Genomic DNA, 57,671 nt, shown 5'->3' with positions numbered 1-57,671 from the left:
ATCGCATGGGATTGCTGGAGAAGGGCCGGGTCAAGCTGATTCGCGAGTCGATCGACGGGCGCGTGCAGCTGCTGAGCATTCATGCGCGTGGTGAAGTGCTGGGGGAGATTCCGGTGTTCGATCCCGCGGGCGGCCCGCGGACCGCCTCCGCGGTGGCGATGACGGCCGGCACCCGCGTGGTGTGGCTGGAGCATGACGCGCTGTTCGCCTGGTTGAACAAGTACCCGCGCGTGGCCGTGGACATGCTGCAGGTTCTGGCGAACCGCATGCGCAGCAACAACGAGCGGATCACCGACCTGGTGTTCATGGATGTGCCGGCGCGGCTGGCCAAGACCCTGCTGGACCTGGCCTCGCGATTCGGCGAGCCCGTGGAGGCCGGACTCAAGGTGCCGCATGATCTGACGCAGGAGGAGTTGGCGCAGCTGGTCGGGTCCTCGCGTGAGACCGTGAACAAGGCGCTGATGGATTTCTCGAACCGTGGCTGGATCGCACGTGATGGACGCTCGATCGTCATCTATCAGCCGGGTATGCTGATCCGCCGCTCCCGCCGGTAGCCGCCGTGACGCGGCATGGCGCATTCGGGGTACACGGAGGCCTCTGTTTTCGGTGAAGGTTCGGGGCGTGCGCAGACGGTTTACAGCGGTTTTCCAGACATCGGCGCAGGATGTGATGAAATGACGATGGGTGCGGATAAACCGGGGCGAGGTAGAGGCTCCTCTTTAGAATGGGCACCATGCCCAAGAAGAACTCGATGACCATTCGCCGCGCCTTGTCGCTGGCTTTGTCCTACGTCGTGCTGTGCGTCGCCGGCGGCGTGGTGGCAAGCCTGCTGTTCCTGCCTGCGGTGTTCGGCGCGAACACCGTGGCCAAGGCGGTGATGCCCTCGCTGCAGGTGGAGGGTATCGATTTCGACGTGACGAGCCTGCCGCAGCAGTCGCGCATGTACGCGTCCGACGGCTCGGTGATTGCGACGTTCTATTCGCAGAACCGCATCGTGGTGCCGATCAAGGACGTGTCCGAGTATATGCAGAAGGCCATCGTGGCCCGTGAGGACCGTCGTTTCTTCGAACATTCGGGCGTGGACGTGCAGGGCGTGATGCGTGCGTTCGTGCAGACCTACATCGCCGAGGGCGATACGCAGGGCGGCTCCTCGCTGACCCAGCAGTACGTCAAGAACGTGCTGATGGTGCAGGCGCGCGAGGACGATGACCCGATCGCCGAATACCATGCGCAGGAGCAGACCATCGCCCGCAAGCTGCGTGAGATGCTGATCGCCGTGCAGATGGAGAAGATGTATTCCAAGCCGGAGATCCTTCAGGGGTATCTGAACATCGCGCAGTTCGGCTCCAACAACCTGTACGGCGTGGAGACGGCCGCGCACCGCTATTTCAACGTGAACGCCAAGGACCTGAACCTGGTGCAGTCGGCCACGATCGCCGCCATCACCAAGAACCCGTCGGAGATCGACCCCTCGATCCCCGAGAACCAGGAACGTGCGCAGGACGAGCGTGACATCGTGCTGCAGCTCATGCTGGATCAGGGGCTGATCGAGCAGGCCGAATATGACGAGGCCGTGAACACCCCGCTTGTGGATACGCTTGATATCCAGTCGGTGAATCAGGGCTGCCAGTCGGCCGGCAACGCGGGCTTCTTCTGTGCGTACGTGACCACCAAGATCCTCAATTCGGAGGAGTTCGGCGAAACCGAGGAGGACCGCCAGAAGCTGCTCAACGAGGGCGGTCTCGACATCTACACCACGATGGACGTGGAGGCCAACAACGCGGCCATGCAGGCGGCGAACGACACGATTCCGGCCGACGACCCCTCCGGGCTGGAGGTCATGATCGCGGCGATTAAGCCCGGCACCGGCGAAGTGCTCGGTTTCGGCATCAACCGTACGTACGACGCCACCGACGCGGCGGCCAGCGACCAGACCAAGACCTCGATGAACTACATGGTCGATCAGGTCGACGGCGGCGGCTGGGGCGTGCAGGTCGGCTCCACCTGGAAGCCGATCAACATGGTGGCCTGGATGCAGCAGGGCCGTTCGATCAACGAAGGCCTGCGCACCAGCACCCGATATCAGCAGACCTCGTTCAGCTGCGGCGAGTACAGCTTCGGCGGCCCCGACTGGGAGGTTGAGAATTCAGGCGGTGGCACCGTGAATCCGGAGACCCCGTTGCAGGGCCTGATCCGTTCGCATAACACCACGCAGGCGTCGATGGCCTCGCAGATCGGCCTGTGCGCGATCGCCGACGCGGCCACGGCCCTCGGCTACCACAACTCGCCGTCCTCGGCCATGGACGTATACTCGTCCAACTCGTTCAACCCGCCGATGACCATCGGCGCCGTACAGGCGTCCCCGCTGACCATGGCCAACGTCTACGCCACGTTGGGCGCGAACGGTGTGGCCTGCACCCCGATCGCCATGACCCGCGTGACCGATAAGAACGGCGACGAGATCGACGTTCCGCAGGCCGACTGCCATCAGGCCATCGACCCGGAGATCGCGCAGACCACCGCGTACGCGCTCAACCAGGGCGTCGTGACCGCCGGAGGCGAGGCCGCGACGACCCAGCTGGACAACGGCCGCAAGACCTTCGCCAAAACCGGTACGAACGAGAACACATACATGTTGACCGCAGGTTTCGTGCCGAATGTGGTGTCTGCGTTCGTGGCCGTCGGCGACGCGCAGGATCCGCTCAACAACACCTTCGACAACAAGACCATCAATGGCGTGTACCGCTCCGAATGGTTCGGCATGTACATCGCCACCCCGGCGTGGAAGCAGTTCATGAACACGTATCTGAACGCCATCGATGCGCCGATAGATAACGACTACGGCCAACCGGCGCAGAAGTACCTGACGGCCGGCGGCGTGCAAGCCAACACCAATGCCAACGCCAACGCCAACCGGAATCAGGAACAGAGCCAGAATCAGAACGTTCAATAGTTCCGATTCAGGATTACGTAGTTGACGAACGCCCGCCGGTTCCGGTGGGCGTTCCGCATACAATGGATACATTGCTGCGAAGGGAGGCAGAGCGATGCAGGACGATATCACCCACGACAATTTCGACTTCCGGGGATTCTCCGTGGAGAACCGGCACGAGACCGAGCTGCGGCGCGACGAGGAGGAGCGTTCGGCGAAGAAGAAGGCCAGGGCCAAGGCCGGCAAATCCGGCAAGGCCGATAAGCCCGGCAAGCCCGGCAAGGTCAAGTCCGCGAAAGCCAAGGGAGGCAAGGACAAGGCCGGCAAGGGCGGTGACGTCTCCGTCGCCCTGCCCGACAAGTCCGCGGATCGGGCCGCATCGGACAAGCGTCCGCTGCTGTTCACGCCGATGCAGCTGCGCGGCCTGACCATACGCAACCGCATCTGGCTGCCTCCGATGGACATGTATTCGGCGTACGCCCGGGACGGCAAACCGACCCCGTTCCACTATCAGCACTACGTGTCGCGTGCGTTGGGTGGATTCGGCCTGATCATCGTCGAGGCGACCGCGGTCTGCCCGGAGGGGCGTATCAGCCCCAAGGATGTGGGCCTGTGGAGTGACGATCAGATCGAAGCCTGGCGTTGGATCGTGCAGGGTGTCAAGGACGCCGGTGCCGCCGTTGCGGTTCAGCTCAACCATGCCGGGCGCAAGGGGTCTACGGGCTGCTTCGGCGTCGGCCATGACGGCGAAAGCGTGCCGTTCGACGAGGGCGGCTGGCAGACGGTGGCCCCCAGCCCCAACGCGTATGGTTCCTATGCCGCGCCCCGCGAACTGGGTGTGGACGAGATCCATGCCATCGTTGGGCAATTCGCCGCCGCCGCCGGTCGTGCCGTGGCCGCCGGGTTCCAGGCCGTGGAGATCCACGCCGCCCACGGATACCTGATCTCCCAGTTCCTCGACCCGCTGGTCAACGAGCGTACGGATGAATATGGCGGCGACCTTGAAGGCCGTATGCGTTTCCTGATCGAGATCGTCGACGCGGTGCGTTCCGTGATTCCCGAGGATATGCCCCTGCTGGTGCGCATCTCGGCGACCGATTGGGCGGCCGGAGGTTGGGACCTGGGCCAGACGGTCATGGTTTCGCGGGCGCTCAAGGAGCATGGCGTGGACCTGGTGGATGTGTCGACCGGCGGCATCGTGCCGGATGTGACGATTCCGGTCGGTCCCAACTATCAGGTGCCGTTCGCCTCGCAAGTGCGAGCCCATGCCGCTGTGCCCACCACGGCCGTCGGATTGATCACCAAGCCGAAGCAGGCGGAGCGGATTCTGCGCGATGGTGCCGCCGACGCGGTCGAGATCGGTCGAGCCGCATTGCGTGACCCCGCATGGCCTATGCGCGCCGCCCATAAGCTGGGTGTGGCGCCGTCCGACGTGCCGTATCCGGACCAGTACATCCGCGGCGCCTACTGACGACTGCTTCTGTCAGGCGTCGATGCCGACGGCGTCGTGGACGTGGTCGAAGCCGTCGCGCCTGAGCAGTTCGGCCAGACCGCGCTTGAGCACGGTGATCTGCTGCGGTCCGCGGTACATCAGTGAACTGATGAACATGACCAGGCTGGCGCCGCTGCGGATCTTGGCGTAGGCCTGCTCCGGGGTGAACACGCCGCCGATGCCCGCGATGGCGAGCTTGTCGCCGAATTCGCGGTAGGTGCGGCGGATCAGGTCGTTGCTGGCGCGGTAGGTGGGGCCTCCGGACAGGCCGCCCTCCCAATCGCGCGGAATCTCGAGGCCGGTGCGGTCCTTCTGCAGGTTGGCGATGCTCACACCCTGCACGTTGTGTTCGGCGAGCACCGCCACCAGGTCGCGGAATTCCTCCCAGCTCCTGTTCAGCGGCATCTTGACGAGCATGGGCTGCGGGCGGTCGACCGTGTCGAGCGCGGTGAACAGCCGGTCGAGGTTCTCGGGGCTTTCGGTGAACGGTTCGCCGGCACGGGTGTTGGGGCAGGACACGTTGACCTCCACCATCGCGCTGCGGCCCGCGGCGCGTTCCAGGGAGATGCGGTAGTCTTCGATGCCCTCGTCGATGTCCCCTGCCAGATCGTCGTTGGTGCGGGCGATCGAGATCGAGACCTGCATCGAACGGGCCTTGGTCCACGCCTGTTCGGCGCGGGCGATGACCTTCTCGCTGCCGTCGTTGGCCAGACCCACGTGCACCATCATCGAATCGTATTCGGGCAGACGGTGGAACCACGGCTTCGGATTGCCGGCGCAGGGACGGGAGGTAGTCGAGCCGACCGTCTCGAATCCGAAGCCGGCGTTGTCGAGCAGCACGGGCATGTCGCAGTTCTTGTCCAATCCTGCGGACAGTCCGAACGGATTGGCGAATTCCACGCCCATCACCGAGGTCTCCAGCACCGGGTCGGTGTAGTCCAGCATCTCGTGCAGCAGCCACATCAGCGGCGGGATCTTGCCGGTGACGCGGCAGAACTGGATCATCTGGTCGTGCGCCACGTCCGGCGTGTGGTTGAACACGAAGTGCGGTTTGATGACGTGCTTGTATCCGAACGTGAACAGGTCGGTGGTGGCTTTGTTGACGGCGTCGTGCCAAAAGCTCTCGGAAACGTATGTCATGCATCCATTGTGTCACTTCCGGTGGGCGTACGCCAGCGGGCGACTGCCGGATGCCGCTTCCTCGCAGTCACCTTTTGCTTGACAATCGTAAAGTACTTGACAATCGTCAAGCAAAAGGTGATGACTGGGAGTGCGGTGGTAGGGACTGCGGTGGTAGGGACTGCGGTGGTAGGGAGTGTGGTGGTTGGGAGTGCGGTGGTTGGGAGTGCGGTGGTTGGGAGTGTGGGGGTGAAATGGCGACGGTTTGATGTCTGTCGGGATTCGGTGGGCATGTGGCGTCGGACGACGTGAGACCCGGACCGTCGCGGCCGGTGCCGGCCAATGGGTGCCGGCCGGCAGCCGGGGTGAATGTTCGGTTTTGATTGATTTTTCGATGGTTGTGGTAGTTTCGGCGTGTCGTGGTGTGAATTTCGCCGTCGAAAGTTGTTGTTTTGGGTGAAGATGTGCGATAATGTTCGCATGATTTCATCGCAACGACAGCATCTCATCCTGAGTCGGCTGCGCACCCGGGGCGCCGTGCGCATCACCGCATTGTCCAAGGAGCTGGGCGTCTCCGCGATGACCATCCGCCGTGACATCGCCGAACTCGCCGATAAGGGTCTGCTCAAACGTGTGCATGGAGGCGCCGTGACGACCAGCACCCTGCTGAGCGAGCCGCTGTTCTCCGTCAAATCGCAGATGGATGTCGGCCTGAAGGACGCCATCGCGCAGGAGGCCGTCGCCTACGTCGCCCCCGGCGACGTCATCGCCATCGGCGGCGGCACAACCGCGTACGTCTTCGCCCAGCACCTGCTGGAATCCCAGCAGGCCAGCGGCATCACCATCCTGACCAACTCGATCCCCGTCGCCGAGCTCGTGCAGGCGCTGGAATCCAAGGATGTCGAGGTCATCGTCACCGGCGGCGTCATCACCCGCTCGAACTCGCTGGTCGGCCCCATCGCGGACAAGGTCATCGCATCCCTGCGCGTGAACACCGTGTTCCTGGGCACCCATTCGGTGTCCGTGCCGCGCGGCTTCCTGATGCCGAACTCGCTGGAGGCCGCCACCGACATGGCGATGATGGACATCGCCGACCGCACCATCATCCTGACCGACCACACCAAGTGGAGCAGCACGTCGCTGTCGCTGTTCGCCCGTTTCGACCAGGTGGACACGGTCATCACCGACGATGGACTCGACCCCGACTCCGTCGCCAAGACCCGAGATTTGGTAAAAGAACTCGTTCTGGCCCACCAGAGCGAACCTACCGAGGAAAGTGAGTGATCACCATGAGTGAATTCGCGAATTACACTCCCGGCGCCTACGCTCAGGAGCATATTCGCATCACGCCAACCACGTTGGCGGACGGCCGTGATTTCTTCTATCTGGACGACGATCCGGAATACGTGAGCGGCGCGAAGACGCGTGAGCTCAACGATCCGCGCCAGCTGGCGTACCGGTTCGCCAACCAGCTGAACGCCGCCGGCGAGGAGGTGCCGTACGCGGCCCCGGAGATGCGCCGCGACCCGCTGACCGGCGACTGGATCCCGATGGCCACGGCCCGCATGAACCGTCCGATCACCGCCGGCCCCGGCGCCACCGCCAAGGGCAACCCGCTGGCCGCGCGCAAGCCCGGCGACCCGTACCAGGACGGTGAGGTGCCGGACACCGACTACAATGTGGTGGTCTTCGAGAACCGCTTCCCCTCGATGGTGCGCGTGCCCGGCCGTTCCGACGCCGTGGAATACGTGGACGGCAACCCGCTGTGGGAGAAGAAGATGGCCGCCGGCCGCTGCGAGGTCATCTGCTTCGACCCGGATGAGGACGGGCTGCCCGCCAACCTGCCGGTCAAGCGTCTGCGCACCGTGGTCGAGGCCTGGGCCTTCCGCACCGCCGAGATCTCCACGATGGAGGGCATCGAGCAGATTTTCCCGTTCGAGAACCATGGCCAGGAGATCGGCGTCTCGCTGGCCCACCCGCACGGCCAGGTGTACTGCTATCCGTTCATCGCCCCGAAGATGGAGGCCGAGCTGCAGCACACCGAAGCCTACTTCGAGAAGACCGGCGGCAACCTCCTGAAGGACATTATGAACGCCGAGATCGAGGCCGAGGAGCGCATCGTGCTGCGCAACCACAGCTGGGTGGCCTACGTGCCGGCCGCCGCCCGCTGGCCCCTGGAGGTGCATGTGGCCCCGGTGCGCGACGTGCTCACCCTGGACCAGCTGGACGACCAGGAGCGCTGGGATCTGGCCGAGATGTACTCCACCCTCTTGAAGCGCGGCAACGCGTTCTTCGACAAGGGTGACGGCCTGGGCATGGACCTGCCGTACATCGCCGCCTGGCACCAGGCCCCGATCCACGACGCCCGCCGCGAGCACTACCGCCTGAACCTGCAGTTCTTCTCGTTCCGCCGCGCCGCCAACAAGATCAAGTATCTGGCCGGCTCCGAATCCGGCATGGCCGCCTGGATCTCCGACACCACCCCCGAGCTCATCGCCCAGCGTTTCCACGAGCTCGGTCCGATCGACATCGCCGACTGAGACAGAAAAGGAAAAAGGACGATTCCATGTCTTCCGTTGAATTCATCGAACCGATCAGCCGTGAGGACGGCGTCGCCCGCGCCACCGAGCTGTTCCGCGCCACCTATGGCGAGGAGCCGGCCGGCGTGTGGGCCGCGCCGGGCCGCGTGAACCTGATCGGCGAGCACACCGACTACAACGCGGGCCTGTGCCTGCCGATCGCGCTGCCGCACCGCACCTTCCTGGCCCTGAAGCCGCGCGAGGACACCGCGGTCCGCCTCGTCTCCGACGTGAACCCGACCGCCGTGGCCGAAGCCGAACTCGACGGCCTCAAGGCCCGCGGCGTGGACGGCTGGGCCGCCTATCCGACCGGTGTGGCCTGGGCCATGCGCGAGGCCGGCTACGACCAGGTGCGCGGCTTCGATGCGGCGTTCGTCTCCTGCGTGCCGCTTGGCTCCGGGCTGAGCTCCTCCGCCGCCATGACCTGCTCCACCGCGCTCGCGCTGGACGACGTGTATGGCCTGGGCTACGGTGCCACCGACGAGGGGCGCGTCACGCTGATCACCATGGCCATCAAGTCGGAGAACGACATGGCCGGCGCCTCCACCGGCGGTCTGGACCAGAACGCCTCGATGCGTTGCACCCCGGGCCACGCGATCCGCCTGGACTGCATGCCTGGGCTGAGCGCGGTGGACAGCGTCTCCCAGCAGGAGTTCGACCTGGATAAGTACGGTCTGGAGCTGCTGGTGGTCGACACCCAGGCGCATCACCAGCTCAACGACGGCCAGTACGAGCAGCGCCGCCGCACCTGCGAGCAGGCCGCGGAACTGCTCGGCTACGAACATCTGCGCGCCGCGGCCGAGGCGGTCGCCTACTCCACCGATTCGGAAGGTTCGCTCGCTGCGCTGCTCAACTGCCTGAACGATGAGACGATGAAGAAGCGTGTGCGCCACGTCATCACCGAGATCGGCCGCGTGGATGAGTTCGTCAAGGCATTCGCCGCCGGCGACATCGCCGAGTCCGGTCGCCTGTTCAACGCCTCGCACGATTCGCTGCGCGACGACTACGAGGTCACCGTGCCCGAGCTCGACGTGGCCGTGGACATGGCCCGCGCCAACGGCGCGTATGGCGCCCGTATGACGGGCGGCGGCTTCGGCGGTTCGATCATCGCCTTGGTCGACAAGGGTCGCGGCCGCGAAGTGGCCCAGCTGATCGCCGACGAGTTCGAGGTCCGCGGCTTCCATGCGCCGCGCGCGCTCGCCGCCGTCGCCTCCGCCTCCGCCAGCCGCGAAGACTGAGTTCCACCTGGTATCCCGAGGAGTCCACGGGATTCTACGGGAATACGGGGTCTCCGTCTCGGTGTTTGCGGATTGATGGAATCCCGTGATGTTTCTCGGGTTTCCACGGCTTTTGCGCTGAAGTATGCGACTGGGGAAGGGCCTGATAAGGTCCTTCCCCAGTCGTTTTCGTATGTGTTGTGCCTTGGGCGCGTGGATGTGTTTCGTCTGAGTCTGCGCTTGCGTCCGAGTCTGCGACTGCGGCGATACGGCCTGTGCCTCCGACGTGTTGTGAATCGTCAGGTGATATTCTGGTGTATTACACGTATTACAATACTGTGTGGGGTGATTGCTATGACGATGGCGATGGTGACGGCCCGCGTGGATGCGGAGCGCAAACGTGAAGCGGAGGCAGTGCTCAAGCGGCACGGTCTGACATACTCCGACGTGATTCGTGATCTGACGAATTATCTGGCGGATACCGGGGAACTGCCGGAATTCGAACGGATTACGTTGGACCTGGTGCGTCGGCGGGAGATGGAGCGCAAATTGGCGATCATCGAAATGTTCGCCAACGCCGAGCTGCCCGCAGTGGAGGGTGGCCTGTCTGATGAGGAGATCATCGAACAGGAACGTCTGCGCAAGGCGGGTGAACCATGGTGAAGCTGTTGTTCGATACCAATATCCTGTTGGACCTGTGTAATGCGAACAGGGCGCCGTTCCATCAGGATTCTTTGGATTTGCTGGGCCGTTGTGTGCGCAGAGGGGACGTGGAGATGATGGTGTGCGTCGCCTCGCTCAACGACGTGTATTACGTGCTGCGTCGCCATTATGGTAGTGAGAGGCAGGCTCGGCAGTATGTGGGCAAACTGATGGAGCTGTTCGACGTACGGCCGCTGTTGCCGCGTCATGCGCGTCGTTCGCTGGCATCGGACGAGCCGGATTTCGAGGACGGTCTGATTCGTGCCGTGGCCGAAGATGCCGGGGTTGATGTGATCGTCTCCCGTGACGGCGCGGCGTTTGAGGGTTCGTCCATTCCCCGCAAAACCGCGAGGGAGTGTCTGGAGGCGATGCTGTAGCGTTGCCGTGCCTAGCGGAAGACTCTTGGAAGCGGTCTTCTTGACGGTGTGGCGCGATGGCGCCGTCGAGCGTGGAGGCGGGTGCGATTGCGGACGGCATGCTTCTTTTGCGCCGATGATGGCTGACGGGCTCGGTCTGATGGGCGGGCTCTACGTTAGAGTGCGGAGTGTGGAGAAGATCATCGCCTGGCTGAAGACGCTGCCCAAGACGTTGCACGACATGCCGATGGAGGAGTGGGAGCGGGGCAACCGCTGGTGGCTGCTTGGGGCTTCGGCGCTGTTCCTGATCCTATACTCGGTGAACGTGCTGCTTGAACCGCCGAGCGGCGTCTCGCTGGCCATCGAGGTGGCGCTCGACATCATCTGGGCGTTCTACGCCATCGACTATGCGCTGACCATGTACGTGGCCGAACACAGTTGGCGATGGCTGAGCGGACATATCCTCGGATTCATCATCCTGCTGCTGCCGCTGGTGCCCGGCATGCGGTTCGCGCGCGTCGTCTCCGCCGCCTACGCCATCCACACCGGTGTGCGCGGGTGGGTGCGCGGACACCTCAACCTGTACATCATCGGCGCATGCGCGCTGGTCATATCCATGGGCGCCATGGTCGCGCTCGAAGCGGAGCGCTACGTGCCCGGCGCCCTCATCACCTCCTATCCGGACGCCCTGTGGTGGGCGTTCGTCTCCATGACCACCATCGGCTACGGCGTCTACTATCCGGTCACCGTCACCGGCCGTCTGATTACCGTCGTGCTCGTGCTGGCGGGCATCGCCATCGTCGGTGTCATCACCGGTTCCTGCGTGGCCTGGGTCATCCGCGAGGTCGGCATCAACGACGAGAAGGACGCGCCCGTCACCAAGGGCCAGGCCGACAAACTGGAACGCAAGCTCGAAATGATCTCCGACAAGGTCAGCGACCTCAACCGCCGCATGCGGTCGCACTGACCCGGCTTGACGGCGGCAGTCCCTATACTGGGGGCATCCAACCAATCGGCATCTCGCGAGAACAGGGAGTCCATCGCATGAACAAGGCCATCATCACCGTCGTCGGTCAGGATACGGTCGGCATCATCGCCCGCGTCTGCACGTATCTGGCCGAGCACCACGTCAACGTGCTCGACATTTCCCAGACCATCATCGACGGCTTCTTCAACATGATGATGATCGTCGACTACGCGAACGTCGACACCGAATTCGGTACCATGGTCACCGATCTGGACGCCCTCGGCGACGAAATCGGCGTCAAGATCCGCTGCCAGCGTGAGGAGATCTTCACCAAGATGCACCGCGTCTGACGGCTGTCCGGTCCGGCAGCTCGTCACGCACCCATCCAATCCGAAGATCGCACCGAAGGGAACACGCACATGCTGAACATCATGGAGGTCCACGAGACCAATCAGATGATCGAGCAGGAGAAGCTCGACGTCCGCACCATCACGATGGGCATCTCGCTGCTCGACTGCGCCGACGCCAACGTGGACGTGGTCGCAGACAACATCTATCGCAAGATCACCACATACGCCAAGGACCTGGTCGCCACCGGCGAGGCCATCGAACGCGACTACGGCATCCCGATCGTCAACAAGCGCATCACCGTCACCCCGATCTCGCTGGTCGGCGCCAGCGCCTGCAAGTCCTCCGAGGACTTCGTCAAGCTCGCGCACGCACTCGATCGCGCAGCCAAGGAAGTCGGCGTCGACCTGATCGGCGGCTACTCGGCGCTGGTCTCCAAGTCCATGACCCCGGCCGAGGAGATGCTCATCCGCTCGTTGCCGCAGGCGCTGAGCGAAACCGACATCGTCTGCTCGTCGGTCAACGTAGGCTCCACCAAAACCGGTATCGACATGAACGCGGTCGAACTGCTCGGCCACATCATCAAGGACATCGCCTACAACACGCGCGACAACGACAGCTACGGCTGTGTCAAGTTCGTGGCGTTCTGCAACGCCCCGGACGACAACCCGTTCATGGCCGGCGGCTTCCACGGCGTCACCGAGGGCGACGCGGTCATCAACGTCGGCGTCTCCGGCCCCGGCGTGGTTTCCCGTGCGCTCGACGAGGCGAAGGGCCGCGACTTCGAATTCCTGTGTGAGACGATCAAGCGCACCGCGTTCAAGATCACCCGCGTCGGCCAGCTCGTGGCGCAGGAGGCCTCCCGCCGGCTCGGCATCCCGTTCGGCATCATCGACCTGTCGCTGGCACCCACCCCGGCCGTCGGCGATTCGGTCGGCGAGGTGCTGGAGAAGATCGGTCTGGAGCGGGTCGGCGCCCCCGGCACCACCGCGGCGCTCGCCATGCTCAACGACCAGGTCAAGAAGGGCGGCATCATGGCGTCCTCGTACGTGGGCGGCCTGTCGGGCGCGTTCATCCCGGTCTCCGAGGACAAGAACATGATCGACGCGGCCGGCGCCGGGTGCCTGACCATCGAGAAGCTGGAGGCCATGACCTGCGTGTGCTCGGTCGGCCTGGACATGATCGCCATCCCCGGCGACACCACCGCGGCCACGATCTCCGGCATCATCGCCGATGAGGCGGCCATCGGCATGGTCAACCAGAAGACCACGGCCGTGCGCATCATCCCGGTGTATGGCAAGGGCGTGGGCGATTCGGCGGAATTCGGCGGCCTGATGGGCTACGCGCCGATCATGCCGGTCAACCAGACCAGCTGCGAGGCCTTCGTGACCCGCGGCGGCCGCATCCCCGCCCCGATCCACAGCTTCAAGAACTAGTTAACTTGCTGTGCAGCGCGGCGGCTCTCGTACGGGTACCTGTCTGCGCCCTTCGAGGGGTTCTAAATTGCGGTGCGGTTGCAGCTGTAGCCTGACGCCTTACTCGTAGTTGCGCTCACCTTTTGCTTGACGTCGGTCAAGTACTTGACCGACGTCAAGCAAAAGGTGAGCGTTTGTGCGTTATAGATGACTGGCGCAAGGAACTGTGGTCCGCAGCCGTCGGCGCTTTACCTGCCGCCTTCGAAGTTCAGCTGACGCCAGGCCTCGTAGATCGCGATCGAGGCGCAGTTCGTCAGGTTCAGGCTGCGCAGGCTCGGGCGCATCGGCAGACGGACCTGCTCGGCCACATGCGGGCCGAACATGATGTCCACCGGGTCCGGGATGTCGCCCGGCTCCGGGCCGAACAGCAGGATGTCGGTCGGCTTGTACTCGATCTCGGTATACAGCTTGGTGGCGTGCGCCGTGAACGCGATGATGCGCGAGTTCGGCATCGACTCCACCAGATTCTCGAAGTTCGGGTGCATGACCACATGCGCCATGTCGTGATAGTCCAATCCGGCGCGGCGCAGTTTGGTGTCGTGCAGGTTGAACCCCAGCGGCTCCACCAGATGCAGGATCGTGCCGGTCACCGCGCACAGGCGGATCGCCGAACCGGTGTTGCCCGGGATGCGCGGCGAGTAGTAGCACAGGTGCGGGGTCACGGTTTCGGCCTGGGCGGCGGCCTCGGCCGAAAGCATGGCGTCCACCACGCTGATCGGGTTGCCGTGCGCGTCGGTCACCAGTTCGTCCGGCCCGTAGTTCGACTTGCGGTAGCCGTACTCGTACATCCGCTCGACCCGCGCTTCGGGAGTGTTCTCGTTCGGTTGCGCTGCTTCGTTCGTCATGATTGCCAACATTAGGGACGCAAGCCGACAGGTGCGCGATGCTCTCTCGGCCGTCGTTTCCGGCGGACGTGTGGCCCCGGGCATTCCGGAACGGGCCGTGCGTTCCCTCCGTCGTCGGCGCCGACTGTCCTTTGACGGGGAGGGCGGGCCGTTATCCTCCCTCTGCCGCGGGCATCGGCGCGGGCCTCGACGGGAGCCCCCTGAGACGGTGGGGAGGTGTCGTGCACAATGGTGGGGTGTCTGAACGTGGAACCGAGGAACAACTGCGCAACCGAGCCGCCGCGGTGTACCGTCGTCTGGCCGCGTGGTGGGAGCTGAATGCGCGCGATCTGCCGTGGCGGTTCGGGCGCGCCACGCCGTGGGGCGTGCTGGTCTCCGAGGTGATGAGCCAGCAGACGCAGATGAGCCGCGTGGTACCGTACTGGATGGACTGGATGCGGGTATGGCCGGATGCGGCGGCGCTCGCCGAGGCCCCGACCGCCGAGGTGATCACGGCCTGGGGGCGGCTCGGTTATCCGCGGCGCGCGTTGCGATTGCAGGAGTGCGCCCGCGTGGTGGCCGAACAATACGGTAACGAGCTGCCTCGTACGTATGAGGAGCTGGTGGCGTTGCCCGGCGTGGGCGATTACACGGCGTCCGCCGTGCTGAGCTTCGCCTTCGGCGAGCGCATCGCGGTCATCGACACGAATATCCGCCGCGTGCTGAGCAGGGTCTTCCTCGGGGTGGAGTCGCGTGGGGGTGCGGCCTCCCGCGCCGAGCGTGAATTGGCCGCGCGCGTGCTGCCGGGGGAGGGGCGGGAGCGTGAGGCGCCGGGCTCGTCGTCGGGCGTGTGCGCGAATGCGGACGCGGGTGTCGCGTGCAATGTCCGGCATGTGCCGCATGAACCGTCGGCGATATGGAACCAGGCGGTTATGGAGTTGGGGGCCACGGTCTGCACGGCCCAGGCACCGCAGTGCGGGGACTGCCCGTTGCGGGATATGTGCGCGTTCCTGGCGGCGGGGCTGCCCGGTCTGGGGGAGAGCCGCACCCGGCCGCGTCAACGGTTCCAGGGTACGGATCGTCAGGTGCGGGGCATTGTCCTGAACGCCTTGCGCCGGTCCGCCGTGCAGGCGGCGCGCGGTGTCGCGGGCGGCCAGTCGTCCGGGGCGGGGGCGTCGGGTGCCGTGCCGAGGTCGCGCATCGAACGGTTGTGGCCGGATCAGGTGCAGTTGGACGCCTGCATCGCCTCGTTGGATGAGGACGGTCTGCTGGAGATGATGCCGGACGGCTCGCTGCGGTTGCCTGTGGGGTGACCGGTGACTAACGTTGCATATGGCGCAAAAATGGAGGTATGTGCTGTCACGGGGGTATGATGTACCGGGCGGACGCTTAGACTGGGGAGTTATGGTCACGCAGAGAACATCAGGGGGCATGAAGCGGCGCAAGCGTAAGCTGAGCGAGAAGCAGCGCCGGATTTATCGTCGCCGCCGTGTGGTGGTGGGTGTCGCGGCGCTACTGGTGCTTGCCCTGGTGGTGTTCTGCGTCTACAGTCTGGGCCGTGGAATCTGGTCCGTCGGGGCGATGGTGACCGACGACCGGCCTTCGATCTCGCGCTCCGCCATCCCGGATCCGATTTCGGGGACGGGGGTACGTGATTGTTCCGGCGAGGATTTGGCGTTGGAGCTGTCCGTATCGTCCGGAACGGTTGAAGTCGGCGGATCGATCACCTTCTCGGCCGGCATCGTGTACACCGGCGAGAAGAGCTGCCTGGTGGACGGCTCGGACTCGAGCCGCGTGCTGACCATCACGTCGGGTTCCGACCAGATCTGGCGTTCGGACGCGTGTCCGGCCGATGCCCGGATGCTGCTGATGGCCAGCGGCGACAAGGACGTTCAGGGCATGAAGTGGAACACGAACCGTTCCGGCGGCGAATGCGTGAAGGATTCCGAACTGCCGAAGGTGGCCGCGGGCACGTATGTGGCGCAGCTGAGCTTGCGGGACCACCCCGAGGTGGTCAGCCAGCAGGTGCCGTTCATCGTGCAGTAGGCGCGTCGTCCGCTTGCGCGGCGTGTTGCGTGGTGGTATCATTTTATCTTTGCGTATACGCATGTCATATGGCGGGCATGCTGACAAGGAGGAAGCGCCCGCGTACAGGCATATGGCGGCCGTTCCAGCGCTTCCGGGGTAACGAACACCGAAGAACCTAGCGAGCGATAAGGAAACGTCCATTGGCTGCCGAACAAGCTACGACGAGTACCACCACCATCATCGCACGCGCCGACCAGCATGACATCGATCTGCACAAGGCGTCGGACCGTGTGAACTTCGGCTCCATCCGCGAGCCCATCGATGTGCCCTACCTGCTGGGCGTGCAGACCGACAGCTTCGATTGGCTGATCGGCAACGAGCGCTGGAAGCAGCGCGTGCAGGAGGACCTGGAGAACGGCACGAACACCGTGCCGCACGTCTCGGGCCTGGATGAGGTCTTCCAGGAGATCTCCCCGATCGAGAACTTCGCCCAGACCATGTCCCTGACCTTCTCGGACCCGTACTTCGAGGAGCCGCGCCACACCGTGCAGGAGTGCAAGGAGAAGGACTACACCTACTCCGCGCCGCTGTACGTGAACGCCGAATTCGAGAACGGCGACACCGGCGAGATCAAGTCCCAGACCGTGTTCATGGGCGACTTCCCGCTGCAGACCCCGCACGGCACCTTCATCATCGGCGGCACCGAGCGCGTCATCGTCTCGCAGCTCGTGCGCTCCCCGGGCGTCTACTTCGACCGCACCCCGGACCGCACCTCCGACAAGGAGATCTTCGGCGCGAAGATCATCCCGAGCCGCGGCGCCTGGCTGGAGTTCGAGATCGACAAGCGCGACGTGCTCGGCGTGCGCGTGGACCGCAAGCGCAAGCAGTCCGCCATCGTGTTCCTGATGGCCATCGGCATGACCAAGCCGGAGATCCGCGAGGCGTTCCAGGGCTACCCGCTCGTGCTCGACGCCCTCGACAAGGAGCCGATCGAGACCCAGGATGAGGCCCTGACCGATCTGTACCGCAAGATCCGTCCGGCCGACACCGCCACCCCGGAGGCCGGTAAGAACCTGCTCGAGTCCTTCTACTTCAACACCAAGCGCTACGATCTGGCCCGCGTCGGCCGCTACAAGATCAACCGCAAGCTCGGCCTCGAGGCCGACTACAACGACCGCAGCCTGAGCCGCGAGGACATCATCGCCACGATCAAGTACCTCGTGACCCTGCACGCCGGCGACAAGACCTTCCCGGGCCGTCGCGACGGCGAGGACATCGAGCTGCGCGTGGACGTGGACGACATCGACCACTTCGGCAACCGCCGCATCCGCCAGGTCGGCGAGCTGATCCAGAACCAGCTGCGCACCGGCCTGAGCCGTATGGAGCGCGTGGTGCGCGAGCGCATGACCACGCAGGACGCCGAGGCCATCACCCCGCAGTCCCTGATCAACATCCGCCCGGTGAACGCCACCATCAAGGAGTTCTTCGGCACCTCGCAGCTCAGCCAGTTCATGGACCAGAACAACCCGCTGGCCGGCGTGACCAACAAGCGCCGCCTGTCGGCCCTGGGCCCCGGCGGTCTGTCCCGCGACCGCGCCTCCATGGAGGTGCGAGACGTGCACCCGTCCCACTTCGGCCGTATGTGCCCGATCGAGTCCCCGGAAGGCCCGAACATCGGTCTGATCGGCTCGCTGGCCACCTTCGGCCGCATCAACCCGTTCGGCTTCATCGAGACCCCATACCGCAAGGTCGAGAACGGCCACGTGACCGACGACGTGGTCTACATGACCGCCGACCGTGAGGTCGAGCACGTCATCGCCCAGGCCAACCAGGAGCTGGACGAGAACGGCAACTTCATCTCCAAGGACGCCCTGGTGCGAGACGCCGCCGGCGAGGCGGAGGACGTGCCGGTCGACATGGTCGACTACATGGACGTCTCCCCGCGCCAGATGGTGTCGGTCGGCGCCTCGCTGATCCCGTTCCTGGAGCATGACGAGGGCCACCGAGCGCTGATGGGTACCAACATGCAGCGTCAGGCCGTGCCGCTGATCGAATCGGAGCGTCCGCTGGTGGGCACCGGCTCCGAGTGGCGTTCCGCCATCGACTCCGGCGACGTGATCCTGGCCGAGAAGCCGGGCGTGGTGACCTACGTGTCCGCCGACATCATCCGCGTGATGAACGACGACGGCACCACCTCCAGCTACAAGCTGACCAAGTTCCAGCGTTCCAACCAGAGCACGTGCTACAACCAGGTGCCGCGCATCAAGAACGGCGAGCGCGTGGAGACCGGCACCGTGCTGGCCGACGGCCCGGCGACCGACAAGGGCGAGATGGCCCTGGGCAAGAACCTGCTCGTCGCGTTCATGCCGTGGAACGGCTACAACTACGAGGACGCGATCATCGTCTCCCAGCGTCTGGTGCAGGACGACACGCTCTCCTCGATCCACATTGAGGAGTACGAGATCGACGCCCGCGAGACCAAGCTGGGCGCCGAGGAGATCACCCGCGACCTGCCGAACGTCGGCGAGGACGCGGTGGCGAACCTGGACGAGCGCGGCATCATCCGCATCGGCGCCGAGGTCGAGGCCGGCGATATCCTCGTCGGCAAGGTCACCCCGAAGGGCGAGACCGAGCTGACCCCGGAGGAGCGCCTGCTGCGCGCGATCTTCGGCGAGAAGAGCCGCGAGGTCCGCGATACGTCGCTGCGCGTGCCGCACGGCGAGTCCGGCACCGTGATCGCCGTCAAGGAGATCACCCGCGCCGACGCCGAGGAGGACGGCGACGAGCTGCCCAACGGCGTGAACCAGACCGTGCGCGTGTACATCGCCCAGCACCGCAAGATCACCCAGGGCGACAAGCTCGCGGGTCGTCACGGCAACAAGGGCGTCATCTCCCGCATCCTGCCGGAGGAGGACATGCCGTTCCTGGCGGACGGCACCCCGGTCGACATCATGCTCAACCCGCTGGGCGTGCCGAGCCGAATGAACCTGGGCCAGGTGCTCGAGATGCATCTGGGTTGGGTGGCCCACGCCGGCTGGGACATCACGGTCGATCCGGAGCTTGAGGCCGAATGGAAGAAGTACGTGCCCAAGGGCGCCGAGAAGGGCGAGCCGGGCACCCCGGTGGCTACCCCGGTGTTCGACGGCGTCAAGCAGGAGGTCCTGCACGGCCTGCTCAAGAACACGCTGCCCGACCGCGACGGCAACAAGCTCGTCGGCGAGAACGGCAAGGCGGTGCTGTTCGACGGCCGTACCGGCGAGCCGTTCCCCAAGCCGATCTCGGTGGGCTACATGTACATGCTGAAGCTGCACCACCTGGTCGACGACAAGATCCACGCCCGTTCGACCGGCCCGTACTCGATGATCACGCAGCAGCCGCTGGGCGGCAAGGCCCAGTTCGGCGGCCAGCGCTTCGGCGAGATGGAGGTGTGGGCCCTCGAGGCCTACGGCGCCGCCTACACGCTGCACGAGATGATGACCACCAAGTCGGATGACGTGGACGGCCGCGTGCGTGCCTACGGCGCGATCGTCAAGGGCGAGAACCTGCCGCCGGCGGGTATCCCCGAGTCGTTCAAGGTGCTGTTGAAGGAAATGCAGTCCCTGTCGCTGAATGTCGAGGTGCTCAACGCCGAAGGCCAGGCCATCGACATGAAGGATGAGGACGACGATCCGATGTCCGCTTCCGACGAACTGGGCTTCAACATCGGTGTGCGCCCCGACGCCGCCGCCAAGGAGGACCAGGCCGCCGAGGAGCCCGAATACCAGTGATTCCCCGGGTCGCCGGCCGTGCGCCGGTCGGCGACCCCATGAACGTACGAAACTCAACTTCAAAAGACAGGAATACAAGTGCTGGACGTCAACGCATTTGACAAACTGAGGATCGGCCTGGCCACCGCCGACGACATCCGCAGCTGGAGCTACGGCGAGGTCAAGAAGCCCGAAACCATCAACTACCGCACCCTGAAGCCGGAGAAGGACGGTCTGTTCGGCGAGCAGATCTTCGGCCCGACCCGTGACTGGGAGTGCGCCTGCGGCAAGTACAAGCGCGTGCGCTTCAAGGGCATCGTGTGCGAGCGGTGCGGCGTGGAGGTCACCAAGTCCCGCGTCCGCCGCGAGCGCATGGGCCACATCGAGCTGGCCGCCCCCGTGACCCACATCTGGTTCTTCAAGGGCGTGCCGAGCCGTCTGGGCTACCTGCTGGACATCGCGCCGAAGGATTTGGAGAAGGTCATCTATTTCGCCGCCTACATGGTCACCAAGGTCGATGACGAGCAGCGTCATCAGGACCTGCCCGACCTGCAGGAGGAGCTGGATACCGAGATCGGCAACCTGGAGAAGCGCCGCAACAACGAGATCGAGGAGCGCGCCAAGAAGGTCGAGGCCGATTTGGCCGAACTCGAGGCCGCCGGCGAAGCCAAGGGCGCCGCCAAGTCCAAGCTGCGCAACAGCGCCGAGCGCGAGATGGCGGCCATCCGCCAGCGCTACGACGATCAGATCCAGCGCATCTCCGCCGTGTTCGACCGCTTCAAGGGCCTGCGCCCCGGCGACATGGAGGGTGACGTGGACCTGTGGCGCGAGATGGAGGACCGCTACGGCGACTACTTCGAGGGCTGCATGGGTGCCGAGGCGATCAAGAAGCGCCTGCAGGACTTCGATCTGGAGGGCGCCGCCAAGCAGCTGCGCGAGGAGATCGACACGGGCACCGGCCAGCGCAAGGCCCGCGCCCTGAAGCGCCTGAAGGTCGTCAACGCCTTCCTGACCACCGGCAACAAGCCGGAGGCCATGGTGCTCGACGTGATCCCGGTCATCCCGCCGGACCTGCGCCCGATGGTGCAGCTGGACGGCGGCCGCTTCGCGACCTCCGACCTCAACGACCTGTACCGCCGCGTGATCAACCGCAACAACCGTCTGAAGCGACTGATCGAGCTCGGCGCCCCCGAGATCATGCTCAACAACGAGAAGCGCATGCTGCAGGAGGCCGTGGACTCGCTGTTCGACAACGGCCGCCGTGGCCGCCCGGTCACCGGCGCCTCGAACCGCCCGCTGAAGTCCCTGTCCGACATGCTCAAGGGCAAGCAGGGCCGTTTCCGTCAGAACCTGCTGGGTAAGCGCGTGGACTACTCAGGCCGTTCCGTGATCGTCGTCGGCCCTGAGCTGCGCATGCACCAGTGCGGCCTGCCCAAGCCGATGGCGCTCGAGCTGTTCAAGCCGTTCGTCATCAAGCGTCTGGTGGACCTCAACTACGCGCAGAACATGAAGAGCGCCAAGCGTCTGGTCGACCGCGGCGATTCCGAGGTGTGGGGCGTGCTCGAGGAGGTCATCGCCGAGCATCCGGTGCTGCTCAACCGTGCGCCTACGCTGCACCGTCTGGGCATCCAGGCCTTCGAGCCGATCCTGGTCGAGGGCAAGGCCATCCACCTGCCGCCGCTGGCCTGCGCCGCGTTCAACGCGGACTTCGACGGCGACCAGATGGCCGTGCATCTGCCGCTGAGCGCCGAGGCCCAGGCCGAGGCCCGTACGCTGATGCTCGCCTCCGACAACATCCTGAAGCCGGCCGACGGCCACACCGTGACCATGCCGTCGCAGGATATGATCCTGGGCCTGTACTACCTGTCGACCGTGGTCGAGGGCGCCAAGGGCCAGGGCCGCGTGTTCTCCACGCTGGCCGAGGCGCAGATGGCGCTCGACCTGCATGAGATCGACATGCAGTCCTTGGTCCTGATCCGCCTGCCCGAGGACTTCGTGCTGCCGAAGGATTGGGAACCGGGCGAGCTCAAGGTCGTCGACCCCGAGCCGGGCAGCCCGGACGTGGTCCGCGAGGAGCGTTTCAAGGATGGCTCCGTGCTGTTCGCCACCAGCTACGGCCGTATCCTGTTCAACGAGACGCTGCCGGTCGACTACCCGTTCGTCAACGAGCAGGTGCCGAAGGGCAAGCTGTCCAAGATCGTCGACGACATCGCGACCCGCTACTCCACCGCCCAGGTGGCGGCCACGCTGGACGCCCTGAAGGATCTGGGCTTCACCCGCGCGCCGTGGTCCGGCGTCACGATGGCGTACTCCGACATCGTCGCCCCGGCGGAGCGCGAGGACATCGTCCACTCCTACGAGGAGCAGGCATCCAAGGTCAACTCGCAGTACGACATGGGTCTGCTGACCGACGAGGAGCGCCGCCAGGAGCTCATCAACCTGTGGACCGAGTGCACCGACAAGGTCGCCGACGCCATGCGCGAGAACTTCCATGACGACAACAACGTGAACATCATGGTCCAGTCCGGTGCGCGAGGCAACTGGATGCAGATCCGCCAGATCGCGGGTATGCGAGGCCTTGTGGCCAACCCGAAGGGCGAGATCATCCCGCGTCCGGTCAAGTCGAACTACCGCGACGGCCTGTCCGTGCTCGAGTACTTCATCTCCCAGCACGGCGCCCGCAAAGGTCTGGCCGATACCGCTCTGCGTACCGCCGAGTCGGGTTACCTGACCCGTCGACTCGTGGACGTCTCCCAGGAGGTCATCGTCCGCGAGGAGGACTGCGGCACCAAGCGCGGTCTGCCGATGAAGGTCGCCGAGCGCGACGACGACGGCAACCTCGTGCTGGTCAAGGCCGCCGACGGCGGTCCGTACTCGCGTTTGCTGTCCGCCGACGTGATCGACCCGGCCGACGGCGAGACCGTGCTCTACCACGCCGGTGACGCGCTGTCGATGGACGTGCTCAACGATCTGGTGGCCCACGGCGTCGAGGAGGTCAAGGCCCGTTCCGTGCTGACCTGCGAATCCAAGCGCGGCGTGTGCGCCAAGTGCTACGGCTGGTCGCTGGCCACCAACAAGCTGGTGGACGTCGGCGAGGCCGTCGGCATCGTCGCGGCCCAGTCCATCGGCGAGCCGGGCACCCAGCTGACGCTGCGTTCGTTCCACTCCGGCGGCGTCGCCTCGGCGTCCGATATCACCCAGGGTCTGCCCCGTGTCACCGAGTTGTTCGAGGCCCGTACCCCGAAGGGTGAGGCGCCGATCTCCGAGTTCGCCGGCACGGTCAAGGTGGAGGACACCGACCGCGGCCGCCAGGTCACGCTGACGCCGGACGACACCTCCGTCGAACCGATCACCTACCCGGTGACCCGTCGCGCGCCGATGCTCGTCAAGGACGGCGACCATGTGGAGGCCGGCACCCAGCTGATCGAGGGTTCCGTGGATCCCAAGAAGATCCTGCGCATCCTCGGCCCGCGTGCCGCCCAGGTCAACATCGTGGAGGAGGTGCACAACGTGTACCGCTCCCAGGGCGTCGACATCCACGACAAGCACATCGAGGTCATCGTGCACCAGATGCTGCGCCGCATCACCGTGATCGACTCCGGCGACACCAACCTGCTGCCGGGCGAGCTGGTGGATCAGGCGAAGTTCCGCGAGGCGAACATGGAGGCCGTGAAGAACGGCGGCAAGCCCGCCGCCGGTCGTCCGGAGCTCATGGGCATCACCAAGGCGTCGCTGGCCACCGATTCGTGGCTGTCCGCCGCCTCCTTCCAGGAGACCACGCGCGTGCTCACCGAGGCCGCGCTGAGCCAGAAGGAAGACGACCTCAAGGGCCTCAAGGAGAACGTGATCATCGGCAAGCTGATCCCGGCCGGCACCGGCCTGGCCCGCTACCGCAACGCGGTGGTCGAGCCGGACAAGGCGATCCGCGAGACGATCTACCCGAACTTCGGCCTGGGCGGCGACGAGTCGACCGACTTCTCCGACGCCGATCTGAGCGATGTGGACTTCTCCAGCATTGACTTCGGCGAGCTGAAGCTCGGCGACGACTTCAACCCGGATGATTTCCTGAACGACGAGGGCGGTCAGGATGATTTCGGCGGCGCCGACTTCTCCGACGCCGATCTGGGCGATTTGAGCCTGTGACGTCTGCCGACGCATACGGCCGGTTGACGGCCGAGCGTTGAACCGTTGCACCAAGGGGCGCCTCCCTGCAGGGAGGCGCCCCTTGGCGTATTGCGGGCGCGGTTTTGGCTGGTATGTGGCAAGCTTCAGGTGGTTTCGGGTGTTTTTTGGGGGGCTGAACGGTATCCGGGCGGTGCCCGGGTGGTGTCCGGATGCCGACGTGCGAGGGGAACGCGGCGTGTCGGCGTCGGGGCGTTGAACGGCCGGGGTTTCCCGGACGGTGGCCGGCGTCCGGTTGACACGACGTCGGACGGGACCGTACATTGGGGGAGGGGGAAAGACATGGTGCCGGTGCCGGCGTTCGGCCGGTCCCATGTGGAGCCACGAGGCAGGCAACGCATGGGGAAAGGCATTCGCAATGGTGGCTGAAGGGGCCCTGATCGGGGGACGGTACCGCATCCTGGCACAAATCGGTGCCGGAGGCATGGCCACGGTCTATCTGGCGATGGACGTGGCGTTGAACAGACGGTGGGCGGTCAAGCAGATGCGCGACGTCGGCTCGCCGGCGCGGCATGACGCGATGATGCGCGGTCTGCGTGCGGAGTCCGCGCTGATCGCGCGGCTCGACCATCCCGCCATTCCACGCATCGTCGACCTGATCGCCGACGCCTCGGAGGTGTTCGTGGTCATGGATTTCGTGGAGGGCGAGACGCTGCGCGCCCTACTGGAACGCGAAGGGCCCCGGAGCGAGGCGCAGGCGGTGGACTGGGGCATCCAACTGTGCGATGTGCTGGACTATCTGCATCGGCGGACGCCGATGGTGGTGTACCGCGATCTGAAGCCGTCCAATATCATGCTGACGCCGGACGGGTCGATCAGACTCATCGATTTCGGCATCGCCCTCGAAACCGGTGATGCCGGCACGGCCCGTCCCGCCTTCGGGGACGGTCTGCGCATGGGCACGCCGGGATACGGCGCTCCGGAGCAGTTCGATCGGGACGGCACCGTGGACGCGCGGGCCGACATCCACGCGTTGGGCGCCACGCTGTTCCACCTGTTGACGGGGAGGCATCCGCGGGATGGCATCGTGCCGATCCGCCGCATCAGACCGGACCTGTCCGAGGGGTTGGAACGGGTCATCGCCAAGGCCACATCGGCGGACCCGGATCGTCGGTACCGGACGTGCGCCGAATTCGCCTATGCGCTCGGCCACAGTCTGGACGATGAGCCGGCCAGACGGAACATGCTCCGGCGGCGGTGGCGTGCCTTCGTGGGAACGGTCTCAGCCTCCGCGGCATGCCTGGCCTTGTCCGGTGGAACGTTGCTGGCGTCCGACCGCGTCAGGGACGGCGATTACGCCCATTGGATGACGCAGGCCGAACGCGCCCCGGACCGATACGCCGCGGAACGGGCGTGCGCTCGCGCCGCCGGGATTCTGCCCGGCGCAATCGAACCGTATTTGCATCTGATCGAACGGTATGAGGCCGATGGCGTGTACTCCGCGGATGAGGAACGCACCTATCTGGCGTTGATGGACCGCCATGCCGACGCGCTGCGGTCCGACGAGACCGCGTGGGCGGCACTGTGCTTCGATACCGGACGGCTCTACTGGTACTACTATGCGTCCGGCTCGTCCGATGCCGAAGACGACGGGGATCGGCGGCTGACGCGGATACGGGCGGCGGCGCCCTGGATGCGGGACGCCGCCGGGGTCGAGACGTTCGGACGTTCGGAATTGGCCGGCATGTACGCGGGGATCGCCGAATTCAATGTGCGGATCGTGCCGCTGATCGATTCCGGCGACGATGCGGGCCGATACGGACCGTATTTCGTGATGCTGCGCAGCCTCGTCAACACGGCGGCGGGACAGGACAACGAAGTGATGCGTCTGGAGGCCGCGAATCTGGCGCTGGACGCCATGCGCGCCTATCCGCGGAAATTCCGCGCGGATGGCGTGCCGATGGAAGACATGGCGGGATTATGCGATGCGGCGGGGCGTCTGGCCGAAACGACCGGTGCCACCGATGAGGCGCATGATGCGGCCAGAAACCGGGCGTTGGGGAACGTGGCTGCCGCAAGGCAGGCCGTGGAGGGCGCCTTCACCGACAGTTAGTAGGGGGATATTCGATGAGCTATGAAACGTTGCGACTGGTTGCCGCGGGATGGTTGGTCCTGGCGGTGGCGCTGATGCTGACGGCGATCGCCATGCATCACGGATTCGACATACCGGCCGTGCGGCGCATACTGAACGGGGAGACGGCCCGCTGTCAGATCGCCCGGCTGCGTGGGAGCAGACCGGGCTCGTGGCGGTACGCCGAAGCGCTGGCCGTGCGGGGGAGCCGCCGCCCATCCGCATCGGTGACGCGGCCGGGCGGATCGCTGCAGACGTCGGCGGTTCGGCCTGCCGCGCAGGTTCCTTCAGCGGGGAAGCAGGCGATGGCGGCGGCGCAGGCGGGGGTGAGGCCTGAGACGGGTGGCACGCCGGTCGCTGGTCCCAAGAAGTTCGAACAGACGGCGTCGTCTGACAATACGGTGTGTTCTGACCACACAGTGATCTCTGACAATACGGTGTGTTCTGACCACACGGTGATCTCTGACAATACGGTGTGTTCTGACCACGCGGTGTGTTCTGACCACGCGGTGATTTCCGACGATACCGTGGTATCGGACAGCACGGTGATCTCCGATGGTACGGTGATCTCCGGCGTCGGTGGGGGTAGGAGGCGGCGTGGCGGCACCATACGCGCGTCGGTGGCCGTGGCGTCCGCAGCCGTCACCATGACGGCGATGGGCTCCGCCGTGGCGACGGCCTGCGCGTCGGAAGCGGCCGTGGACGAATCACAGGTCGTCATATCGGCTCAGACGCCCGCCGATGAGGAGGAACGCCGGACGATCCCGACCAAGGAAACGGCCATGGGATACATCGCTTATCAAGGCAATGATGCGTACGACCTGCGGGATGGCGATGAGGTCATCGCTTGGGGCGATGACCCGTCACGCGCGGTACGGGTCATTCTGTCCGATGTCGACGTCGATTCCCTGAGCCTGAGCGGCACCTATCATGATCTGACCGGCGCGGAACGAGCGCTCGAACCGCGGGACTACCTCATCACGGCAGCCGAATCGGAGAAGCCTGGGGACAAAGAGACCGGAACCACGGCGGTGAACGTGACCTTGCGGACGCCCGGCAGCTATGACTTCAGCCATATCGCCATCCGGACCGCGGAAGATGCGGTGATCGCCATGTGCGATCTTGTCGGCGCGGGAACGCTCCCTGATCCGTTGACCATCGGCGAACCGGCGGCGAAGATCACCGCCGCGCTGACGGTCGATGCGCCATCCGGTGACACCGATGCCGCTTGGCATGCCGAGGCGCCTCAGGTCGGCATCACCGTTTCAGGCAATCGACTGCTGTCCCGAATCCTCGCCATCCTGCAGCAGCGCGGCGAAACCGCCACGTCGGTGGTGTCCTCGACCTGCAACGGCGTCGAGCAGGACGCGGTGACGATTGCGGACCTGCGCACGGGCAATGACGGACGACTTACCTGGGCGGTGTCGCAACCGCACGCCGAAGGATGGTATGCCTATTCGCTCCACGATCAACCGGAGGAGGGGATCATCGGCTATCTGTTCGGAACGGCGGACCCGGCGGGAATCGAATTCGGCGTCGACGCCACCGCCCCGGCCTGGCATGAGGCGTCCGGACCACAGCCGAACACCACCTATGGCAACAGGCGCATCCACGCCGCAGTGGGCGAGGCCAGACTGACCGTCGCGCTCGAGGATGCCCCGTCGGCGCAGCATACGGGCGGCGTTTCTTCCGGCCCGGCCACGGTCCGGGTCACGGTCCCCGCGCCGACCGACCTGCAGGGCGAACCCATGCCGGGCGGCGATGTCACGGAACAGACCATTGCCGTTGATCCGCAAACCGGTCAGGCCATCATCACGCTCACGCAGGAAGGGCTGTATGACCTGAATGCGGTGCGGCTCGTGGGCGTGGACCATGCCGGCAACACCGTCGCATCAACAGTGCGGGCGCTGCTGGGCGACGAGGACGCCTCCGCGTTGGCCATCATCGCCGGCGGGCCCGCGCAGGTCGACGCGATGACGCTGACGGCCGCTGCCGCCCGGTCGCAGTCGAACGCGCGGCAAGGATACTTCCGCACAGACGTGGCCGTGACCTGCACCGTACGCGATCCATGGTTCCCGCTCGCCCGCAACGCCGATGGCGCCGAAACGGTCGATCTGTTCGCCGGCAGCACGGTGGAACGCGCAGGCGGCACGGGGCCGTTGTCGCCATTGACGCTGCAGAGCGAAGGGTGGGAGCGCCGCGACGGCGAACGATGGACCATCACCGTGCCGGTGCGGGCTCGGGGCGCGGACGTCGTGACGGAAGGGAGATACGCGCTGCGGTTCTCCTATCGGGGGCTGCATGATAGCGCCGTCTCCGCCGGCGTGTCCGGGGAGTCGCTGATGGACGATGCGCATTTCGTCATCGACCTGACGCCGCCGCGCATCGAGTTCGAAGGGGTGGCGGAAGGCGCCGCCTACTCGGGGGCGGTCGCGCCCCTCATCGGCTGCGCCGACGCGAATCTCGACGAACAGGGGTGTGCCGTCAGTCTCAGCGGTGCACGGCAGGGGGCGTTGGAGGGCGATGCCATGCCATCGCATGACGTGTCCCATACGGATGCCGGCATGAACGTGACCTTCCGGGATTTCGCGCGGCACCCCGAAGCCGACGACGTCTACACGCTCACCGCAACGGCCACCGATGCGGCGGGCAATGTGACTGAAGCCTCCACGACGTTCTCCGTGAACCGTTTCGGCTCCACCTACGCGTTCGACGAAGGGACACGGCAGCTGCGTGGCACCTACCTGTCGCAGGCGCGGGATGTGGAGATTCGGGAATTCAACGTCTCCGGCCTTCAGTCAGGCGAAAGCCGGATCACGGTGGTACACAACGATCGGGCCGAAACCCTGTCGCCCGACGAATTCGACACACGTACGGATAGGGAGGACGGATACTGCAGAACCACCTATACGATTCCGGCGCGGCGGTTCGCCGGCGACGGCTTCTACCGGGTCCTCGTACGGTCCGTGGACTTGGCGGGCAACGTGTCGGAGAACACCATGGAAGGCAAGGACGCGGATCGCCGCGAGAGTGCGGAGGTGAGCTTCGCCGTCGACTCGACCGTGCCGACCGTGTCGGTGCCCGGCCTGGCCTCCGGGGCGACGTATACCGGCGGCACGGGGAGGGCGATCGCCATCGACGCCAAGGACAATCTGGGTGTGGACCATGCCGAGTTGCGCATCGACGGGCGTGTGGTCCGTGAATGGAACGGGGACACGTCACTCGGCGAGATGCCCCGATACGAACTGAAGGCCGACGGGATCGCCCATGACGTCACGGTGTCGGTCGCCGACAAAGCCGGAAACCAGACGAGCGCCACCTATGATGCGGTCACGGTGGGCGCGGCAGCGGAGCACGGCCGGCTTCCCGTCATACCGTGCGTCATCGGCCTCATGTCGGCGGCGGGTGCCGTTGCGGTGGCCGCCATCCGGCGCAGGCGGACCGTCGGCCGTCACGCGAGAAGGAGGACTATGGGATTTATGGGATTGCCGATACGGAAACGCTAGGATGAGGCGTATGGGCGAAAACGGAACGGATGGTTTGCACACCCAACGGGAATGGCGCTCCTTGCCTGAACGCATCAAACGGGTGTGGCTGCTGCGGTCGGTGTTGACGGACACGGCGGTGGTGCTGGTCTGCGCGGTTTTGGCGAGCATCTTCATCGCCTCCGACTGGTGGGGGTTCTGGCAGGCGCTTGTTCTGGGCCTGATTGCGGCATGGGCGGTGCTTGAACTGGCGACCCAGCCGCTGCAGACCCGATACGCATACAGGTTCACCAGATTCTCCATCGGCGAGCGGGATCTGAAACTGCATACGGGGTGGCTGTTCCGCAAATCGGTGACGGTGCCGTTCAATCGCGTCCAGCATGTCGACACCAAACAGGGTCCGTTACTCCGTTCGTTCGCCATGACATCGGTTAGCGTGCACACCGCGGTGGGCGAGCATGAGATCGAGGCAGTCGATGACGCCGAGGCCATGCGAATCGTGGAGCTGATCACCTCGCGTGTGCTCGCGGTGAAGGAGGACCTGTGAACACGGCGTGGCGCCGATCGCATCCGGTTGCACTGGTGGCCGCGCTGATCGATTCGGTGAAGGATACCGTCGCGCTGATACTCGCCATGCTGGCCATCGCGCTGCCGAATCGTGATGCGCCGATTGTCCTGACGATCATCGGCGTGGTCATCGCGCTGCTGGTGGCGTGCATGCTCGTGTTCCCGGTGCTGCGATGGCTGACCACCAGGTATCGTCTGGACGAAAACGGTGTGACCCAACGCTCCGGGATGCTCAACCGCAAGCGGACGACGATCTCCTACGACCACATCCACGCGATATCCAGCAGTTCGCCGATCTATATGCGGCCGTTCCAGGTCGTGACCCTGGACATCACGGCCGCCGGAGGGGAATCGGGCATAACGCTCAGAGGCGTTCCCTCAAGCGTGCAGTTGGAACTTGAGGTTGCCAGGCAGGCGAGTGGGACGCCCGCGGGTCCCGCGCCTGCGGTGGCGGCGGGAACACGAGAAACGGGAGGCCAAGGCTGGTGCGCGGGGCCCGTGCCCGCGGCGGCGGCCGAGGATGAGGTGCAGGTGCCGGGCGGGCGGCCCGTTATCGAAGGCGAATTGGTGTTTCGTGCCTCCGTGAGGGATATCCTGCTGTTCGCCGTCACCGATCTGGGATTGTTCGCCGCGCTGATCGTGGTCTACGGCTTCATCGAACAGCTGCGCGACGTGGTGCCCGAAGCCATGATGGACAACGCCCAGGATTCGGTCGTTCGATTCGCCACCGGCAGCGTGGTCGCGTTCATCGGAACGGTGGCCGTCGTGTTCGCGGTGCTCGTCGGCGCCAGCATCATCGGATCCCTGCTGCGCTTCCACGGGTTCGAGGTGTGGCGTCGCGGTGGCGATCTGGTCGTGGTGCGCGGCGCATTCACGCGCAGGATCACCACCATCGCCGTCGACCGCATCCAAACCGTGGCCATCCGTCGCACGCTGATACGCCGTGCCCTGCACCTGTGCTCGGTCCGGTTGGGATTGGGGGCGGTCGCCACCGCGGAAGGGGAGGACGCCGATTCCACGGGTGCCGATGTGCTGCCGGTCATCGGCGACGATCGCGTATACGCCGTGCTGCAACGCATGCTGCCCGAATGGGAACTGGTCCCGCCGCGGATGCGGAGAACCGGCCGGGGGCTGCTTCGCTACTACCTGTTCACTCTGCTGGCGGTGTCCACAATCGGTATGGTCGGTGCCGCGATCTGGGCGTTGGCGTCCGGCGACGCCATGGCCTGGCTGTGGATGCTGGCACCTGCGGCGTTGATGGTCTGGTGGGGCTTGTGCCGATGCCTGAAGGCCGCGGCGGAAGGATACATGCTGCCGGACGGCAAGCGCATTGTCGCCGCCGGGGCGACGATGCTGACATTGTTCACGGTATTCACGCGGCGTTCCCGCATCCAGTCGGTGGAACGGTCCACCACGCCGTGGCGTCAACGGCGTGGTGTGGAAAGCCTGACGCTGCCGCTGTTCGTATCCAACGGAATCAATACGCTGCGTTTCACCGCACTGCGGTCAGCCGACGCGGCGACATTGGCGGCATGGGCGGAACATGGTCTCGTCCGCGCCGACACGAGTCCCGGGCGACGTGTCGATGCGGCGGCGGGCGGCATGGTCGATAATGGATACGTTCAGGACGACGAATGGAGGACATGATGATCTGTGGGCGATGCGGCAATGCCAATGACGAGGGCTTCCGGTTCTGCATCTCGTGCGGCGCGCCGTTGACGGCCCCCGCCCAGGGTGCGCCCGAATCGGCTGCGCCGGCGCAGGCGGTGCCTGGCCCGGCCGCACCTGCGGCGGCCTCGCCTGCCCCCGTGGTTCCCGAATCGGCCTCACCGGCCCCTGTGGTTCCCGAATCGGCTGCGCCTGCCTCCATGGAGGCGCCGACGATGATGATGCCCCCGGTGCAGCCGCAGCATTATCCCGGACAGGCGTCCGGTCCGGGATTCGGACCGGTTCCCGGACAGGCGTCGGGGCAGGCCGCGGGGCGACACGGCAAGGGACGGATCGCGATCATCATCGCGGCGGTGCTGGTGGTCGTGGCTTTGGTCATCGCCGGTGTGACGCTGGCGACACGGAACAACCCGTCGGATGGCGGCACGTCCGCGCCGCAGGGACCGTCGTCCTCCAATGGGCAGACGGTTCCGGACGACGAATCCGACGATCGGGACACCGAAGCGTCCGAGGAACAGGATCCCGACGAGGATGAGCAGGGGTTGTCGGCGCGCACGCTGGACCAGGAATCCACCGATCGCATCGTCGATGCGTTCTCGACCACCGATGTGGCCGTGTCGGTGATGACCGAGGACGGCCTGCGCAGCTACTCATCGTCGAACGCCTCGACCATGATGGTGTCGGCCGGCCTGTATCTGCCGGTGTACCTGGCCTATTACGACGCCCATGAGGGGCAGCCCAGCGATGCGGCGGGCGAGATGATGCGTTCGATGGACAATGAGGCCGCCAACCTAGTCATCGATTCGCTCGGCGGCGTGGATGCGGTCGATTCATGGCTGTCGGACAATCAGTACACCACCAGCCGTTTCGAACGTAAATACGGTGATGTGGCCGCTTCGGAGAACGGATACGAGAACTACGCCTCATCGGATGACGCGGCGCGCATGCTGTCTCAGATCGCGGCCGACGGCGCGGACGAGCTGATGTCCTTCGACATCGCCTCCGAAGGCGTGGACGTACCGGAAGGCGCCACGGTGCACGCCCACCGCGGTATGGGCATTCAGGACTCCTACAACTATTTCGTCGTGATCTCCGATGGCCGCTCCAAGGTCGGTGTTGCCGTCATGACCGAAGGCATGGGCCAGGAGCAGGCCGCCGACCTGACCTCGCAGATGTTGGCGACGGTCTGGGACACGATGTTCGAAGGCACCGACCAATGACGGCTGGGCGGAGCGCTTCGGATTCGGACGGCGACCGGACTGCCGGGGCCGGTTCCTCCCGGACCGGTGCGGCGAAGCACGCATCGGCGCGCGTGCGGGGGACAACGGTCGCCATCGTGGCGGCTGCCGTGGCTGTGGCGTTGGTCGCCGCAGGCGGCATCGGTGTGATGGCATGGCGTGGCATGCCGAGCGACAGCGGGGTGCCGGAGCGGCCGGTCGCTGCGGAAGAGGCCGATGCCACGCCAGAACATGATGCCATGCAGCGGCAAGCGGTACCGGATCCGGACGCCGGTCGACTCGTACAGCTCCGGATGGATGCGCTGCGTGACGAATTGGAGACGCTGATCGCCGGGTATTCGGGCAACTGGCAGGTGTACTGCCAGGATCTGGCCACCGGCGCATCGTTGACGATTAACAACCATCAGGGCTATTCGGCGTCGGCGATCAAGCTGTATGTCATGCTGGCCGTCTATCAGCGGATTCATGACGGGGCACTCGCCGAGGACGAGACCATCGACGAACTGCTGCGGCAGATGATCACCGTCAGCTCCAATGAAGCCACGAACACGCTGGTGGACATCATCGGCGGAGGTGACGGCGACACCGGTTTCGCGATCGTCAACGATACCGCGAAACGCTACGGGTTCCAGGACTCGTTCATCACCCAGTACCTCGGCGATATCAGCGGCGACCCGTCGCGGAAACGGACCAGCGCCGAGGACTGCGGCCGGTTCATGGCCGCCGTGTATCGCGGGGAACTGGTCAGCGAAGACGCGAGCAGAAGCATGCTCGACCTGCTGCTGACACAGACCAGAGTGACCAAGATTCCCGGCGGCGTGCCCGAAGGGACGGTGACGGCCAACAAAACCGGCGAGATCGACGGCGTGGAGAACGATGCGGCGATCGTGTTCGCGTCCGCCGACACCTCCGCCGCGATCGACGGCACCGCCACCGAAGGCGATTATGTGTTGACGGTGCTGACCGAGGATGTCCCCGATTCGGAGACGGCGCAGGCCGGGATCCGTGAATTGTCCGGCGTGGTGTGGGAGGCGATGGAGCCGTAGTCCGCGTGGTCCGGCGCGTTGGGACATCAGACGGAATGCCGCCGGAATGCCGATGGGCGTGCCGCTGCGGCATGGCAACACGCTGACGGTGGGTATGAACGGTAGATATCTACCGTTCCGCGTCGAGCGTGGTTAGGCTTGAGCCATGACTGGGACACAGGAACTATGGCAGGCGTTCGACGCGCTGATTGGGGACGGCGAACCCACCGCGCTGCTGGTGGTGGGGCCTCCGCGGTGCGGCAAGACGGAGTTCGCGTTCGAGACGATGATGCGGGTGCTGGAAGGCGGTCATGGCATCGGTGCCATGATGACGGTGTCCGGACGCGTGGCGGCGGACAGGCTGGGCAATCTCGCGATTCGCCGCATCGGTGCATCGATGAGGGCCCGTCCGGTGACGACGCTGTCCGCGCTGGCCTTCGCGGTCATCGCCGATGCCCGTCGGTATGATGACCTGCCTGCGCCCCGCCTGTTGAACGGCGCCGAGCAGGATGCCCTGCTGCGTCGGGTGATGGCACAGCATCTCGGTCATGCCGCCACCGGGGATCTGTGCGATACCTGCCTGCTGCTGCGGGAGTATTTCGCTGACGACCACTGGTCCGAAGCTGTGGCACCCGCACAGGAGCAGACGGATGATGCGACCACGGCCGCCATGTTCGAGCGCGGGGTGTCGTCATCATTCGTTGACCAATTGCGGGATATGCTGGCCCGCATCAACGAGTTGGGCGCATCGTTCGCCCATGAAGACGAGTATCTGGCGGGACTGGGCGGTGCCGGGCGGAACGCCGACCGTATCAGGGTGCAGTGGCGGTTGGCGTTCGCCTTGCGGCGCGAGTATGTGCAGGCCATCGAACGCGCGTATCCGGGGGAATACCGTCTGGATGCCTCGCGTCTGCTGGTTGAGGCGGCTGCGGTACTCAACCGCGTGCGGGACGGGGAGGTGCGGCTGCAGGCGCAGACCGTGCCTTCGGTGCTGGTGGTGGATGACTTCCACGACGCCACGCTGGCTGGGTTGCGGTTCCTCGAGGCGCTGGCGTCTGTCGGCGTGCGGCTGGTGCTGGTCGGGAATCCGGACGAGGCCGTGCAGACGTTCCGAGGCTCCTACCCGGAGTATCTGATGGGCCGCGCGGTGCGTGGGCCGTTGCATGCGATGTTGTTGCGCATGCCAGCGGCTGGTACGGGGGAGTCCGGCGCTCCGGCCTATCGGGATGTGGTGGCGGCGCGCGTCTCGCTGTCGATTCCGTCTCCGGAGCCGGACGATATGCCGATCGCTCAGCGTCCCGGCAAGCTGCCGCAGTATCCGGGGTGTCTGCCCATCCGAAGGCTGGAGGGCTTGCCGGGACAGTCCGGAGATTCCGTGCCTGGTGATGGCACGGTGTGCACGGCGTTGTACCAATCGCCTCGCGAGGAGATGGATGATGTGGTGTGGCGCATGAAGCGCCGGCATCTGGATGAGCATGTCGCATGGAATGACATGGCGATTATCGCCCATGACAACGCCACGGTGCGCGCGTTCGGCGAACGGCTGCGCCGGGACGGGGTGCCGGTCCGGTATTCGTCGGTGACCCGCCCGTTAAGGGAGGAGCCGTTCGTTCAGGGATTGTTCAGTCTGATCGAGCTTGCCCTGCTACGCCGTCGCGGCATCGATGCCGTGGATCTGCCTTGGGAATCGCTGGCCGCCTACGTCCGGGCGCGGGTGAATACGTTGATGTCCTGCCCGTTGATCACCGCGGGAGCGCAGGCAGGAGAGGGCAGGCCTGCACGATTGGAACCGGTGGAATCCGCAATGGGCGCGCTCGAATCATTGACCGCGGTCATCCGGGAGGGCTCGCACGCCCCCGATGGCAACGGCGATGGGCGTGAGGGCGCACGCGAAGGGAATGGCGCGGACGAGAGCGATGGTCGGCATCTCGCCCAGCTCATCGACCGATGGGAGCATTACCGTGACGCGGTGAACGAACGCCGCCGGGGCGCGCAGGGCGCGACCGAGGTATTGGTGGACGATACCGTGCTGACGGGCACGTCCGCAGAGGATGATCTTCCCTTTGGGCAGCGGGCGATGTATCTGATGTTGGCGTTCGATTCGCCCGAAGCCCCCGCGGCACCCGTACTGGAGTCCCTTGGCGCGATTCTGGGGCGTGACCCGCAGTGCGTCGCATTCCAAAGGCTCTGGGACATGGTCGGTCGTGTGGCGGGCGGCATCGACAGGTTGGCCAGCCATGAGGCCCAATACACCTTGGCGTTGGCCTGGGATGAAACCGGTGTGGCTCGTGTCTGGCAGCGCGCCGCATTGCGGAACGATGCGGAGGGGCGCGCGGCCAACGACCGGCTTGACGCTGCGATGCGGCTGTTTCAGCTCGCCTCGAATGGCATGGCGGGCGAGGACATCGTCTCGTTCATGGATCAGGTCCGTTCGATGCAGATCGAAGCGGATTCGCTGGCGCACGTCGGACCGGTCGAACAGGCCGTGACGCTGACCACCCCGGCCGGTGCGGCCGGAAACCATTGGCGGTATGTGTGGCTGCCCGCGGTCCAGCAGGATGTCTGGCCGAATCTCGCGGAACGCGGCACGCTGTTCGGCGGCGAGGATCTGGCGGACCTCATGCTGCACGGGCAGGTGGGTGGCTCCGCGCCGGCGGGATACGACCCCCGCCTGGCGGCCGTGCTGTCCAGCGAGAAGAAGAATCTGCTCGTGGCGGTGACGCGCGCCGACGAGACGCTGTCCATCAGCGCGACATGGAACGAGGATCTCGCGCCATCGGACTTCCTGTACGGGTATCTGCCGGAACGCTTCACCCGCAAGCGTGACGACGTGGTGTTCGCTCACCCCGGCAACGCAGCGACGGATGATGGCGATAGCGCAGACTCCCGACTGGGACTTGACGCCGACCCTCGCGGGCTGGTGACCGCCGCACGCATCGCCCTGGCCTGCCGCGGCGCCGATTCAACCGAAGGCCGTGACGCCGCTGCGGCGCTCGCGTTGTTGGCGGACCATGGGGTGGAATCGGCCGATCCCACGAACTGGTTCTTCACCGACATCTCAAGTCGCAACGATGGCAACGATCAAGACGCTGCAGACGCTCAAGGCAATCGCAGCGACACGGGGACCGGTACCCCGGATGCGGATATGCGGGTGCGTTCCGCATCGGCGGATGAACAGTCTCCGGTCGTGGCATTGTCGCCATCCTCTGTTGATGACCTCTGGGGGTGTCCTGTCTGCTGGCTGTTGGAAAAGCAGTGTTCAGGACCTCAGTCGAGCGGTATGCACGCCGGCTTCGGCAGCCTCATCCACGAGGTGGCGCAACGTGGCAGCGAGGAACACCTCGACATGCCGGGGGGCGTGCCAGGGGAGAGCGCTGAGACGCGCATCACGGCGGTCACGGAACATCTGATGGCGATCTACCGTTCGCTGCGTGGCGATCCGCAGGCCATCGAATCCCCGACGGACCGCTATACGGCGATGACGCTCGACCAGTCGGCCGAAGGCATGCTCACCCATATCGCCTGGTATTTCGTCAACGGGTGCGACAGCGCGTATCCGTTCAGCAACGCCAAACACTTTTCCATCGGCGAGTTGGAGCGCGTGGAATGCGAAGTCGGTTTCGCCGCCCGGTTCAACGCCGACGACATCCTGGCCGCCTATAACGCCATACTGGGCATCGAACCGATGACGCGTGACGAGCTGCTGGCCGTGATGGGCATGATGGTCGGCGGGTGGCCCGAAGGCATGCGGGACGATTTGACGATCCGGCTATCCGGCAGAATCGACCGGCTCGAACATCGCCGGCTTAAGGACGGGCGCGAAGCAGTGCGGCTCATCGATTACAAAACGGGGAATACGCACTCCGTCGCATGGAACTTCAACAATCTGCAGCTGGTCTGCTATCAGCTCGGTCTGGCGTTCCCCGAGGATCGGGGCTGCACCGGACCGTCCCAGCGGATGCCGTACATCGCGCAAAGCGGACTGTTCTTCGTCAAGGAGCACGATGGTCCGGCTAAGAGCTATGAGGTGGAGGGCCTCCACCAGCCGGCATTGCTGTGTAACGGGGGGTGGACCACGGAACCGTATGTCAAGCGAAACCATTATCCGAATCCCATAAAGCTGGATATCCCCGAGCTGCACGAAACCCCGCCCGAGGGTGTACGCCCTGCGGTATGGGACCAGCTCATGCGGTTGCGTGGCACCCAGACGTTGTGGGCGCTGAACATGGTGTCGCGGGTGTTCTACGCGGCCGCGGCCAGCCGGTCGTACCGGCTGCTTGCCCATCCCACATCCGACCATATGGAGAATTGCCGCATGACCCTCAGCTGCCCCGCCTGCGCCGGCCAGCTCAACACCGTATACGAAACGAGGCAAGCATCATGAGCACGTTCATCGACAGCCCGGAACAGGCGCGGGTCATCAACGCCCCGAATGATGACGACATCCTGGTCGTGGCCGGCGCAGGATCCGGCAAGACCTACACGATGACCCGTCGCATCGTCACCCTGATCGGCAACTGGGTGTCCCCGGAGCGCATCCTGGGCCTGACCTTCACCCGCAAGGCGGCGGGCGAGCTGCTGGAACGCGTCTCCGCCGCGGTGACCGATCAGTCGGGGGCTGAGGGAGATGCCGACCGGATGTTCCTCAAACCGACGATCTCCACGTATGATGCGTTCTTCCAGACCATCGTCCGCCAATACGGCCTGCTGGTCGGATTCGATGGGGACACGCAGCCATTGAGCGACGCCGGTGCCCTGCAGCTGGCGGCCGACGTGGTGGAACGGCATCTGGACGAATTGGCGGCTCAGGGGGAGACTGACGGGATCTCCAAACTGGCACGGGATGTGCGGGGTCTGTCCAACGCCATCGCCAGTGCGATGATCGGCCCCAAGTGCCCCGGGTACGCCGAAGCCATCGCCGAGATACGTCGTTGGGATGGTGTGTTTTCCAAACGGGTGCGTGCCGCTCTGGGCGATGAGCCGGTACCGGATTCCTTGTTTACGAAAAAACCTCCAAAGCGCTACAAGAAGTACAGCGAGGAGCAATGGCAGGCCGCATACGAGGAATATCAGGCCAACATCCAGGGCAACTGCGTGTACCGGTGCAACCAACTCGCTCAAACCGCCGAACGGCGCGATATGTTGCTGGATTTGGTCGAGGAATACAATGCGGAGAAGCGGCGTCGCCACATGGCGGAGTTCGGCGATTTCACCATCGCGGCCTATCAGCTGGTCAGCCGGTTCCCCTCCATCGGTCGCCGATATCGGGAACGGTTCTCCCACATCCTGCTGGACGAATACCAGGACACCTCCACCACGCAGGCCATGCTGTTGTCCGCCCTGTTCCACCCTTCGGACGGGGAATCAAGCAGCGCGGTCAGCGCCGTGGGCGATCCGTTCCAGTCGATCTACGCCTGGCGCGGCGCCAGTCCGGGTGCCTTCCGCATGTTCGAACGGGATTTCGGCATGCCTGCCGGCACTGTGCCGTATGCGCTGAGCACGACCCGGCGCAACTCGAGGATCGTGCTTGAAGCGGCGAACGATCTGACGCTGCCGCTGCGCACCATGCCACGCCGCCCGAGCAGCGCCGCGCTGCGTGAGGTCGATGTGCCCGCGCTGGCGAACATCCCCGAGGCCGATCAGGGCACCATCGGTGTGATCGGCTACGGGACACTGGGGCAGCAGATTGACGGCGTCGTGCGCTTCTGCCGTGAGACCATCCGCCGCCACACCGTCATGAAGGACGGCAATGTGGAGCACCGCGGCACCGTGGCCGTGCTGTTCCGTTCCAAGAGCACCATGGCCGAATACCAGCAGGCGCTGGAACAGGCGGGGATGACGACGTTCGTCGTCGGATACTCGGCGGTGCTGGAACGTCCGGAGATCCGCGACGTGCTGGCGTTGCTGCATGTCATCGTGCAGCATGACGACGCGGAGCACCTGATGCGTCTGCTGGCCACGCCCAGATTCCACCTGTCGGGCGAGACCCTGACCCGCCTGGCGGCGCTCGCCGAACGGGAGAACTCGCGGATGCGATTCCGCACGTTGGTCGAGGCCGGCGTGGTGAGCGGCGACTGTCCGCCGGAGGAACGCAACGCGGCCGTGAGGGAGCATCGCGACCAGGTGGCCAATGTGGTGTTCCTCGGCGATGTGCTGCAGCGCGACGATCTGGAACAGCTGCTCGAACGCGAAGGAGGCTTCGACGAGCGCGGCAAGGCAGGGGTGTTGCACGCCGGGGCGGTACTGCGCGCGGTGCAGGCGATGGTGGGCCATCCGTTGGCCGGGGTGATCCGTGCCGCGGTGCGCGCCCTGGACCTCGACATCGACACGGTCGTGGCCCAGGCCATGCAGGGCGGCGAGCAGGCGGCGAACCCCACCGTGGCCAGAATGCCGATGAACACGTTGACCGATCTGGCCGACACCTACATCCAGGAGCTCGGAGACGGCCGTACGCCGACGCTGCGCGGCTTCCTGGCCTGGCTGGACGAGCTGGGCGCCATCGAGGACGAGGCGGCCTCGATGCATGACGAACAGGCCGATGTGGAACTGATGACCATCCACCAATCCAAGGGATTGGAATGGGATGCCGTGGCCGTCGTCGATCTCGCGTCGGGCATCATGCCGGATAACAGCAAGAACGGGCTGCACATCGAGCTGGATGAGGCCCATGCCGGCGGGCTGGTCGATGGCGTGTGGACGCCGCCGGAATATCGGGAGACCAACTCGAAGATCTGGCTGACCGATGCGACAAGCGTGCCGGCCCCGATACGCGTCGATGCGGATATCCTGCCCCGCTTCCCCCACGAGAGCGAACCGGGGGAGGACCCGGTGGAGGCGCTCGCACGCCTGGAGGACGTGGTCCAGATCGACGACGAGGTGTTCGGCTCGTTGCGTGAAGTCGGCGATGGTGTGGAGGACTCGAACCCGGACGGCTGGTATCTCACCCAGCAGCATGAGTACGGGCGTCGTCTGCACGCCGACGAACGGCGATTGGCCTACGTGGCGTTGACACGGGCGCGGCATGACGCCATGCTGTCATACTGTACATACCGGGATCGGGGCCGTGACCCGCGGAACGTTCCCGACGGAAGCCAATCGAAGAAGGCCTCGGTGTTCTGGCAGGAGCTGTATGACGCCCTGCATACGCGGCCCGACGCCGTGCACCAGCCGACCGTCGTGCTCGACGCCGACGACGACACGATGCCGCCCCTGCCCGAAGGATTCTTCGCCGGCGCCCATGCTCGCGTATACGAGGACGCCGTGATCGGCGAGGCCTGGGCCAGCCCGATTGAGCAGTCCGATGAGACCGTCGCTCTGCCGTGGCCGGGCTCGTTGAGCGCCAACACCGCCCAACGGCTGCACGACGGGGCGCTCGCCGTGCATGAACGGATGGCAACCATGCACGGGTCACGTGGTTCGGTCGCAACCTTGGACGAGAAGGCCTTGGACGGGAACGAGGGGGCCGAAGGGCCGCTGCGGCGGCGAGCGCGGCAGCTGACCGAGGATGAGGACCTGATGACCGGCCAACTGACCGGCGACGAACTGGACCGGAACGTCCGGGAGCGCGGCAGACGGCTGTTGGCCGCGGGACGGCAGAGCGTCACCGCATTGCAGGCCGCCGCCGGGGGGATGACGGACCGTGAGGAACGCGCCTACTGGCGCGGCATCGTCAGGCCCATCCCCAATGTGGCCTCGCCGGCGGCCGAGGCCGGTACACGGTTCCATGCCTGGGCGGAGCGTTTCGTCAACGCCGTGGCGGACGGTGCGCCGCCGGACGCGGACACGCCGGCATCACGCCGTGCACTGCTCAGGGAACTTGAGACGGAGGAGTCCCGCAGCGACGGACATCCGGATGCGTTGCTGGTCTGGGAGCGCCGGCTGGCCGAATCGCGATGGGCGTCGCGCGAGCCCGTATGGGCCGAACGGCAGATCGTCGTCGCCATCCCGCAACTGGACGGCAGAATCGTGAACGGCAAGCTTGACGCGGTGTTCGCCGGCGGGCTCGACGCCGGGGATAAGAGCAAACGGTACACCATCGTCGACTGGAAAACCGGGCGGCGGCCGCGCAGCCGTGAGGATGTGGCGCACAAGCTGGTGCAGTTGGACTGCTACCGGCTGCTGCTGTCGGCGGTCGAGGGTGTTCCGTTGGACACGATCGACGCGGCGCTGTACTACGTGAGCGAGCCGGACGAGAAGCTGCGCGAGGTACGTGCGGAGATGAAGACAGAAGCCCAAATCCTCGACGCGTTGCGTCTGGGCGTGCCCGACCAGTCGGACAACGACTAGCGGGAAGCCGCGGGATGTCGTCGGAACGACTAGCGGGAGGCCGCGGGGCGTTTCGCGCGCCGCGATGAAGTGTTCGCGGCGCGCGATAGGCTCGAGGCAGCACAGCAATGGCAAGACACGGTCGCGGCGATTATCGGTGAGATTATCGGCGAGACCGGCAACGACCGTCAATGAAACGGCCAAGGAGGCAACAATGACCAAGGTTTCCGTCGTCGGCGCCAAGGGGCGCATGGGTTCGCATGTGGTGGACGCGGTCAACGGCGCGCCGGATATGGAGCTGGCGCTCGCGCTGGACGCGGGTGACGACCTGCACGCCATCACGCCGGAGAACACCGACGTGGTGGTGGAGTTCACCGTGCCGTCCGTCACGCTGGACAACGTGCTGACGCTGATCGGCCAGGGCGTGGACGTGGTGGTCGGCACCACCGGTTGGACCGAGGAGCGTCTGGCGCAGGTGCGCGAGGCGTTGGCCGCGGCGCCGCGCGCCGATCAGGCCGTGTTCATCGCGCCGAATTTCGCCATCTCCGCGGTGCTCGCCGATCACTTCGCTAAGCTTGCCGCCCCGTACTTCGAGTCGGCCGAAGTGGTGGAGCTGCATCATCCGAACAAGGTCGACGCCCCGTCCGGCACCGCCATCCACACGGCGCAGGGCATTGCGGCGGCCCGTCAGGCGGCCGGCCTAGCGCCGGTGCCGGACCACACCGAAACCGATGGCGGCTCCCGCGGGCAGGTGATCGACGGCATCCACGTGCATGCGGTGCGTCTGCGTGGCCTGAACGCCCATGAGGAGGTGCTGATGGGCAACGCCGGCGAACAGCTGACCATCCGCGCCGATAGCTTCGATCGCATCTCCTTCATGCCCGGCGTGCTGCTGGCCGTGCGCAAGCTGGCCGAAGGCGGACGCGAGGGCCTGACCGTGGGACTCGACAACTTCCTGGACCTGTAAAATCAACGCCGTCGCGGATACCGGACGGGCGGGGCCATGCGTCCCGCCCGCGAAGTACCGTGGACACTATGAGTGACGGTACCATGCATCTTCTTGACTCTGCCCCGTTCGGGCGCATCATCCCGGCGATGATCACGCCGATGAGGGCCGACGGAACTATCGATTTCGACGCCGCGCAGCGCGTGGCCAAACAGCTGGTCGCGGATGGTGCCGACGGCATTCTGGTCAATGGCACGACCGGCGAATCCCCGGTCACCCATATGGATGAGAAGGTCGATCTGGTCCGGGCCGTCAAGGAGGTCGTCGACGTGCCGGTGATCTCCGGCGCCGGCTCGAACGACACCGCACACTCCGTGCGCATGGCCGAACAGACCCAGGAGGCCGGCGTGGACGCGGTGCTCGTCGTGGCCCCCTACTACTCGCGTCCCTCGCAGGAGGGCATTTTCCAGCATTACCAGGCGGTCAACGCCTCCGCCGACAAGCCGATCATCGTCTACGACGTGCCCGGTCGCACCGGCGTGCGCATCCAGCTGGACACCTACCGTCGTCTCGCGGAGCTCGACCACGTCACCGCCGTCAAGGACGCCACCGGAGACATCGCCGGTGCGGTGCGCAAGCGCATGGAAACCGGCCTCGATTGGTATTCCGGCGACGACGGCCTGTTCCTGCCGTTCCTGTCGGTGGGAGCGGTCGGCATCATCTCCGTGATCGCGCACGCCGCGGCCGGCCCGATGCGCGACCTTGCCACCGCATTCGATCACGGTGACATCCACCAGGCGCAGCGTCTGGCCGTGCAGCTCGCACCGCTGGTCGAGGCACTCAACGGCAACGGATTCCAGGCCGTCATGGCCAAGGCCGCACTGAACGTGCGCGGCCTGTTGGACGACACCAGCATGCGTCTGCCGAACGTCGGCCCGGGGGCGGATGAGATCGCCCGCGCCGAGGCCGGCATGCGCGCCTCCGGGCTGCTCTGAACGGTTCGGAGCCCCGGACGCGGCATCGCGCCGCCGGATCGAGTTCGGCCCGCCAGCGTGGAAACGAACTGGCGGGCGCACTGTGTCCGGCGCAGTGACCAAGACCTTGTTCCCGTAGAGGCGGGAACACCAAGATAGAAAAGAACCAATGGCATTAGAAGAAGAACTCGCGGCGCTTGACGCCGCGCAACCCCGTGAAGGCAAGGCCTCCCGCACCCGCACCAACGGAGCGGACCCGGCCGTCGAGGCCATCATGGACGAGATCATCGCCGAGGCCACGGGCAAACAGCCCGCGGCCAACGCTTCCAAGCGCGGCGCGTCAGGCAAGTCCGCCGCCGGCAACGACCAGGGCAAGAAGGCCGATTCCGGTACCGCGTCCCGCAAATCCTCGCCCGCCCGCAATCGTCAGGGCGGCAAGCGCGACGGCGAGCATGACGGCGGCCTGATCCCGCCGCCGAAGTACCGCAGGGGTACGATGCGCATCGTACCGCTCGGCGGTCTGGGTGAGATCGGCCGCAACATGAACGTGGTCGAATACAACGGGCACATCCTGCTCATCGACTGCGGCGTGCTGTTCCCCGAAGAGGAGCAGCCGGGCGTCGACCTGATCCTGCCCGACTTCCACTACATCAAGGATCGTCTCGACAAGGTCGAGGCGCTGGTGCTCACGCACGGCCACGAGGACCACATCGGCGGCGTGCCCTATCTGCTCAAGCTGCGTCCGGACATCCCGCTGATCGGCTCCAAGCTCACCCTGGCCTTCGTGGAGGCCAAGTGCAAGGAGCACCGCATCAACCCGGTCATGACCGTGGTCGAGGGGCGCGACAAGCTCAAGGTCGGCCCGTTCAACCTGGAATTCGTGACCGTCACGCATTCCATCCCGGACGCCCTGGCCGTGTTCGTCAAGACCCCGGCCGGCAGCCTGATCGACACCGGCGACATCAAGCTGGACCAGCTGCCGCTGGACCACAAGATCACCGACCTGGTGGAGTTCGGCAAGCTCGGCGAGCAGGGCGTGGACCTGCTGATGGCCGATTCCACCAACGCCGAGGTGCCCGGCTTCGTCAAGCCCGAGACCACCATCGGCCCGGCGCTCGACCGCGTCTTTGCCGAAGCGACCCGCAAGATCATCGTCGCCAGCTTCTCCAGTCACGTGCACCGCGTGCAGCAGGTCGTGGACGCCGCGCACAAGTATGGCCGCAAGGTCGTCTTCGTCGGCCGGTCGATGGTGCGCAACATGTCCATCGCCGCCGAACTCGGCTATCTGCACATCCCCGAAGGCACCGTCATCGACCTGAAGCAGGCCGCCGACGTGGATGACCGCCATCTGGTCTACATGTGCACCGGTTCGCAGGGCGAGCCGATGGCCGCGCTCGGCCGCATCGCCGACGGCAACCACCGTGACATCACGATTAACGAGTTCGATACGGTGATCCTGGCCAGCTCCCTGATTCCCGGCAACGAGCACGGGGTCTACAAGGTCATCAACAAGCTCGTGCAGATGGGCGCCCGCGTCATCAACAAGGAGAACGCGGCCGTCCACGTCTCCGGACACTGCAACGAGGGCGAGCTGCTGTATCTGTACAACATCGTCAAGCCGAAGTGCGCGATGCCGATCCACGGCGAGAACCGCCACCTGATCGCCAACGGCCTGATCGCCGTCAAGACGGGTGTGGACCCGAACGGCGTGGTGCTCGCCCAGGACGGCGACGTGGTGGACCTCTACCACGGCAAGGCCGCCATCGTCGGCTCGGTGCCGTGCGGCTACGTGTATGTGGACGGCGACTCGGTCGGCGAGCTGACCGACGACGTGCTCGAGAAGCGCCGCATCCTCGGCACCGAAGGCTTCGTCTCCAGCTTCGTGGTCGTCGACACCGAGGCCAGCGAGGTCGTGACCGGCCCGAAGATCTTCCTGAACGCCGTGGCCGAGGACGAGAGCGAGTTCGACAAGGTGCGCCACCAGATCGTCGACCAGCTCGAGGACGCGATGATCCACGGCACCCGCGACACCTACAAGCTGCAGCAGATCATGCGCCGCACGCTCGGCGGATGGGTCGCCCGGCAGCTGCACCGCAAGCCGATGATCGTGCCCGTCGTAGCCGACATCGCCGCCGTTGAGGATTCCAACAAGCAATAACCAAACCACCGCCCGCGCCGGTTCACAAGGCCGTCGCGGGCTTCCATGTCCGGCGTCCGCCGCACGGCGGATGCCATCACCCCAGCAAGCCAGAAAGGTACACAATGCCAGGAGCAAATCTCACCCGGATCGAAGCCGGGGAGCGCAAGGCCGTCGTCTCGGCGCCCATCCACTACTGGGTTTCGCTTGATCTGACCGTCGGTGCCAAGAACTTCGGTTCGGCCACCAAGGTCACGTTCGACGCACAGCCGGGTTCCTCGACGTTCCTTGACCTGATCGCCGACGAGGTGAGCGAGGTCGTGCTGAACGGCGAAAGCCTCGACCCCGCCGCCGTGTTCATCGACAGCCGCATCGAACTGAACAACCTCAAGGATCACAACGAGGTCGTCGTCAAGGCCACCTGCCAGTACTCCAACACCGGCGAAGGCCTGCACCGCAGCGTGGACCCCGCCGACGGCAACGTGTACCTGTACTCCCAGTTCGAGGTGCCGGACGCCCGCCGCGTCTACGCCGTGTTCGACCAGCCCGACCTGAAGGCCGTGTTCGACTTCGACGTGACCGCCCCGGAAAGCTGGATTGTGCTGTCGAACCAGCCGGCGCACACGGTGGAGTCCGTGGACGGCATGACCCTGGACGGCACGCTGGGCGACCGTCCGGCCGAGCGCGTCAAGCGCTGGGTGTTCGAGCCGACCGTGACAATGAGCTCCTACCTGACCGCGATCTGCGCCGGCCCGTACGCGCAGTGGCACACCGAGTACGAGAACGAGGACGGCCGCATCGTGCCGATGGGCCAGTTCTGCCGCCAGTCCCTGGCCGAGGCCTTCGCCAAGGATGTGGACTACCTGTTCGACATCACCAAGAAGGGCTTCGCGTTCTACGCCAAGACCTGGGGCATCCCGTACCCGTACGCCAAGTACGACCAGATCTACGTGCCCGAATACAACGCGGGCGCGATGGAGAACATCGGCCTGGTCACGATCCGCGACCAGTACGTGTTCGACTCCAAGGTCACCGACGCCCTGGCCGAGCGCCGCGTGGTGACCGTGCTGCACGAGCTGGCCCACATGTGGTTCGGCGACTACGTGACGATGAAGTGGTGGAACGACCTGTGGCTCAACGAGTCCTTCGCCGAGTTCACCTCCACGCTCGCCACCGCCGAGGCCACCGAATGGCATGACGCCTGGGCCACGTTCTGCTCCGGCGAGAAGAGCTGGGGTCAGAACCAGGACCAGCTGCCGACCACGCACCCGATCGTCGCCCCGATCAACGACCTGAACGACACGTATGTGAACTTCGACGGCATCACCTACGCCAAGGGCGCCTCCGTGTTGAAGCAGCTCGTCGCCTACGTCGGCCGTGAGCGCTTCTTCGACGGCATCCACCGCTACCTGACCCGTCACGCGTTCGCCAACGCCACGCTCGACGACCTGCTCAACGAGCTGGAGGCCACCTCCGGCCGCGACATGAAGGCCTGGAGCGCCTTGTGGCTCGAGCAGGCCGGCATCAACACGATCGCCGCGAACGTCGATCGGAACGAGGACGGCACCATCGCCTCCTTGACCCTGACCCAGAGTGCGCCGGCCGAGCATCCGGTGCTGCGTCCGCATCGTCTGGCCGTCGGCTTCTACAACGAGGATCCGGCCACCGGCAAGGTGGTGCGCACCGACCGCATTGAACTCGACGTGGACGGCGAGACCACCGTGGTCGAGCAGGCCGCCGGCAAGCCGTGCCCGTCGTTCCTGATGGTCAACGACGACGACCTGACCTACACGAAGCTGCGTTTCGACGCCGCCTCACTGGAGTTCGCCGTCGAGAACCTGTACCGCTTCGACGACGCGCTGGCCCGCGCCGTGATCTGGCTGGCGCTGTGGGATATGACCCGTGACGCCGAACTGCCGGCCGAGCGGTTCATCGACGCGACCCTGAAGCTGCTGGCGCACGAGACCGAGTCCACCACGTTCCGCTATGCGATCGCCTGCATGGGCACCACCGCGCACCACTACGTGGCCCCGGCCCGCCGCGACGACGTGCTGCGCCATGTGGCCGCCGAGCTGTGGACGCTGGCGAACGCCGCCGAGGCCGGCTCCGACAACCAGTTCCAGCTCGTCAACGCCTACCTGGGCTATGGCGAGGAGGGCGACGCCGAGTTCGCCGCGAACGTGCGCGGCCTGCTCGACGGCACCGTGAGCCTGGACGGTCTGGACATCGACAACGACATGCGCTGGGCGCTGATCAAGGCCCTCGCCTCCGTCAACGAGATCGCCGAGGCCGGCATCGACGCGGAGCTTGCCAAGCGCGACACCACCGCCAACCGCGAGTTCGCGATGGGCGCCCGCGCCAGCCGCGCCACCGCCGAGGCCAAGGAGTGGGCGTGGAACGAGGCCATCCGCAATGAGGAGCTGACCAACATGCAGCTCGAGGCGGTGGCCCGCGGCTTCGCCGGCGCCAAGCCGGAACTGGCCGACCCGTATGTGGAGCGTTACTTCGCCGAGGCCGATTGGATCTGGACGAACCGCACTTTCCACATGGCCGAGGCGCTGCTCGAGGGCCTGTGGCCGGTGTACGCCGACCCGGCCAAGTTGGTCGAGCAGGGCGACGCCTGGCTTGAGGCCCACGCCGACGCGGACAACGCGTTCCGCCGCATCGTGATCGGCAACCTGGAGATCGCCCGTCGCGCCCTCAAGGTGCGCGACTACAACGCCGCGCTGCAGTAAGCGGCAGGCGTATCCCCGACGCATAGGCGAGCGGCCCGGACGGTGATGACTGTCCGGGCCGCTCGCCTTTCCCCCTAATACGCGCAGTCGTGCCTAATACGCGCAGTCGCGGAACACGCCCGGCCTCTGCGGACTCTGACACTTCGTGACCGTGATCCAAGTCCAGAATCGGCTTTATTTCAACGATTGTTGAGATATGTCACGGTCACGAAGTGTCAGAGTCCGTACAGGCCGGGCGTGTTGTACCGGGCGGGCATGCCACAGGGCGCGCCTGCGGAGCTGGTGGATTCCGGCGGTGCCTTTGCGCGTATGTATATGCAAGAGGCGATTCTGTGAGATGAGGCCGCGGATGCCCTTTCCCCGAAAATGCGATGAAACGGGGCAAGCTCGGCTTCTTCGCTTGGGACACGGGCCGCAGGTTGAGTACGATGGTGCACGGTAACTGTGATGAGGGCGGCGCGCAGCCGCCGATGTGAGGAAGAGGCGTAATCCCATGCCCAAGATGTTCGGAACCGATGGCGTACGAGGATTGGCGAACCGTGACCTGACCGCGCAGCTGGCGCTCGATCTGGGCGACGCGGCGGTGCGCGTGCTGGGCGATCCCGGCACGAAGGACGACCGTCCGGAGGGGCGTCGCCGCGCGCTGATCGGCCGTGACACGCGAGTGTCCGGCGACTTCCTGGCCGCCGCGCTGTCGGCCGGCATGAGCGCCGGCGGCTTCGACGTGATCGACGCGGGCATCATCCCGACCCCGGGCGTCGCCTACCTGACCAGTGTGCTCAACGTGGAGATGGGCGCGGTGATTTCCGCCTCCCATAACCCGATGCCCGACAATGGCATCAAGTTCTTCGCGCGCGGCGGCTTCAAGCTGCCCGACGCCAAGGAGGAGGAGATCGAAGCCGTCCTCGGCCAGGACTGGGAGCGTCCGACCGGCGCCGGCGTGGGCCGCATCAGCCATGACACGACGACCGCCACCAACCTGTACATCGACCATCTGGTCTCCACCATCGCCCCGATCGGACCGGATAAGACCCAGTCCAAGCCGCTCAAGGGACTGAAGATCGTGGCCGACTGCGCGAACGGCGCCACCTCCGTGGTGGCCCCGGAGGCGCTGCGCCGCGCCGGCGCCGAGGTCGTGGTCATCAACGCCTCGCCGGACGGCTACAACATCAACAAGAACGCCGGTTCCACGCACCCCGAGCAGCTGCAGGCCATGGTCAAGGCCTCCGACGCCATGATGGGCGTGGCCTTCGACGGCGACGCCGACCGCTGCTTGGCCGTGGACGAGGACGGCAACATGGTCAACGGCGATCAGATCATGGGCATCCTGGCCCGCGCCAAGAAGAACGAAGGCAAGCTGGCGCACGACACGCTCGTCGTGACCGTGATGAGCAACCTGGGTCTGAAGCTGGCCCTGAGGGACATGGGCATCGCCACCGTGCAGACCAATGTGGGCGACCGCTACGTGCTCGAGGAGATGCTGCGCGGCGGCTACACGCTCGGCGGCGAACAGTCCGGTCACGTGATCAACCGCGAATTCGCCACCACCGGCGATGGCACCCTGACCGCGCTGACCCTGTGCCATGAGGTCATGAAGTCCGGCAAGAGCCTCAAGGAGCTGGCCGCCGACTTCCCGCAGCTGCCGCAGCAGCTGGTCAACGTGCCGAACGTGGACAAGGCCGCCGCCTCCACCAACGCCAAGGTGCAGGCCGCCGTCGAACGTGAGGAGGCGCTGCTCGGCGACACCGGTCGCGTGCTGCTGCGTCCCTCCGGCACCGAACCGCTCGTGCGCGTGATGGCCGAGGCCGCCACCCAGCAGCAGGCCGACGAGGTCTGCGCGCGTCTGGCCCAGGTCGTCGCCGACGAACTCGCCCTGTAAACGCAAGGAAGTCCGATGTTCAAAGCGAATGCCAAAGTCGATATCGAACTCAACCGCGAGGTCGAACAGCTGATCAAGACCGGCGGCAAGGACAGGATCCTGCCGATCGTGCAGATGGGCGAGCCGGTGCTGCGCCAACAGACCATGCCGTACGAGGGGCAGCTGTCCAAGCGCACGCTGACCAAACTCATCGAAGCGATGCGCGTCACGATGCTCGAAGCCCCGGGCGTGGGCCTGGCCGGTCCCCAGATCGGCCTCGGGATGGCCATCGCCGTGCTCGAGGACCATGTGCGCGAAGGCGACGAGGACGATCCGCGCGAAATCGGCGAACTGCCGTTCCACGTCATCATCAACCCCAGCTACGAGCCGGTCGGCACCGAGACCCGCAGCTTCTACGAGGGCTGCCTGAGCTTCGCCGGATACCAGGCGGTGCGCCGTCGCTGGCTGGACATCATCGCCCGCTGGCAGGACGAGGACGGCAAACGCCACGAGGAGCGGCTGCACGGCTGGCCGGCCCGCATCTTCCAGCACGAGACCGATCATCTGTCCGGCGAGGTGTACATCGACAAGGCGGAGATCCGCTCACTGAGCTCCGACGAGAACCTGGCCGATCTGTGGTGCGAGGACCCGGTGCCCACCGAGGCGGCGGAGGAACTCGGTTTCGACCTGTAGTCGGGCCGTCGGATACGGTGGGTCGGGCGGGGACGGACGTCCCGTGTTCCGGTACGATAACGGTACGACCGTTCGGGAGGAGGCTGTGATGGGCGCGATGTATGGACATGCTGACGATCGCGACTGGCTGATGCGCGCGCACGGCGATATCGACCAGTGGGCCGCGGTGATGGACGTCGACGCGGACGATCGTCCGATCGACTGGAACTGGGTGCGTACGCTCGACTTCGTACATGGCGTGGGCGTGGCCACACCGTACGACTGCGACGCGGGCGCGACTTCCGACGTACACGACCTGCTGCGCCGCGACCTGATGATCCGCGACCGTCTGGAGGCGATCCTGACCTGCTGCGACCGTGTGTTCATGACCGACTACGACCGGCTCATCCCCTCATACCGGCTGCCGAGGGCGCTCGCCTACGTGAACCGCCGCCTGAACGACGAGATCAACCTGCTGCGCGACCGCGGCGTGGCCGAGGGGTTGTGGACGGTCACCTCCGAACACCGTGAACGCGTCACCGTGCCGGTGCTGCACGCCGCCGAGGGCGCCCCCGCGGTCGACGACATCCAGGACAGGACCGCCGAGCTGGTCAACGGCCGCGCCGAACGTCGCAAGCGCGCCCGCGAGCAGCGCGGTGCCGGCGACCAGGTGCCGGTCGCCGCCGGCCTTGAGGAGGCCGCCGGTGGCACCACCGGGGCCTCGGGGACGGCGGCCGCATCCCCGATCGGTTCGGACTGGCGCGACGTCTACCTGCCGGGCCGCGGACTGGACACCGTCATGGGCGTCGACATCGAGACCACCGGTACCGATCCGCTGCGCGATTACATCATCGACGTCGGCTTCGAATACATGAACATGGTCACGCCCCGACCGCAGGATGCCCCGGCGGGCATGGCCTACGTGGAGCCCTCATATCAGGCGGGGGACGCGTACGGGCAGGCGCGTCTGGGGTTCGGCGTCACCCGGGCCAACGCATGGCATGGCAACGAAACCATCCGCAACCTGACCGGCATCGACGTGAAGATGCGTTCCAGCAGCCAGTGGCACCTGTTCGACGAATGGCCGGAGGCGCAGCGGGGCCTGCTGATGCGTCTCGAGCAGCAGCCGTTCGTGGCGCACAACGCGAACTTCGAACACCGCTTCTTCCTGCACAATGTGGAGGGGTATGCGGAAAGCTACCGGTCGGGCCATATCGTGATCATCGACACGATGCCGATGAGCCGCCGGTGGGATGAGGGCGCCGCCCCCAGCGAGGCTCACCCGTACGGCGACAACTCGCTGGAAGCCTACGCCAAGCGGCAGGGCGCGCTGTCCGAGGATTCCTCCGAACGGCATCTGGGCCTGGAGGACGCGCACATCATGCTGGTGGCCATGAAGCATCATCTGACCGCCCTGCGCGAGGCGCATCGCGGGCCGTGGGGCCCCGACGGCGTGGCCGGCACCGGCGGCAAACGTGCCAAGGGCCGTCGCTGGTAGGGTCGCCGCTGCATTAGAGTGGTGGTATGACCCAAGCCGCACATGATGGATACCGGTTGCCGGATGGATTCGAACACTGCTCGAAGCTACGCCCCGTGGTGGAGGCCGCGAGCGCATTGGACCGCGTGCGTGCCGTGGTCACCGTCCTCGCCGCGCCGGGCGGTTGCCCGTGGGCCGGCAAACAGACGAACCGCACACTGCTGAAGAATCTCATCGAAGAGACCTACGAGTATGTGGATACTGTGGAATCCGATGACCGCGAGGGCATGCGTGAGGAGCTCGGCGATTTGCTGCTGCAATCGGTGTTTCAGGGGGTGGTGTGTCAGAAGGATCCCGTGGACCCGTTCACGCTGGACGAGGTATGCGACCGCCTGGTGAACAAGCTGATCACCCGCCATCCTGCGGTATTCGCGCCGGACGCCGCCCGGGATGCCGACGATGATTCCGGACGATCGCCCGAGGATGTGCTCAAACTGTGGAATGAGATGAAACGCAGGGAGAAGCACCGCACCTCCGTGCTCGAAGGCATTTCCCAATCGCAGGGTGCGTTCCTGCGTGCCGCCAAGGTTGTCCATCGTGTCGCCGGTTCCGACCATGCGGGCCGTCTGTCCGCCGCGTTCGCTCCCGCGGTTCCGCCGACCGCGTCCGGCGGCGCTTCCGAACCGCCGACCGCCGAAGGGCTCGCTGATGATATCCTGACCGCCATTCGACGTGCCGACGCGGCCGGCATCGACATCGACGCCGCCCTGCGTAGCCGCCTGCGTGCCGTCGAGGACGAGATTGCGCGGCTGGAACATGAACTGGCGTAACTCGGTATACGGTGCGCGCAACGGAGTGGAATCCAACGTCTGGTCGTCCGACGACGGTCCGGTCTACGGCCGTGTCCCCGACGAGCTCATCCCGGAGGAACGGCTGCGCAGACTCGGCGGCAAATCCTTCTACCGCGCGCACGAGGTCATCGACTCGGGCCGCCTGCATGACCTCGGCTACGCGTACACCGACGACGGCATCACGCTGACCGCCCTGGTCGACAGCGCCGACGGCTACGCCGACGACTACAGCGTCTCTGCCCACGTGGACCAGAACGTCGACGACCTGACCGCGTCGCACTGCACCTGCCCCGCCTACGGTCGGTTCGGCGCCATCTGCAAGCACGTCATCGCCTTGATCATGGCGTACGACGAGGACCCCGACGCCTTCGAGGCGCTGGATGAGGACGGCGGCGACGCATCGCCCGCGCGCCCCCGCCCGAGCCGCGGCGCCCGGACCTCACGCCGTCTGCAGGCGTTCATGCGCGAACGCGAGCAGAGCCGACAGTCGGATATGCAGTCACGCCAGCTCACCCTGCTCAAGGAGATCGACGCGATGTCCTCATCCGGCGGCTCCGCCGGCGCGGAACAGGGCGGCGTCGCGTCCCGGCACCTGCCGATCGGCAGCGTCGTCCTGCGGCCGGAACTCCGACGGTTCGGCACATCATGGGCGGTGCGGCTCCGTCTGACGGTCCCCAGCCGGTCGGCGGCATACGTGGTCAAGGACGTTGCCGCGTTCATCGACGCGGTGCGGCATCAGGAGTTCCGAACCTACGGCCGCAAACTCGCGTTCGTGCACACCCGCGACACCTTGAGCGAGCGCTCGCGAATCATATTCGACGTTCTGGAGCGGGCCGTGCGCATCCGCGAGTCGGTGACCGGCGGCGCGCCATACTACCGTCGCGGCGCCGAGGCGGATACCGTGCTGCTGACCGGTGACGAAGCCGCCGAGCTGCTGGCGGCGTTCGTGGACGCCGACGCCTTCCTGGATTACGAGCGCCCCTACCGGATGCGGCCCGAACCGGTCCGCGTGGTGGACGGGGACCCCGACCTGGGTCTGGCGCTGGCCTGGAGCGACGATGCCGAGGGGTACGTGGCGCGGCATCGGTTGGACGTGCTGGACATTGTGGAAGGCTCGTCCGCGTCGTTTGTGGCGGTCGCGCCGTCGTTGTCCGAGAGCCTGGCGCGGCGCATGGGGCTTTCGGATGCGGCGTCCGGGGACGACCGGGTGCTGATCCACCGCTGTTCTAAGGCGTTCATGCGGGCCCGTCGGGCCATCGACGTGCTGTGCGGCACCGAACGCGGCGAGGACATGGTGGTGGCGCCGAGCGATACCGACCTGTTCATGCGCACGGTGGCGCCGCTGTTCACGCCGGTGACGACGGATGACGGGGGCAGTGGTGAGACGGATCCGGGGACGGGTGCGTCAGGCAACGATGTTCCCGGCATTCTGATCCGGCTGCCCGAGGAGATGCTGCGACTGCGGCGAGAACCCTGCGCGATCGAGATCTATCTGGACCGTGACCAGGCGGGCGTGACCTGCGACATCCGGGCGAGGTACGGCGACCGGTGGTATCACGCGTTCGAGGGCGTCCGCGAGGATGCGTCCCGGCGCGATCCCGACGCCGAACGGCTGGCCGTGGAGGCTGTGCTGCACTATTTCCCGCGTCCGAACGGGCCGCTGGCGTTCATCGAGGAGTCGGACGACGACGCGATCTGGCGGCTGCTCACCGAGGGCCTGCCGGTGATGCGCGGCCTGGGCGAGGTGTTCACCACGCCCGCGTTCGACGGACTGCTCGCCGCGCCGCGCCCGACGGTCAGGTTGGGGTTGTCGGTCAGGTCGGGGCTGGTGGAGATCTCGCCGATCGCCGACGAAATCGACCCGGATGACGTGCCGGGCCTGCTGGCCAGCTACCGGCGGCGCAAGCGGTTCCATCGGCTGCGTAACGGCGCGTTCCTGGACCTGTCCGCCGTGGATGCCGGGCAGGCGGAGGAGACGCTGTCCGACCTGGATCTGACATTGCATGATCTGGAACGCGGGCCGGTCCAGGTGCCTGCGACCAGCGCCTACTATCTGGACGCCCAGGTGGACGACGAGGCGAAGGACGAGGGCTTCCACGCCTATGTGGACGGCCTGCGCGTCGTCGATCCGCAGTCCTATGCGGTGCCGGCGTCATTGGCGGAGGTGCTGCGACCGTACCAAGTCGAGGGCTTCCGCTGGCTGAACGCGGTGTGCGACAAGGGATTCGGCGGCATCCTGGCCGACGAGATGGGATTGGGCAAAACCGTGCAGCTGCTGTCGCTGCTGGTGGCGCGGCGCGACGAGGCGCGCGCGGTGGGACCGAACCTGATCGTGTGCCCCGCGTCGTTGGTGTACAACTGGGAGGCCGAATGCCGGCGGTTCGCGCCGGGACTGCGCGTGGCCGTGGTGGCCGGGAGCAAGGCGGAGCGGCGGGCGCTGCTCGATCGGATCTGCCGGGCGCAGGTGACGCGCGGCGCTGCGGAACGGGACAACGCGGACGACGACGTCACGCTCGTCTCGCGGACCGCGACCGCGGCGCTCGCCGATGCGTCGGACGACGGCTGGCAGGGTGCGGCCACGCCGCTGCCGGAGGATGACGGGACTGCGACGGACGGCGGGCCCCTGCCGGACCTGTTGATCACCTCCTATGATCTGCTGCGCCGCGATGTGGAGGACTACCAGGGGATTGAGTTCTTCTGCATGCCCCTGGACGAGGCGCAGTATGTGAAGAACCATGCGACCAAGGCCTCCAAGGCGGTGCGGTCGGTACTGGCGCGGCACCGCTTCGCGCTGACCGGCACGCCGATCGAGAACCGGCTGGCGGAGCTGTGGAGTATCTTCGACTTCCTGATGCCCGGCATGCTGGGGTCATACCGGCATTTCCGTGAGCGGTTTGAGCAGCCGGTGCTGAGCGGCGACGAGCATGCGCAGGCCAAGCTGCAGGCGTTCGTGGGGCCGTTCATCCTGCGGCGTCTGAAATCCGATGTGCTCAAGGATCTGCCCGACAAGATCGAGAACGTCATCACCGTGCAGCTGGAGGGGGAGCAGCGCCGGCTGTATGCGGCGTTGGAGCAGCGGCTGCGCGCCTCGATCAACAAGACCCGCGACGTGGACTTCCGCAACGACAGGATCCAGGTGCTCGCCCAGCTGACCCGGCTGCGGCAGGTATGCTGCGATCCGCGGCTGGTCTACGAGAATGCGGGACAGCTCGATGCGCCGTCCGACGGCAGGCGTCGTACGACGTCGCCCTCGGCCAAGCTGGATGCGATCCAGGAGCTGGTGGAGAGCTGCCGCGACGCGGGGCGCAAGGTGCTGATCTTCTCCCAGTTCACCAGCTATCTGGACCTGATCGCCGAACGGCTGCGGTCGATCGGCATGGCCTATGACACGATCACCGGCGCCACGCCGAAGAAACGCCGGCTGGAACTCGTCGACTCGTTCAACGCCGACGACACCCCGGTGTTCCTGATCTCTCTGAAGGCCGGGAACACGGGGCTGAACCTGACCGGCGCCTGCGTGGTCATCCACGCCGACCCGTGGTGGAACGCGGCCGCTCAGAACCAGGCCACCGACCGCGCCCACCGCATCGGGCAGACGCAGGATGTGAACGTGTACCAGATCGTGGCCAAGGACACGATCGAGGAGCGCATCCTGAACCTGCAGCAGTCCAAAACCGATCTGGCGACCCGGTTCGTGGACGAGGCCTCGAGCTCCACCGGCGGTTCCATGGCCGC

Annotated in this window: 34 protein-coding genes (2 of these 34 running past the window's edge); 32 read left to right on the top strand and 2 right to left on the bottom strand. The window is 65.8% G+C overall.

What is annotated here, in order from left to right:
- From OU11_RS05130 to OU11_RS05120, 3 genes are all read left to right on the top strand, one after another.
- Window positions 1-554: the 3' portion of a helix-turn-helix domain-containing protein gene (locus tag OU11_RS05130; RefSeq protein ID WP_033514916.1), read on the top strand. It extends 160 nt beyond the left edge of the window; only the last 554 of its 714 coding nucleotides appear in the window; its start codon lies off the left edge, out of view; the stop codon is at window positions 552-554.
- Between the two features lie 179 nt (window positions 555-733).
- Window positions 734-2,953 carry a transglycosylase domain-containing protein gene (locus tag OU11_RS05125; protein WP_152597075.1) on the top strand — a complete coding sequence of 740 codons (2,220 nt, stop codon included), beginning with the start codon at window positions 734-736 and terminating at the stop codon, window positions 2,951-2,953.
- A 388-nt stretch (window positions 2,954-3,341) separates the two neighbouring features.
- Window positions 3,342-4,403, top strand: a complete 1,062-nt coding sequence (locus OU11_RS05120) for an NADH:flavin oxidoreductase/NADH oxidase (RefSeq protein ID WP_373869306.1) — start codon at window positions 3,342-3,344, stop codon at window positions 4,401-4,403.
- 12 nt (window positions 4,404-4,415) lie between these two features.
- Here the strand turns inward: OU11_RS05120 and OU11_RS05115 are convergent, their stop codons facing one another.
- Window positions 4,416-5,564, bottom strand: coding sequence for a quinone-dependent dihydroorotate dehydrogenase (locus tag OU11_RS05115; RefSeq protein WP_033514912.1), 1,149 nt, complete (start codon window positions 5,562-5,564; stop codon window positions 4,416-4,418).
- Window positions 5,565-6,023: 459 nt separating this feature from the next.
- Between OU11_RS05115 and OU11_RS05110 the strand changes: the two genes are divergently transcribed.
- The 8 genes from OU11_RS05110 to OU11_RS05075 all read left to right on the top strand — a co-directional run bounded on the left by OU11_RS05110 (window position 6,024) and on the right by OU11_RS05075 (window position 13,148).
- A complete protein-coding gene (locus OU11_RS05110; RefSeq protein WP_033514910.1) occupies window positions 6,024-6,827 on the top strand; it encodes a DeoR/GlpR family DNA-binding transcription regulator in 804 nt (267 codons plus the stop codon).
- A 5-nt stretch (window positions 6,828-6,832) separates the two neighbouring features.
- Entirely contained in the window at window positions 6,833-8,083 is a 1,251-nt protein-coding gene (gene galT / locus OU11_RS05105; RefSeq protein ID WP_033515019.1) for a galactose-1-phosphate uridylyltransferase, read from the top strand.
- Window positions 8,084-8,109: 26 nt separating this feature from the next.
- Window positions 8,110-9,360 (top strand): galactokinase, encoded by a 1,251-nt coding sequence (galK, locus tag OU11_RS05100; protein ID WP_033514908.1) that lies wholly within the window; start codon window positions 8,110-8,112, stop codon window positions 9,358-9,360.
- 333 nt (window positions 9,361-9,693) lie between these two features.
- A complete protein-coding gene (locus tag OU11_RS09180) occupies window positions 9,694-10,002 on the top strand; it encodes a type II toxin-antitoxin system RelB/DinJ family antitoxin (protein WP_033514906.1) in 309 nt (102 codons plus the stop codon).
- Window positions 9,996-10,418 (top strand): PIN domain-containing protein, encoded by a 423-nt coding sequence (locus OU11_RS05090; RefSeq protein WP_033514904.1) that lies wholly within the window; start codon window positions 9,996-9,998, stop codon window positions 10,416-10,418. Before OU11_RS09180 ends, OU11_RS05090 begins: the two co-directional genes overlap by 7 nt.
- A 169-nt stretch (window positions 10,419-10,587) precedes the next feature.
- A complete protein-coding gene (locus tag OU11_RS05085) occupies window positions 10,588-11,364 on the top strand; it encodes a potassium channel family protein (protein WP_033514902.1) in 777 nt (258 codons plus the stop codon).
- Window positions 11,365-11,441: 77 nt separating this feature from the next.
- On the top strand, window positions 11,442-11,714 hold the full coding sequence (locus tag OU11_RS05080; protein WP_033514900.1) for an ACT domain-containing protein: 273 nt from the start codon (window positions 11,442-11,444) through the stop codon (window positions 11,712-11,714).
- Between the two features lie 69 nt (window positions 11,715-11,783).
- Window positions 11,784-13,148, top strand: coding sequence for a PFL family protein (locus OU11_RS05075; protein WP_033514898.1), 1,365 nt, complete (start codon window positions 11,784-11,786; stop codon window positions 13,146-13,148).
- Between the two features lie 227 nt (window positions 13,149-13,375).
- On the opposite strand, the gene OU11_RS05070 is transcribed toward OU11_RS05075, so the two are convergent.
- Window positions 13,376-14,032, bottom strand: coding sequence for a tRNA (cytidine(34)-2'-O)-methyltransferase (locus OU11_RS05070; protein ID WP_081963466.1), 657 nt, complete (start codon window positions 14,030-14,032; stop codon window positions 13,376-13,378).
- Between the two features lie 236 nt (window positions 14,033-14,268).
- Between OU11_RS05070 and OU11_RS05065 the strand changes: the two genes are divergently transcribed.
- The 21 genes from OU11_RS05065 to OU11_RS04965 form a co-directional block, all read left to right on the top strand.
- Window positions 14,269-15,324: an HhH-GPD family protein gene (locus tag OU11_RS05065; RefSeq protein WP_223224132.1), complete on the top strand. Its 1,056-nt coding sequence runs from the start codon at window positions 14,269-14,271 to the stop codon at window positions 15,322-15,324.
- 118 nt (window positions 15,325-15,442) lie between these two features.
- Complete coding sequence (locus tag OU11_RS05060) at window positions 15,443-16,057, top strand: hypothetical protein (protein WP_033514896.1); 615 nt, start codon at window positions 15,443-15,445, stop codon at window positions 16,055-16,057.
- 182 nt (window positions 16,058-16,239) lie between these two features.
- Entirely contained in the window at window positions 16,240-19,806 is a 3,567-nt protein-coding gene (rpoB, locus tag OU11_RS05055; RefSeq protein WP_033514894.1) for a DNA-directed RNA polymerase subunit beta, read from the top strand.
- A gap of 78 nt (window positions 19,807-19,884) precedes the next feature.
- Complete coding sequence (locus tag OU11_RS05050) at window positions 19,885-23,928, top strand: DNA-directed RNA polymerase subunit beta' (protein WP_033514892.1); 4,044 nt, start codon at window positions 19,885-19,887, stop codon at window positions 23,926-23,928.
- A gap of 397 nt (window positions 23,929-24,325) precedes the next feature.
- Window positions 24,326-26,020, top strand: a complete 1,695-nt coding sequence (locus tag OU11_RS05045) for a serine/threonine-protein kinase (protein WP_033514890.1) — start codon at window positions 24,326-24,328, stop codon at window positions 26,018-26,020.
- Window positions 26,021-26,034: 14 nt separating this feature from the next.
- Window positions 26,035-29,544 carry an LbetaH domain-containing protein gene (locus OU11_RS09175; protein ID WP_152597073.1) on the top strand — a complete coding sequence of 1,170 codons (3,510 nt, stop codon included), beginning with the start codon at window positions 26,035-26,037 and terminating at the stop codon, window positions 29,542-29,544.
- A gap of 10 nt (window positions 29,545-29,554) precedes the next feature.
- Window positions 29,555-30,070 (top strand): PH domain-containing protein, encoded by a 516-nt coding sequence (locus OU11_RS05035; protein ID WP_033514884.1) that lies wholly within the window; start codon window positions 29,555-29,557, stop codon window positions 30,068-30,070.
- Entirely contained in the window at window positions 30,067-31,737 is a 1,671-nt protein-coding gene (locus OU11_RS05030; RefSeq protein WP_033514882.1) for a PH domain-containing protein, read from the top strand. The genes OU11_RS05035 and OU11_RS05030 overlap by 4 nt, the downstream gene beginning before the upstream one ends.
- Window positions 31,734-32,978, top strand: coding sequence for a serine hydrolase (locus OU11_RS05025; protein ID WP_152597072.1), 1,245 nt, complete (start codon window positions 31,734-31,736; stop codon window positions 32,976-32,978). The genes OU11_RS05030 and OU11_RS05025 overlap by 4 nt, the downstream gene beginning before the upstream one ends.
- A gap of 92 nt (window positions 32,979-33,070) precedes the next feature.
- Window positions 33,071-34,042, top strand: coding sequence for a serine hydrolase (locus tag OU11_RS05020; RefSeq protein WP_241469800.1), 972 nt, complete (start codon window positions 33,071-33,073; stop codon window positions 34,040-34,042).
- A 145-nt stretch (window positions 34,043-34,187) separates the two neighbouring features.
- Complete coding sequence (locus OU11_RS05015) at window positions 34,188-38,405, top strand: PD-(D/E)XK nuclease family protein (RefSeq protein WP_033514878.1); 4,218 nt, start codon at window positions 34,188-34,190, stop codon at window positions 38,403-38,405.
- Complete coding sequence (locus tag OU11_RS05010; RefSeq protein ID WP_033514876.1) at window positions 38,402-42,307, top strand: ATP-dependent DNA helicase; 3,906 nt, start codon at window positions 38,402-38,404, stop codon at window positions 42,305-42,307. Before OU11_RS05015 ends, OU11_RS05010 begins: the two co-directional genes overlap by 4 nt.
- A 193-nt stretch (window positions 42,308-42,500) precedes the next feature.
- Complete coding sequence (gene dapB / locus OU11_RS05005) at window positions 42,501-43,253, top strand: 4-hydroxy-tetrahydrodipicolinate reductase (protein WP_033514874.1); 753 nt, start codon at window positions 42,501-42,503, stop codon at window positions 43,251-43,253.
- Between the two features lie 68 nt (window positions 43,254-43,321).
- Window positions 43,322-44,227 carry a 4-hydroxy-tetrahydrodipicolinate synthase gene (dapA, locus tag OU11_RS05000; RefSeq protein ID WP_033514872.1) on the top strand — a complete coding sequence of 302 codons (906 nt, stop codon included), beginning with the start codon at window positions 43,322-43,324 and terminating at the stop codon, window positions 44,225-44,227.
- A 253-nt stretch (window positions 44,228-44,480) separates the two neighbouring features.
- The gene (locus OU11_RS04995; protein ID WP_052122687.1) at window positions 44,481-46,364 is read left to right on the top strand and encodes a ribonuclease J; all 1,884 of its coding nucleotides are present in this window, start codon (window positions 44,481-44,483) and stop codon (window positions 46,362-46,364) included.
- Window positions 46,365-46,468: 104 nt separating this feature from the next.
- The gene (gene pepN / locus OU11_RS04990) at window positions 46,469-49,078 is read left to right on the top strand and encodes an aminopeptidase N (RefSeq protein WP_033514870.1); all 2,610 of its coding nucleotides are present in this window, start codon (window positions 46,469-46,471) and stop codon (window positions 49,076-49,078) included.
- Between the two features lie 493 nt (window positions 49,079-49,571).
- Window positions 49,572-50,957 carry a phosphoglucosamine mutase gene (gene glmM / locus OU11_RS04985; RefSeq protein ID WP_033514868.1) on the top strand — a complete coding sequence of 462 codons (1,386 nt, stop codon included), beginning with the start codon at window positions 49,572-49,574 and terminating at the stop codon, window positions 50,955-50,957.
- A 15-nt stretch (window positions 50,958-50,972) separates the two neighbouring features.
- Window positions 50,973-51,629, top strand: coding sequence for a peptide deformylase (locus OU11_RS04980; RefSeq protein WP_033514866.1), 657 nt, complete (start codon window positions 50,973-50,975; stop codon window positions 51,627-51,629).
- A gap of 97 nt (window positions 51,630-51,726) precedes the next feature.
- On the top strand, window positions 51,727-53,106 hold the full coding sequence (locus tag OU11_RS04975) for a PolC-type DNA polymerase III domain-containing protein (RefSeq protein WP_033515009.1): 1,380 nt from the start codon (window positions 51,727-51,729) through the stop codon (window positions 53,104-53,106).
- A 26-nt stretch (window positions 53,107-53,132) separates the two neighbouring features.
- Window positions 53,133-53,915 (top strand): MazG nucleotide pyrophosphohydrolase domain-containing protein, encoded by a 783-nt coding sequence (locus OU11_RS04970; protein ID WP_033514864.1) that lies wholly within the window; start codon window positions 53,133-53,135, stop codon window positions 53,913-53,915.
- Window positions 53,902-57,671, top strand: the 5' portion of a protein-coding gene (locus tag OU11_RS04965) for an SNF2-related protein (RefSeq protein ID WP_033514862.1). 40 nt of this gene lie beyond the right edge of the window; the window shows 3,770 of its 3,810 coding nt (coding positions 1-3,770); the start codon lies at window positions 53,902-53,904; its stop codon lies off the right edge, out of view. Before OU11_RS04970 ends, OU11_RS04965 begins: the two co-directional genes overlap by 14 nt.

The organism is Bifidobacterium pullorum DSM 20433 (assembly GCF_000771405.1).
Lineage (GTDB): Bacteria > Actinomycetota > Actinomycetes > Actinomycetales > Bifidobacteriaceae > Bifidobacterium > Bifidobacterium pullorum.
This window is presented reverse-complemented; position numbering and strand designations above follow the sequence as displayed.

Excerpts from the sequence above, each read along its gene's own strand:
- OU11_RS05125 (WP_152597075.1), top strand. The coding sequence starts at position 734 with ATGCCCAAGAAGAACTCGATGACCATTCGCCGCGCCTTGTCGCTGGCT.
- OU11_RS05120 (WP_373869306.1), top strand. The coding sequence starts at position 3,342 with ATGCAGCTGCGCGGCCTGACCATACGCAACCGCATCTGGCTGCCTCCG.
- OU11_RS05115 (WP_033514912.1), bottom strand. The coding sequence starts at position 5,564 with ATGACATACGTTTCCGAGAGCTTTTGGCACGACGCCGTCAACAAAGCC.
- OU11_RS05110 (WP_033514910.1), top strand. The coding sequence starts at position 6,024 with ATGATTTCATCGCAACGACAGCATCTCATCCTGAGTCGGCTGCGCACC.
- galT (WP_033515019.1), top strand. The coding sequence starts at position 6,833 with ATGAGTGAATTCGCGAATTACACTCCCGGCGCCTACGCTCAGGAGCAT.
- galK (WP_033514908.1), top strand. The coding sequence starts at position 8,110 with ATGTCTTCCGTTGAATTCATCGAACCGATCAGCCGTGAGGACGGCGTC.
- OU11_RS09180 (WP_033514906.1), top strand. The coding sequence starts at position 9,694 with ATGACGATGGCGATGGTGACGGCCCGCGTGGATGCGGAGCGCAAACGT.
- OU11_RS05090 (WP_033514904.1), top strand. The coding sequence starts at position 9,996 with ATGGTGAAGCTGTTGTTCGATACCAATATCCTGTTGGACCTGTGTAAT.
- OU11_RS05080 (WP_033514900.1), top strand. The coding sequence starts at position 11,442 with ATGAACAAGGCCATCATCACCGTCGTCGGTCAGGATACGGTCGGCATC.
- OU11_RS05075 (WP_033514898.1), top strand. The coding sequence starts at position 11,784 with ATGCTGAACATCATGGAGGTCCACGAGACCAATCAGATGATCGAGCAG.
- OU11_RS05070 (WP_081963466.1), bottom strand. The coding sequence starts at position 14,032 with ATGACGAACGAAGCAGCGCAACCGAACGAGAACACTCCCGAAGCGCGG.
- OU11_RS05060 (WP_033514896.1), top strand. The coding sequence starts at position 15,443 with ATGAAGCGGCGCAAGCGTAAGCTGAGCGAGAAGCAGCGCCGGATTTAT.
- OU11_RS05045 (WP_033514890.1), top strand. The coding sequence starts at position 24,326 with ATGGTGGCTGAAGGGGCCCTGATCGGGGGACGGTACCGCATCCTGGCA.
- OU11_RS09175 (WP_152597073.1), top strand. The coding sequence starts at position 26,035 with ATGAGCTATGAAACGTTGCGACTGGTTGCCGCGGGATGGTTGGTCCTG.
- OU11_RS05035 (WP_033514884.1), top strand. The coding sequence starts at position 29,555 with ATGGGCGAAAACGGAACGGATGGTTTGCACACCCAACGGGAATGGCGC.
- OU11_RS05025 (WP_152597072.1), top strand. The coding sequence starts at position 31,734 with ATGATGATCTGTGGGCGATGCGGCAATGCCAATGACGAGGGCTTCCGG.
- OU11_RS05015 (WP_033514878.1), top strand. The coding sequence starts at position 34,188 with ATGACTGGGACACAGGAACTATGGCAGGCGTTCGACGCGCTGATTGGG.
- OU11_RS05010 (WP_033514876.1), top strand. The coding sequence starts at position 38,402 with ATGAGCACGTTCATCGACAGCCCGGAACAGGCGCGGGTCATCAACGCC.
- dapB (WP_033514874.1), top strand. The coding sequence starts at position 42,501 with ATGACCAAGGTTTCCGTCGTCGGCGCCAAGGGGCGCATGGGTTCGCAT.
- dapA (WP_033514872.1), top strand. The coding sequence starts at position 43,322 with ATGAGTGACGGTACCATGCATCTTCTTGACTCTGCCCCGTTCGGGCGC.
- OU11_RS04995 (WP_052122687.1), top strand. The coding sequence starts at position 44,481 with ATGGACGAGATCATCGCCGAGGCCACGGGCAAACAGCCCGCGGCCAAC.
- pepN (WP_033514870.1), top strand. The coding sequence starts at position 46,469 with ATGCCAGGAGCAAATCTCACCCGGATCGAAGCCGGGGAGCGCAAGGCC.
- glmM (WP_033514868.1), top strand. The coding sequence starts at position 49,572 with ATGCCCAAGATGTTCGGAACCGATGGCGTACGAGGATTGGCGAACCGT.
- OU11_RS04980 (WP_033514866.1), top strand. The coding sequence starts at position 50,973 with ATGTTCAAAGCGAATGCCAAAGTCGATATCGAACTCAACCGCGAGGTC.
- OU11_RS04975 (WP_033515009.1), top strand. The coding sequence starts at position 51,727 with ATGTATGGACATGCTGACGATCGCGACTGGCTGATGCGCGCGCACGGC.
- OU11_RS04970 (WP_033514864.1), top strand. The coding sequence starts at position 53,133 with ATGACCCAAGCCGCACATGATGGATACCGGTTGCCGGATGGATTCGAA.